Source organism: Achromobacter sp. 413638 (assembly GCF_043119405.1).
GTDB lineage: Bacteria > Pseudomonadota > Gammaproteobacteria > Burkholderiales > Burkholderiaceae_B > Achromobacter.
Genome location: NZ_JBICCO010000005.1, coordinates 1 through 55,321, shown reverse-complemented (window position 1 = coordinate 55,321; position 55,321 = coordinate 1). Strand labels below are relative to the sequence as shown.

Genomic DNA, 55,321 nt, shown 5'->3' with positions numbered 1-55,321 from the left:
TGATCGTCCTCACGCTCGCCTGGGCCTGCGACGTATTCGTCCTGCAAGCCGCGCCCGCCGGCGCCTGGCCCTGGGTTCTGCAACGACAGGCCCTGTACCTGACGGGCATCTGGTCCATCGCGCTGATGGCGCTGATCATGCTGCTGGCGTTGCGCCCGGCCTGGCTGGAGCGACCGCTGGGCGGCATGGACCGGGTCTACCGGCTGCATAAGTGGGCGGGCATACTGGCCGTCGGCGCCGGCGCCGCGCACTGGCTGATCAAGTTGGCCGGCGGTCCCATGAAATCCCTGCTGGGCACGCAGGGCCGGCCCGCGCGCGACCTGACGCTGGCCCTGTTCGAAGGCAGCCGCGGCATCGCCAAGGACCTGGGTGAATGGTCGATCTATGCGCTGCTGCTGATGCTGGCGCTGACACTATGGCGCCGCTTTCCCTATCACGCATGGCGCCTGATCCATCGCGTCATGCCCGCGCTGTTCCTGGTGCTGGCCTTCCACGCCGTGGCGCTCGCGCCCGCCGGCTACTGGACCGGCATCACCGGCCTGCTGCTCGTCCCGCTGCTGGCGGCCGGCGCCTGGAGCGCCGGCGTGGCGCTGGCCGGCCGCATCGGCCACGGTCGCCGCAGCCACGGACGCATCACGGCGCTGGAGCACAAGCGCGACGGCGTGCTGGAAGTCGAATGCCGCCTGGACGCGGGCTGGCGCGGCCACCAGGCGGGACAGTTCGCCTTCGTGCGCTTCGACCGCCGCGAGGGCGCGCATCCGTACACCATCGCCAGCGCGCCCAGGCCGGATGGCGCCATCCGCTTCGAAATCAAGGCGCTGGGCGACTACACCTCGCGGCTTCCCGGCGCGCTGCGCGTGGGCCAGCCGGTGGAGGTCGAAGGCCCCTACGGCTGCTTCCAGCTCGACGCCGACGCGGGCGCGCCGCAGGTCTGGGTCGCGGGCGGCATCGGCGTCACGCCCTTCCTGGCCTGGCTGGACACCCTGGCCGCCGACCCGAGCCGTGCGCCCAGCGCGCAACTGCACTACTGCGTGCGCGACGCGGCCGCCGATCCCTTCGCCGCCACGCTGCGGGAACGCTGCGCGGCCCTGCCCTCGATCCAGCTGAACATCCATGACGCGGCCCGGGGACAGCGGCTGGACGCGACGCAGCTGACGCTGGATTCGGCCCCGGGACATGCCGCCCAGGTCTGGTTCTGCGGTCCCGCCGGACTGGCGCGCAGCCTGCGCGACGGCCTGCGACGGCTGGGCCGGACCGACGTGCGCTGGCACCAGGAAGCGTTCCAGATGCGTTAGCATCGAAGACGGCCCCGCGCGTCAAGGCGGGGCCGCTGCGCCGCTCGCCGCGCCGGCGGACTGCTCCGTTTTCCGCAGGATTTCCGGCAACGCGATCGGCTTTGCTTGCGCTGGGTCAAACCCGTCCCGTCCTCGAGGCCCGATCCGCTCGCGATCGGGACGACAATAGATCCATCCCGGCAAGCCCGAGGCCCGGACCCCGTCCCGGCGGTCCGCGGCGGGCGGCCAGCAACCCTCTACCCGAAAATCTGGAGGCATGTATATGGTGTTCAAGAAACTCTGCGTCGCGGCGATCCTGGCGGTGGCTTCGGCCCCGGTGCTGGCGGCCGAATGCTCGGTCGACATCGCGGGCAATGACCAGATGCAGTTCGACAAGAAGGAAATCACCGTCAGCAAGAGCTGCAAGCAGTTCACGGTGAACCTGAAGCATCCCGGCAAGCTGGCCAAGAACGTCATGGGCCACAACTGGGTGCTGACCAAGACGGCCGACATGCAGGGCGCGGTGAACGACGGCATGGCCGCCGGCCTGCCCTCCGACTACGTCAAGAAGGATGACGCCCGCGTCATCGCCCACACCAAGGTGATCGGCGGCGGCGAATCGGATTCCGTGACCTTCGACGTGAGCAAGCTCGCGGCTGGCCAGGACTACACCTACTTCTGCTCCTTCCCCGGCCACTTCGCCATGATGAAGGGCACGCTCAAGCTGGTCGACTGACCCGCCCGCGTCTCGCGGCGCCCCGTCCTCCCGGCCCCCGGCCGGAAGCGCGGGGCGTTTTGCCGTCCGGCGCCTGCCCCTACAATGGCCGCTCCCATGATCCCGGGCACGGCCCCACACGCAGGAGCGAACATGAGCAAGGAAAAAGTAGCGATCGTCACCGCCGGCGGCAGCGGCATGGGCGCGGCCGCGGCGCGCAAGCTGGCGGCCGATGGCTTTCGCGTCGCCATCCTGTCCTCGTCGGGCAAGGGCGAGGCCCTGGCTGGAGAACTGGGCGGACTGGGCGTGACCGGCTCGAACCGCTCGCCCGAGGACCTGGCGCGCCTGGTCGAGACGGTGATGGCCAAGTGGGGCCGCATCGACGCGGTGGTCAACAGCGCCGGCCATGGCCCCAAGGGTCCGCTGCTGGAGATCAGCGACGCCGACTGGCAGCTGGGCATGGAGTTCTACCTGCTCAACGTCGTGCGCATCACGCGCCTGGTGGCCCCGATCATGCAGGCGCAGCGGTCCGGCGCCATCGTCAACATCTCCACCTACGCCACCTTCGAGCCCGAGGCGCTGTTCCCGACCTCCGGCGTGTTCCGCGCCGGCCTGGCCGCCTTCACCAAGGTGTTCTCGGACGAGTACGCGGCGCACAACGTGCGCATGAACAACGTGCTGCCCGGCTTCATCGACAGCCTGCCCGAAAAGGAAGAGCGCCGCTCCCGCATTCCGATGGGCCGCTACGGCACGGCCCAGGAAGTGGCCGACCTGATCGCCTTCCTGGCCTCGGACGCTTCGTCCTACATCACCGGCCAGAACATCCGCATCGACGGCGGCATCACCCGTTCGGTCTAATCCAGTCGGCTGTCCCCGAGCGTCCGCCCGGCGCGGCGCGGGGGACGGCTCATCCTTTGGATGGCGCTCATCCGTCTGGCGGTATTGAAGCGCAGGCGCGCCCGTCGTTACCTTAGGGTTCCGCTTCCCGACGAAGGCGCCCTCCATGCCCGCGACGCCGTCCATGGCGCCCGCCACGGCGCCGGCCGACTATCCCCCGCCCAACGCCGGCCAGGCCTCGCGCTTCCTGGCCCAGGCCACTTTCGGCGCCACGCCGGCGGATATCGCCGCCGTCATGCGCGACGGCTATGCCGCGTGGCTGGACGCGCAGCTGGCCATGCCGCCATCGCAGACGCATTTCGACTGGCTGCTGCAACAGGGCAGGAACACCGAGGAATACAAGGGCAACGGCATCAACGCGCCGCTGGACGCCACGCTGTGGCGCAAGTTCATCAGCGCCCCCGACCAGGTGCGCACCCGCGTCGCCTTCGCGTTGTCCGAGATCTTCGTGGTGAACGTGGCGTCCATCACCGCGTCCTGGCCGCTGTTCGGCGCGGCCGGCTTCATGGACCTGCTGGCCGAACATGCGTTGGGCGACTACAGGAGCCTGCTCGCCGCCGTCAGCCGCAACCTGTCCATGGGCTGCATGCTGACCTTTCGCGGCAGCCGCAAGGAAGACCCGCGCACCGGCCGCCATCCCGACGAGAACTACGCGCGCGAGGTCATGCAGCTGTTCAGCATCGGCCTGCTGCAACTGCATCCCGACGGCACGCCCCGCCTGGAAGGCGGCGCGCCGGTGGAAACCTATACGAACGCCGACGTCCAGGGCCTGGCCCGGGTCTTCACCGGCTGGGACCTGGATGGCCCCGAAACCGACGTGGAATTCCACCGCCGGCCGATGAAGCTCGACCCCACGCTGCATTCGATGGCGGAAAAGCGTTTCCTGGGCGTCGTCATTCCGGCCGGCACGGGCGGCCCGCAGTCGCTGGCGCTGGCCATGGACGCGATCTCGGCCCATCCCAACGTCGGCCCCTTCATCGGCGCGCAGCTGATTCAACGGCTGGTCGCCAGCAATCCCAGCCCGGCCTACGTGGCGCGCGTGGCGGCGGTCTTCGCCGACGACGGCCTGGGCGCGCGCGGCAACCTGAAGGCCGTGACGCGCGCCGTGCTGCTCGACCCGGAGGCGCGCTTTCCCGACCTGGCCTCGCCCCATTGGGGCAAGGTGCGCGAACCCATCCTGCGCTTCTCCGGCTGGGCGCGGGCCTTCGGCGCGCGCTCGAGCAACGGCGCCTGGGCCATGCCCGACACCAGCGACAACACCATCCGGCTGGCGCAAAGCCCGATGCGCGCGCCCAGCGTGTTCAACTTCTTCCGGCCGCGCTACACGCCCGCCGCCACCGAGCTGGCGCGCCAGGGCCTGGCCGCGCCGGAATTGCAGATCACCGACGAAACCAGCATCGCCGGCTACCTGAACTTCCTCGCCATCTACGCCGATAGGGGCTGGGAAGACCTGCAGACCGACTACGCCGCCGAGCTGGCGCTGGCCGGCGATCCCGATGCGCTGGTCGCCCATGTCGCGCTGCTGCTGGCGGGCGACGCCTTCAGCGAGGCGACGGCGCGACGGATCGCGACGGCGCTGCGCGACATCCCGCCCGAGCGGCCGCGCGACCGCGTGCGCGCCGCCATCGTGCTGGTGGCGGCCTCACCCGAATACCTGGTGCAGAAATGACTGCGACACGACATGCCGATGCCGGCCGGCGCGCTTTCCTGCTGCGCGCCTGCGCGCTCGGAGCGGCGGGCGCCGCGGCGCCGCTGGCCGCCAACCTGGCGGCGCTGGGCGCGGCCGCGGCGCATGAAGCGCCCGCCGGCTCCTACAAGGCGCTGGTCTGCGTGTTCCTGTACGGCGGCAACGACCCATACAACACCATCGTGCCGTATGACGAGGCCTCGCACCGCGCCTACGCCGCCGCGCGCGCCGACATCGCGCTGCCGCGCGAGTCGCTGCACGCCACCGTCCTGGGCAACGGGCCGGAGGCCAACGGCATGCGCTTCGCGCTGGCCCCATCGCTGGCGCCGCTGGCGCCCCTGTACGCGCGCGGGCGCATGGCCGTGGCGCTGAACGTCGGTCCGCTGGTCGCGCCCACCAGCAAGGCCGACTATGTGGCCGGCAAGGCGGCGCTGCCGCCCAAGCTGTTCTCGCACAACGACCAGCAGTCGTACTGGCAGGCGCTGGCGCCGGAAGGCGCGTCGTCCGGCTGGGCCGGACGCCTGACCGATCTGCTGCTGGCCGGCTCGGCCACATCGGGCATGGCGGGCGTCACCGCCGGCGGCAACACGGTGCTGCTGGCCGGCCGCCATTCCTCCGGCTATCGCGTCGGTCCGCTGGGATCGACCGCCATCGACCTGCTGCGCCACGGGCTCTACGGCTCCGAAGCCTGCACCGCGCTGCTGCGCGATCTGATCACCGCGCCGCGCCCGCACCTGATGGAAAGCGAGCTGGCGGCCATCGCCCTGCGCTCGATCGCCACGGACGCGCGCCTGCGCGATGCGCTGGCCGCCGTGCCGCCACCGCCCAGCTTCGCCGGCGTCGATCCGCCGCTGGCGGGGCAGCTGCGCATCGTGGCCCGCATCATCGCCGCGCGCCGGCCGCTGGGCGCGCGCCGCCAAGTGTTCTTCGTGTCCCAGAACGGCTATGACAACCACACCGGCCTGCGCGACGACCATCCCGCCCTGCTGCGCGAACTGGGCCAGGCGCTGGCGGCCTTCCAGGCGGAACTGGACAGGATGGGGATGGCCGATCAGGTGACCACCTTCACCGCTTCCGAATTCGGCCGCACCCTGGGTTCGAACGGCAACGGCTCGGACCACGGCTGGGGCGGACATCACCTGGTGCTTGGCGGCGCGGTGCGGGGCGGGCGCTGCTATGGCGCGCATCCCGATATCGCGCTGGACGGGCCGGGCTTCGTCGACAACGGCCGCCTGCTGCCGGACATGGCGGTGGAACAGCTGGGCGCCGAGCTGGGCGCGTGGTTCGGCGCTGGCCGCGACGAACTGGCGCTCGCCTTTCCCAATCTGTCGCGCTTCGGCCCCGGGCCGGAGGGCCTGCTGCCCGCGCCCGACAGGGCCGCCTAGGCCAGATCGATCACAGCCCGCCCGCCATCAGACGCTCGCTGTCGACCAGGCGCTTCCAGCGCGCGGCCTCGCTTTCAACGAACCGCGCCAGCTCCTCGGACGAACCGCGCCGGACCTCAGCGCCCTGCTCCGCGATCTTGGCGGCCACGCCGGCATCCGCGAGCGCCTGATTCAATGTCGTATTCAGCCTGCTCGCCACCGACGCATCCAATCCCGCCGGCGCGAACACCGCATACCACTGCGGCACCTCGACGCCCGGCACGCCCGCTTCGGCCAGCGTGGGCAGGTTCGGCAGCGAGGCCAGCCGTTTCGGACCAGCCACCGCCAGGGCGCGGATCTTGCCCGACTGAAGCTGGGGATACGCGCTGAACAGGCTGGGGAACATGACCTGTGTGACCCCGGCCAGCGTGTCGGTCATGGCCGGCGCCGAGCCTTTGTACGGCACATCCAGCATGTTCACGCCGGCGGCGCGGTTGAAGAGGACGCCGGCGACAGACGGCGCGGTGCCGGGGCCGGCCGATGCGTAGTTCAAGCCGTCGGGATGCTGCTTGCCATAGTTCACCAGACCGGCGACGTCTTCCACTCCCAGGCCGGCGTTCACCACCAGCAGCGTGGGCGAATCCGCCACGAAGCCGATGGGCGTGAAGTCCCGCACCGGATCGTAGCTCAGCCTTTGCAAGGCGGGATTGATGCCGTGCGTGCCGATGTAGCCCAGCATCAGGGTGTAGCCATCGGGCGCCTGCCTGGCCACATATTCCGAGGCGATGGCGCCCTGCGCGCCCGGCTTGTTCACCACCACGACGGTCTGGCCAAGCAGTTCGCCCATCTTCTGGCCAACGATGCGGGCCAGCACGTCATTGCCGCCGCCGGCGGCCGTGGGCACGACCATGGTGAGCATCCGCTCCGGATAGGCGGCGGATGCCGGCGTGGCGTTGAGCAGCAGCAAGGCCGCGGCGCAGGCCGCGGCGAAAGAACGGGAATGCATGGGAAGTCTCCTGTTTTTTTGATTGCCGGCCTCTACGGGACGGCGCGGGAAATGGGATTGGGCAGGTACAGCACCCCCTTCATGATCTTTCGCGCGGTGCGCACCAGACCGGCGCGCCGTATCGAGACGCCGTCGTCACCAAGCTCCACCTCGATATCCATCGCCCCCGACGGATGCTCGATGCGCACGCCACGGCTGCCAGCGGCCGGCTCCGGGCCGCCGAAGCCATGCGCCACCGTGCCCGGTATGAGAAATGCGCAGGCCACGCCCACCGCGCCGGTCGCGGCATGCGAGCGATGGCAGGACCGTGGCGTGAAATAACGCGAACGCAGCGCCATGGGCTGCGCGCCCGGCGCCAGCAGCACGGGCTTGGGAAGCACGCTGTCGCGGACATCGCCCAGCCCCATGCGTCGGCCCGCCTCCAGGCGCACCGCCTCGATCCGCGCCATCAGGGCCGGATTGGCGTCCAGCTCCGCCGGCGTCTCGTCGCCGCGCGCGCCCAAGTCCGAGGCCCGCATCAGCGCCATCGGCATGGCGGCATCGATCAGCGTGACGCGCAGGCCATCGATGTCGTCCTGCCGCTGCCCGGAAGGGAACAGGCCGCCAGTCACCGCGCCCCAGGCATCCAGGAAGTTCAGCCGGACAGGCGCCGCCGTGCCGGCCACGCCGTCGATGCGCGCGGCGCCTTCGTAGGTCAGCCGGCCGCCCGGCGTCTGCACGATCGCCTCGATCACCGATCCCGTGTTGACATTGTGGACCCGCACCGAGGTCACGCCATCGTTGGCCGCGAGCAGCCCTTCATCGATGGCGAAAGGCGCGGCGCCGGACAGCATGTTGCCGCAGTTGGGCCGCAGGTCCACGCTGGCCTGGTCCACCGACACCTGCGCGAACAGGTAGTCGATATCGCAGCCGGGACGGCGCGAACGCGACACGATGGCGACCTTGCTGGTAAGGCTGTTGCCGCCGCCCAGGCCATCGACCTGCAGCGCATGCGGCGACCCCATCGCGGTCAGCAGCAAGCGGTCGCGCTCGGCTGGATCGGCGGGCAGCCAATCCGCCAGGAAGAAAGGGCCGCGCGACGTGCCGCCGCGCATCAGGACGCAAGGGATGATCGTTTCCATGGCTGCCATTCTGCGCAGGGCGGGCTAATATTTGAATTGCAATTTACGGATGGATTAATGCATGGGACGCATCAATTTCGATCTCCAGGAACTGCAGGCCTTCGTGGCGGTGGCGGAACGCGCCAGCTTCCGCGCGGCCGCCGAGGATCTCCATCTGTCGCAACCGGCCTTGAGCCGGCGCGTCGACAAACTGGAGGCGCAGTTGGGCGCGAAGCTGCTGGAGCGCACCACGCGCCGCGTGTCCCTCACGAATATCGGACGAGTCTTTCTCGAACGCGCCCGGACGGCCATCGACGAGCTGGAAAGCGCGGTGCTCAGCATTGGCGACCTGGCCACGCAACGGGAGGGACTGATCACCGTGGCCTGCGTGCCCTCGGTGGCGTACTACTTCCTGCCGACCATCATTCACGAGTATTCGCTGCGCTTTCCCCGCATCCGCGTGCGCATCATTGACGAAACGGCCAACACGGTGCTCAACAGCGTCGTATCGGGCCGTGCCGATTTCGGCATCAGCTTCTTCGGCACCCAGGAACCCGACGTGGACTTCAAGGCCGTGCTGCGCGAAGACTTCGTGCTTGCCGTTCGCAACGACCACCCGCTGTCGCGCCGCCGCAGCATCACCTGGGATGAGCTGGCGGGCGAGCGCTACATGACCGTGGCCAAGGAAAGCGGCAACCGGCTGCTGATCGACGACGCGCTGGCCAAGAGCGGCAAGCGCACGGTCAGCGCTTATGAAGTCAGCCATGTCATGACGCTGCTCGGCCTGGTGGAAGCCGGACTGGGCGTCGCCGCCGTGCCGCGACTGGCCATGCCGCTGAAAGGACATTCCACGCTGGCCAGCGTGCTGCTGGAACAGCCCAGGGTCACTCGCAGCCTTGGCCTGATCTCGCGCCGAGGCCGCCCGCTGGCGCCGGCGGCGCAACAGTTATATAACCTGATTGACCAGACTGGAAAATCAGCCAAGCGCAAACCCTCTCCCCGGCCGTCCTCCCCATGAACCTCATCTGCCTGGCCTTGCAACCCGCCACCGAAGACGATCTGCCTTTCCTGCTGACGCTGCGCAAGGCGACCATGACAGAACACCTGGACCGCGCGGGCGTCCCTCAAGACGACGAGCATCATCTGGCGCGCATCCGTCACCACTTCAGCGACGCGCAGATCGTCTGGTTCCATGGCCGGCCCGCCGGCCTGTTCAAGGCGCATCGCGATCCCGCCGGCTGGCGCCTGGTGCAGATCCAGATCGATCCCGCGTTCCAGGGCCAGGGGCTGGGCCGCCGCCTGCTGGCCGGCCTGCTGGAACAGGCCGACGCCGAGGGCGCGCCGGTGACGCTGTCGGTGCTGGACGGCAACCCCGCGCGCCGGCTCTACGAGGCGATGGGCTTCACGGCCCAGGAAACCCGGGGCCAGGAAATCGAGATGCGCTACACGCCCCGAGCGCCGCGCGCGCCCCTGGCCACATCCGCGGCCCGCTCGGCGGCGTGAACCGCGCCGGTCCGGATTTTTTTTTCCGGACGTGGAATAAGCAAGGAGCGGGCAGCGTCTATCCCAGGCAGTCCCCAACCCAACTCTTTCCGCGAGGCACACCATGCGCAAACCCACCGCAGCCCTGCTGGCCCTGGCCGGCGCCGCCCTGTTCTCGGCCGCCGTCCAGGCCCAACCCGTCAAGGCCAAGGACGGCGTCCTGGTCAACGAAGCCGGCATGACCCTCTACACCTTCGACAAGGACGCGGGCGGCAAGAGCGCCTGCAACGACCAGTGCGCCAAGATCTGGCCGCCCGTCATGGCCGCCGCCGACGCCAAGGCCTCCGGCGACCTCACCATCATCACCCGCGACGACGGCGGCAAGCAGTGGGCCTACAAGGGCAAGCCGGTCTATCTGTACAGCAAGGACGCCAAGGCCGGCGACAAGAGCGGCGACAACTTCAAGGATGTGTGGCACGCGGCCAAGCCCTGATCCCATCGCGCCCTCCGATCCATGCGCGCCGAAGACGAAGCCGCGATCCTCGCCTGCATTCCCAGCCTGCGCCGCTATGCGCGCGGGCTGGCGGGCGATCCGCAGCGCGCCGACGATCTGGTCCAGGACACGCTGGAACGCGCCTGGAGCCGCTACTCGCGCTGGCAACGGCGCGGCGAGCTGCGCGCATGGATGTTCGGCATCATGCACAACCATTTCGTCGACGGCCTGCGCGCCAGCCGGCGGCAGGCCGAGCTGACGCCCGTGGACGAGCTGCCCGAGGTGCCGGTGCGCGCCACCCAGTCCGACGGGCTGGAAGTGCGCGACCTGGACCGCTGCCTGCGGGCGCTGCCGCCCGAACAGCGCGAGGTGCTGCTGCTGGTCTGCGTCGAGGAGCTGTCCTACCAGGACACCGCGCAAGTCCTGGACGTGCCGATCGGCACGGTGATGTCGCGCCTGTCGCGCGCCCGAGAACGGCTGGGCGCGCTGCTGCAAGGACGCGAATCCGCCACCAGGCTACATCGTGTGAAATGACATGAACGACAAACGCCTGCATGCCCTACCGTCCATGGGCAGCCCCATCGCCGAGGCCGACCTGCACGCCTACGCCGACGGCCAGCTCGCGGCTGCGCGCCGAGCGGAGGTCGAGACCTTCCTGGCCGCGCATCCGCAGGACCGCGCCCGCGTGGACGCATGGCAGGCGCAGCGCCAGGCGCTGCGCTCCCTGCTCGACCCGGTGCTGGACGAGCCGCTACCGCTGCGCCTGCCGCTGGCGCCGCCGGCGCGCGCCTGGCCCTGGCGCGCGCTGGCCGCCGGCATCGCCGTGGCGGTGTTCAGCGGCGGCGCGGCCTGGATCGCGCGCGGCGAGCTGGACCACGACCGGATCCGCGCGGCGCTGGCCGCCGCGGCCCAGACGCCCGAGCGCGCGGCGGCCAGCTATGCGCAGCGCGCCGCCGTGGCGCACGCGGTCTACGCGCCCGACATGGGCCGGCCGGTTGAAGTCGGCGGCGACAACGAAAAGGCCCTGGTGACCTGGCTGACCAAGCGGCTGGGCGCGCCCGTCAGCGCGCCCTCGCTGTCCGCGCTGGGCTATGAGCTGGTCGGCGGCCGCCTGTTGCCCGGCGGCGCCGGCCCGGTGGCGCTGTTCATGTACGGCGCGCCCGACGGGCAGCGCCTGACCCTGTACGTCACGCGCGAGGCCGCCGGCGGCCAGACCGCCTTCCAGTTCACGCAGGAAGGGCCGGTACGCGTGTTCTATTGGGCCGAGGGCCCGTTCGGCTACGCGCTGTCGGGCGCCGTCAGCCGGGAAGAACTGCAACGGGTGTCGCTGGAAGTCTACCGACAGCTGCAGGGCTGACATCGCGCCACGCGTCGCTCGCGGCGCCGTATCCGGCCGGCGCGCGGAGGCGCCGGCATGGACCGGTCCTAGCCGCCGCGCGCCTCGTGCAGCATGCGCAGCGTGATCTTGCTGACCTCGGCCCGGCTCATGCCGATGTGCGCGCGCAGCAGGCGCGAGGCCTCGTCCACCCGGCGCGCCAGCACCGCGCTCAGGATGGCGCCATGTTCCTCGTAAGTGGCGTCGATGCGGAAGTCCTTGGTGAAATCCAGCCGGCGCACGATGCGGATCTTCTCGGTCACGTCACGATGCACCTGAGCCATTTCCGGATTGCCCGCCGCCTCGACCAGCGCGCAGTGGAAAGCCTCGTCCAGCTCGGCCACCCGCCGGCCATCCAGCAGGCGCCGCTGCGGCGGCGCGTGCCAGATGTCGCGCAGGGCCTCCAGCAGATCCTCCCCGTCCGCGCGCTCGCGCGCGCACAGGCGTTCCACCGCCGCCAGTTCCAGCACGATGCGCAGATCGTACAGCGCCTCGAAGCGCTCGAAGTCGAAGGGCCGCGCCTGCCAGCCGCTGCGCGGGCTGGCGAGCACGAAGCCCTCGCGCTCCAGCCGCGCCAGGCCCAACCGCACCGGCGTGCGGCTCACGCCCAGCCGCGCCGCCAGGTCGGTCTCGGTGAAGCGCTCGCCGGGCAGCAGCCGGAAGCTGAACAGATCGTCCTTTATCAGCTGATAGGCCTGGTCGGCCAGGGATGCCCCCAGCGCCAGCGCGGGTCGCAGGCTCAGGCTACCGTGCATGGCGCATCCTCCGCCAGGACGACCAGCGGATCGCCGGCGTTCACGGGCTTGCCCGGCACGCAGCGGATCGCGGTCACGACGCCGGCGGCCGGCGCGATGACGGACAGCTCCATCTTCATGGCCTCGACCACCACCAGCGTGTCGCCCGCCGACACGCTCTGGCCGACCTCGACCGGCACCTTCCACACATTGCCGCACATGTCGGCGCTGACCAGCCGCTCGCCCTCGCGCAGCTCGGCCTGCGCTTCCGGGGCGGCTTCCGGCCCGGCCGGCGGCGGCGCCACATCCTCGCTCCGCCACAGCGCGACTTCCGCGTCGAAGGCGCTTTTCTGGCGCGTCTGGAAGGCGGCGATGCTGGTCGCCTGCTCGGCCAGGAAGCGCTGATGCGCGGCGAAGTCGAACACTTCCTCCTCGATGCGGACGCTGGCCCGGCCGTGGCGGAAGTCTTCGCGCAAGACGTCCAGCTCGGCCTCGCTGACGGGATAAAAGCGCACCTGGTCGAAGAAGCGCAACAGCCAGGGCTTGCCGTCCTGGAACACCGGATTCCTCATGAACGTGTTCCAGATCGGCAGGCTGCGCCCCACCAGCTGGTAGCCGCCCGGCGAGTCCATGCCGTAAATGCACATGTACACGCCGCCGATGCCGACGGTGCCTTCGGCCGTGTAGGTGCGCGCCGGGTTGTACTTGGACGTCAGCAGCCGGTGGCGCGGATCGATCGGCACGGCGCAGGGCGCGCCCAGGTAGACATCGCCCAGCCCCATCACCAGATAGCTGGCGTCGTACACGATGCGCCGCACCTCGTCGCGCGAGGCCAGGCCGTTGATGCGCTGGATGAAGTCCACGTTGTTCGGCAGCCAGGGCGCGCTGGCGCGCACGGTCTCCTGGTAGCGTCGCACCGCGCCCAGCGTGGCGCTGTCCTCGAAGGCCAGCGGCAGGTGGACCACGCGCGTGGGCACCTTGAGCGTGGCCACGTCGGCCAGTCCGGCCTCGATCTCCAACAGCCGCGCGATCAGCGCGTCCTGGCGGATCAGGCGGCTGTCGTAGCGGATCTGCAGGGAACGCACGCCCGGCGACAGCTCCCGCACGCCGGCCACCGGCCGCTCGCGCAGCGCCTCCATCAGCAGGTGGATGCGCATGCGCAGCGCCAGGTCCAGCACGTTGTCGCCGTACTCCAGCAGCAGGTAGCCGTCGCCCGCCTGGCGGTAGGCGACCGACGGTCGCGTCCCTTCGGCCGGCAACGCGGCGATGATGGTCTCGGACGCGGTGGCGCGGGCCGGCGCGCCGATGGACGCGGCGGCGGGCATGGCTGGCGCCGCAGCGCTCAGCTCGCGCAGGCTGTGGTCCTGCGCCGCCTCCAGCGCCACCGCCTGTTCATAGTCCATGCGCACGAAGCGGATGCGGTCGCCCGGCTTGACCTGCCCCACCTTCCACAGCTCGGCCTTGGCGATCGTGACCGGGCAGACGAAGCCGCCCAGGCTGGGGCCGTCGCGGGTCAGGATCACGGGGCTGTCGCCGGTGAAGTTGATGCTGCCGATGGCGTATTCGCAGTCATGGATGTTGGACGGATGCAGCCCGGCCTCGCCGCCGCTCTCGCGCGCCCAGTCCGGCTTGGGGCCGGTCAGGCGCACGCCCAGGCGATTGGAGTTGTAGTGGACTTCCCAGTCGGCGGCGAAGAAGGCGTCGATGGCCTCCGGCTTGAAGAAGTCCGGCGCGCCATGCGGCCCGTAGAGCACGCCGATGCGCCAGGTATCGCCATAGGCCGGCACCAGCTCGGGCGGCGCGGCCTGCGGTTCGGCCTCGGGCGCGGCGGGCGCGCCCGGCAGCTCGGGACGCACGCGCGGCAGCATGTCGCCCACGCGCAGCGTGCGCCCGGCATGGCCTCCGAACTGTCCCAGCGCGAAGGTCGAGCGGCTGCCCAGGTAGACGGGCACGTCCAGGCCGTCGCGCACGGCCAGGTACATGCGGCAGCCCGACAGCGCGCGGCCCGTGGCCAGCACCTGGCCCGCGCGCACCGCCACCGGCCGCCACATCGGCACGGGCGCGCCGTCCAACGTGGCCGCGCATTGCGCGCCGGTCAGCGCGATGACGGCGTCGCCATGAAAGCGCAGCTTGGGGCCGGCCAGCGTGGCCTCGATGCCGGCGGCGTCCGGCGCGTTGCCGACGATGCGGTTGGCCAGCCGGAACGCGTAATCGTCCATCGGACCGGACGGCGGCACGCCGATATCCCAGTAGCCGGCCCGACCCGGATAATCCTGCACGCTGGTGTAGGTGCCGGCCTCCAGCACCTCGATCGCCGCGGGCCGGTACTCGAAGGTTTCCAGGAAGCGGGTGGACAGCTCGCCGGCCGCGAAGCGCGCGTCGGCCACGATCTGGCGCAGGTAGTCCAGGTTGGTGGCGATGCCGTGCAGGCGCGTGCGCGCCAGCGCGTCGGACAGCCGGGCCAGCGCCGTTTCGCGCGTGTCGCCATGCACGATCAGCTTGGCCAGCATGGGATCATAGTAGGCCGGCACCTCGGTGCCGGTCGCCACCCAGCCATCCACGCGCGGGCCCTCGGGAAAATAAACCTCGGTCAGCACGCCCGGCGAAGGCTGGAACTGGCGCAGCGGATCCTCGGCGTACAGCCGCACCTCGATGGACGCGCCGCGCGGCGCGCGCGACATGGCTTGCAGGTCCAGCGGTTCGCCCGCCGCCACGCGCAGCATGCACTCGACCAGGTCCAGGCCCGTCACCGCCTCGGTGACCGGATGCTCGACCTGCAGCCGCGTGTTGACCTCCAGGAAATAGAAGCTGTCGCGGGCCGGGTCGTAGATGAACTCCACCGTGCCGGCCGAGCGGTAGCCGACCGACTCGCCCAGCCGCACCGCCGCTTCGAGCAAGGCGGCGCGGGTGGCGGGCGGCAGGTTCGGGGCCGGCGTCTCCTCGATCACCTTCTGGTTGCGCCGCTGCACCGAGCAGTCGCGCTCGCCCAGCGCCAGCACGCGGCCCTGGCCATCGCCGAAGATCTGCACCTCGACGTGGCGCGCGTTGTCCACGTAGCGCTCGATGAAGGCGCCGCCGTCGCGGAAGAAATGCTCGCCCATGCGCTGCACGCTGTCGTAGGCCGCCGTCAGCTCGGCCTCGTTGTCGCAGCGCGACAGGCCGATGCCGCCGCCGCCCGCCGTGCTCTTGAGCATGACCGGATAGCCGATGCGCTCGGCCTGCGCCAGCGCCTCGCCCAGGCTGGACAGCAGCCCGGTGCCCGGCGTCATGGGCACGCCGGCCAGCGCCGCCAGCTCGCGCGAACGGTGCTTCAGGCCGAACTCGCGGATCTGCATGGGCGTGGGTCCGACGAAGGCGATGCCGGCGGCTTCGCAGGCCTCGGCGAATTCGGCGCTTTCGGACAGGAAGCCATAGCCGGGGTAGATGGCCTGCGCGCCCTGTTCGCGGGCGGCGGCCAGCAGCAGGTCCATGCGCAGATAGCTGTCGGCGGCTTTCTCGCCGCCCAGCGCGACGGCAGCGTCGGCCTCGCGCACATGGGCGGCATTGCGGTCGGCGTCGGAATACACCGCCACGCTGCGGATGCCCAGGCGCTTCAGGGTACGGATGGCGCGGACGGCGATTTCGCCTCGGTTGGCGATCAGAACGGTATCGAACACGTTGCGACTCCTGGAAAGAATTGGGGGGATCAGCGGACGGCGGGATTCAGGCTGGCCAGGTAGGCGCGCCAGCCGCCATGCGCCGTGATGTCGCTCGCGCCCTCCAGGCCGCGTGGCTCGCAGATGAAGCCCTTGACCTGCCGCCCGTCCTCCAGCTCCAGCGTGCCGATGCCCAGCGGCGGCGGGATCTCGGCGACGAAGCCGCCGAACGCGGCGAGCGGGATGTCCCACAGCTCGACCTCGATGGGCGCGCCATCGGCGCGCTTGGCCAGGCCCGGCTTGGGCGGCGTGGTGTTGGCCAGCGCATACAGCCGGTAGTCGCCCGCCGTGCGCGTCTTTTCCACCAAGACCGCATGGCGCGAACGGAGCTGATGGTTCAACGGCATGCCGCTGAGGTGCGCGCCCACCACGGCCACGCGCAGCATGCCCGGCGCCGGATCACGCGACGCCGGCGCGGCGGGCAGCGGCTTGCCGGTGGCGCCCAGCGGCAGGCCCAGGCGCGCCTGCCAGCGCCTGCCGAATTCGGCCAGCGCATGGTCCTGCCAGGCCAGGCCCAGCACGGTGATGCCGGCGGGCAGGCCGTCGCCGCGCATACCCGCCGGCAAGGCCAGCGCGCACAGGTCGGCCAGATTGGCGAAATTGGTATAGCGGCCCAGCCGCGAATTGAGCGCCAGCGGATCCTCGCGCAGCTGTGCGATGGTGTAGATGGACGGCGCGGTGGGCACCAGCAGCGCGTCCACGTCCGCCAGCGACTGCTGGATGACGCGCGCCAGCGCGGCGCGGCGGTATTCGGCCTGGAAGGCGTCCAGCGCGCTGTAGCGCCCGGCCTCTTCGACGATGCCGCGCACCACCGGGTCGATCGCGCCCGGCTGCTCGCGCCACAAGGCTTCGACCGCCGCGAACCGCTCGGCCACCCACGGCCCCTGGTACAGCAGCGCGGCCAGCTCGGCATAGGGCGAGAAATCGACGGTCCGCAGCTCGGCGCCGGTGGCTCGCACCTCAAGCAGCGCCGCGTCGAAGGCGGCCTCGGCCTCGGCGTCGCCGTGGAACTCCAGCTTGTCCGGCACCGCGAAACGCGGCCGCGCCGGCCAGGGACGGGCCGTGCCGGCCGGCACGGGCCGCGAGTAGGGATCGCGCGCGTCGTAGCCGCCGGCGATGTCGGCCACGCGCAAGGCGTCGTCGACCGTCAAGGCGAACACCGACACGCAGTCCAGCGTGCGGCAGGCCGGCACCACGCCGGCGGCGCTGAGCCAGCCGCGCGTGGGCTTGAGTCCGACGATGTTGTTGAAGCCCGCCGGCACGCGTCCCGAGCCGGCCGTGTCGGTGCCCAGCGAGAACGCCGCCAGTCCGCGCGCCACCACCGAGCCCGAGCCCGAACTCGATCCGCCGCTGATGTACTCGGGCCGGAACGCGTTGGCCACCGCGCCGTGCGGCGAACGCGTGCCCACCAGGCCGGTGGCGAACTGGTCCAGATTGGTCTTGCCGATCAGGATGGCGCCGGCGGCGCGCAGGCGCCGCACCACGCCGGCATCCTCGTCGGGCGTGTAGGCGAACGCGGGGCAGGCGGCGGTGGTCGGCCAGCCCGCGACGTCGATGTTGTCCTTGACCGCGTAGGGCACGCCATACAGCGGCAGGCGCGACAGGTCGCCGTCCGCCGCCGCCAGCAGCCGCGCCAGTTCGTCCAGCTGGCGCGCCAGCGCCTGGCCGTCGACCCGCGGGATCCAGGCATTGTCGGCGGGCGCGTCCGGCGCGGCGGCGTGGCCGGCCAGCAGCGCCTCGGGCCGGGCGCCCGCGAAATAGGCGGCCTGCCATTGCGCGATGGTCCAACCGGCGGTGTCGAACTGCGTTGCTGCGGCGTTCATGCTGGAATCCTCTCTGGTATGCAAGTACGGATTCCCAAGCAAGCGGCATGCCATGTCCGCGCCCGCAGCGCGTTTTCCCCCTGTTTCCCTGCCACGACATCCCGCGCGGCCACAAGGCGCGGCGCGCCGTCGCGGCGCCGGCGCGCACCAGCGCCGCGCAGATCACGCACCTGTTTTGTGCACGCGGCACCAGATTGAGCAAGCCGCTCCGCCGCATCGTTCCCGCGCCCCGCCCTTCCCGCCTACATATAGCGGCCCCGCCGCGCCGCCGCCTCCGGCGCGGCTGGCACGGGTCTTGCTTTGATGTCCTGGCGAGGCGCGGTACAGGCCCTGTCCATTTCATGCCGGCAATGCCGGCGCAACCTACCCAGGAGTCCCCATGAAACGCAGACTAGCCCTCAAGCAACTGACCGCCGTGAGCCTGCTGGCCCTGGCCGGCTGGATGCCCTCGGTCCATGCCGCCGAAGACACGATCAAGGTCGGCATCCTGCATTCCCTGTCCGGCACGATGGCGATCTCGGAGACCTCGCTCAAGGACGTGGCGCTGATGGCGATCGATGAGATCAACGCCAAGGGCGGCGTCATGGGCAGGAAGCTGGAGCCCGTGGTGGTCGATCCGGCCTCGAACTGGCCGCTGTTCGCCGAGAAGTCGCGCCAGCTGCTGGCGCAGGACAAGGTGGCGGTGGTGTTCGGCTGCTGGACCTCGGTGTCGCGCAAATCGGTGCTGCCGGTGTTCAAGGAGCTGAACGGCCTGCTGTTCTATCCGGTGCAGTACGAAGGCGAGGAACTGGAGAAGAACGTGTACTACACCGGCGCCGCGCCCAACCAGCAGGCCATACCCGCCGTCGAGTACCTGATGAGCGAGGACGGCGGCGGGGCCAAGCGCTTCGTGCTACTGGGCACCGACTACGTGTACCCGCGCACCACCAACAAGATCCTGCGCGCCTTCCTGCATTCCAAGGGCGTGAAGGACAGCGACATCGACGAGGTCTACACGCCTTTCGGCCATTCCGATTACCAGACCATCGTCGCCAACATCAAGAAGTTCGCCACCGGCGGCAAGACCGCCGTCATCTCCACCATCAACGGCGACTCCAACGTGCCCTTCTACAAGGAACTGGGCAACGCCGGGCTGAAGGCCACCGACGTGCCGGTGGTCGCCTTCTCGGTGGGCGAAGAGGAACTGCGCGGCGTGGACACCAAGCCGCTGGTCGGCCACCTGGCGGCCTGGAACTACTTCGAGTCGATCAAGACCCCGGTCAACACCGACTTCATCGCCAAGTGGAAGGCCTACGCCAAGGCCAAGAACCTGCCCAACGCCGCGACCGTGGTCACCAACGATCCGATGGAGGCGACCTACATCGGCATCCACATGTGGAAGCAGGCCGTCGAGCAGGCCAAGAGCACGGACGTGGACAAGGTCATCGCGGCCATGGGCGGCCAGACGTTCAGCTCGCCCAGCGGCTTCGAGATCATGATGGACAAGACCAACCACCACCTGCACAAGCCGGTGTACATCGGCGAGATCAAGGCCGACGGCCAGTTCAACGTGGTCTGGAAGAGCAAGGGTCCGATCCGCGCCCAGCCCTGGAGCCCGTATATCCCGGGCAACGAAGGCAAGCAGGGCCTCTGAGGGAGACGGCCGCCATGCGCAACGCTGCGATCGCACGCTACCTGCGTCGTCTCCTGCTCGCCCTGTTCCTGGCCTGGCCGGCGCTGCCCGTGGCGGCGGCCGGCGTCGGCCAGGACCTGCTGGCGCCGCTGGCGGGCGACGATACCGACGCCAGGCTGCGTGCGATCGCCGCGCTGGGCGCGCTGCCCGGCGGCGAGGGCGCGGCTGTGCTGCGGGCCTTGGGCGCCGACCAGCTCTACGCGGCGCCGGACGGCCGCGTGCTGATCGGTGATGGCGCCCGCGCCACCGACCCGGCCAGCGGCGCCGCGCTGGACCTGCCGGCGGGATCCGCGTCCATCGGCATCAACAACCGCCTGCGCCGCGCCATCGAGGCAGCGCTGGCCGGCGCGCAGCTGCACGCGGCCGATGCCGGCTCTCGGCTGGCCGCCGCGCGCCGCCTGCAACAGACCAACGATCCCTCGCGGCTGCCCCTGATCGCGCAGGCGCTGGCCACGGAACGCGACCCGACCGTGCGCGCCGCGCTGGAGATCGCGCAGGCCAGGCTGGAATTGCAAAGCGCCGATCCGGCCGCGCGGCGTCATGCCGTGGAACTGCTGGGCCGCAGTGACGACGCCGCGTTCCGTCCCGTGCTGGCGGCCTTGACGCAACAGCGCGACGGCGCCTATGCCGAACCCGACGCCGGCGTGCGCGAGGCCGCCGCCGACGCGCTGCGCCGCATCGACCGCCGCCTGGCCACCGTCGAATGGGCAGGCAATCTCTTCTACGGCCTGAGCCTGGGCAGCGTGCTGCTGCTGGCGGCGCTGGGGCTGGCCATCACCTTCGGGCTGATGGGCGTGATCAATATGGCGCATGGCGAGCTGCTGATGATCGGCGCCTACGTTACCTATGTGGTGCAGACGCTGTTCCGCGCCTGGCTGCCTGGCTGGCTGGATTGGTACGTGGCGGCGGCGCTGCCGCTGGCATTCCTGGTCACGGCGCTGGTGGGCATGGCGCTGGAACGCACCGTGATCCGCTGGCTCTACGGCCGGCCCCTGGAAACGCTGCTGGCGACCTGGGGCATCAGCCTGATGCTGATGCAGGGCGTGCGCAGCCTGTTCGGCGCGCAGAACGTGGAGGTCGGCAATCCGGGCTGGATGTCGGGCGGCGTCACGGTGCTGGGCGGACTGGTGCTCAGCTACAACCGCCTGGTCATCATCGGCTTCGCGCTGGCCGTGGTGGCGCTGGTCTGGGTCTTGCTCAACCACACGCGCCTGGGCCTGTTCGTGCGCGCCATCACGCAGAACCGGCGCATGGCCGACTGCACCGGCGTGCCCACCGGACGCGTGGACATGCTGGCCTTCGGCCTGGGCTCGGGCATCGCCGGGCTGGCCGGCGTGGCGCTGTCGCAGCTGGGCAATGTGGGCCCGGACCTGGGGCGCGGCTACATCGTCGATTCGTTCATGGTGGTGGTGCTGGGCGGCGTGGGCCAGCTGGCCGGCACCGTCATCGCCGCGCTGGGCCTGGGCGGCGTCAACAAATTCCTGGAACCCTATGCGGGAGCGGTCATGGCCAAGATCACCATCCTGGCGCTTATCGTGCTGTTTGTGCAGAAGCGGCCGCAAGGCCTGTTCGCCCCGCGCGGCCGGAGCGTCGAATGAAGCCCGCCGCGCAGGATCCGGGCCTGGCGTTGCGCCGGCCGCTGTATTCCCCCCGCGCCTGGGCGGCGCTGGCCATCGTCGCCGCGCTGCTGGCGCTGCTGCCGCTGCTGAACCTGGCGTACTCTCCGGGCCATCCGCTGCATGTCTCGTCCTATGCCGTCGCCCTGCTGGGCAAGTTCATGTGCTACGCGCTGGCCGCGCTGGCGCTGGACCTGGTCTGGGGCTACGCCGGCATCCTGTCGCTGGGCCACGGCCTGTTCTTCGCGCTGGGCGGCTATGCCCACGGCATGTACCTGATGCGCGCCATCGGCCGCGACGGCGCCTACCAGAGCACGCTGCCGGACTTCATGGTGTTCCTGGACTGGAAGAGCTACCCCTGGTACTGGTCGTACACCGAGCACTTCTGGTACGCCATGCTGCTGGTCGTGCTGGTTCCGGGCGCGCTGGCCTTTCTGTTCGGCTACTTCGCTTTCCGCTCGCGCATCAAGGGCGTGTACTTCTCCATCATCACGCAGGCGCTGACCTTCGCGGCCATGCTGCTGTTCTTCCGCAACGACACCGGCTTCGGCGGCAATAACGGCTTCACCGACTTCAAGCGCATCCTGGGCTACGACATCACGGCGCCGGGCACGCGCGCCGCGCTGTACTGGTGCACGCTGGCGGCGCTGGCCGGCGCGCTGGTGCTGGCGCGCGCCGTCACGCAGTCCAAGCTGGGCCGGGTGCTGACCGCCGTGCGCGACAGCGAAAGCCGGCTGCGCTTCATCGGCTACGAGCCGCTGGGCTTCAAGCTCTTCGTCTGGACGCTGTCGGCCGTGCTCTGCGGCATCGCCGGCGCGCTGTACGTGCCGCAGGTCGGCATCATCAATCCCGGCGAGATGTCCACCGAGAACTCCATCGAAATGGTGATCTGGGTGGCCACGGGCGGACGCGGCACGCTGATCGGCCCCATCATCGGCGCCGGCGCGGTCAACGGCCTGAAGACCTGGTTCACCAGCGTGCTGCCGGAATTCTGGCTCTACGCGCTGGGCCTGATCTTCGTGCTGGTCACGCTGTTCCTGCCGACCGGCATCGTCGGCCTGGCCCGCCGCATCGCCGCCCGCCTCTCGGCCCGCCGCCGCGACGCGCTGTCCTGCGTCGCGCCCGCCCCCGTCCAGGAGCCCAAGGCATGAATACCCCCCACCCCGCATCCGATCCGCTGGACGGCGGTCCCAGCGGCGAAGCCGGCTACGGCCGCGTCAGCGCCAAGGGACTGGACACCACCCACGGCGCCATCCTGTACCTGGAAGACGTCACGGTCAGCTTCGACGGTTTCAAGGCGCTCAACGGCCTGACGCTGGACATCGGCGTGGGCGAACTGCGCTGCATCATCGGTCCCAACGGCGCCGGCAAGACCACCATGATGGACGTGATCACCGGCAAGACCCGGCCCGCGTCCGGCAGCGCCTACTTCGGCCAGAGCATCGATCTGACCACGCTCAGCGAAACGCAGATCGCGCATGCGGGCATCGGCCGCAAGTTCCAGCGGCCCACGGTGTTCGAGCAACACACGGTGTTCGAGAACCTGGAGCTGGCCATGCGCGCCGACAAGCGCGTGCGCCCCACACTGTTCGCGCGACTGAGCGGCGCGCAGGCCGACCGCATCGGCGAGACGCTGGACCTGGTGCGCCTGCGGCCCGAGGCGTTCCGCGAGGCCGGCCTGCTGTCGCACGGCCAGAAGCAATGGCTGGAGATCGGCATGCTGCTGATGCAGGAGCCGCGACTCCTGCTGCTGGACGAACCGGTGGCCGGCATGACCGACGCCGAGACCGAGCGCACCGGCGAGCTGCTCAATGCGCTGCGCGGCCGCCATTCGCTGATGGTGGTGGAGCACGACATGGACTTCGTCAACCAGATCGCCGGCGACGGCAAGGTCACGGTGCTGCACGAGGGCGCGGTGCTGGCCGAGGGGCCGATGGCCAAGGTACAGGCCGACCCCCGCGTGATCGAAGTGTATCTGGGGCGCTAGCGTGCCGTCCCACGGATACACCCGCACGAAATCCCCCTAGCCGCGACGCCACGGAGAAAGACATGCTGGATGCGAACGGAATCGATCAATACTATGGCGGCAGCCACACGCTGCGCGGCGTTTCGCTGTCGGTGCGCCAGGGCGAGTGCCTGGCGCTGCTGGGACGCAATGGCGTGGGCAAGACCACGCTGCTCAAGTGCCTGATGGGCGTGCTGCCGGTGGCGCGCGGCGGCGTGTCGCTGGACGGCGCCGACATCACGCGGCTGGCGCCGCACCAGCGCGCCGCGCGCGGCATGGCCTATGTGCCGCAGGGGCGCGACATCTTCGCGCGGCTGACGGTAGAAGAGAACATCCTGATGGGCATGGCGACCAAGCCGGCCGCGCGCGCGCGGCGCATCAAGGAGGAAGTGTTCGAGCTGTTCCCCGTGCTGCGCGGCATGCTGTCGCGGCGCGGCGGCGATCTGTCGGGCGGACAGCAGCAACAGCTGGCGATCGCGCGGGCGCTGGTGGCCGAGCCCCGCCTCATCATCCTGGACGAACCCACCGAAGGGATACAGCCGTCCATCATCAAGGACATCGGACGCGTCATCCGCATGCTGCGCCAGCGCGGCGACATCGGCATCCTGTTGTGCGAGCAGTACTTCGACTTCGCCCGCGAGCTGGCCGACCGCTACATGGTGCTGTCGCGCGGCGAGGTCGTGGCCAGCGGCGGCCGCGAAACCATGGACGGCGAGGACGTGCGCCGGCATCTGTCGGTCTAGGTAAAGAACCACGCCGGCGCATGCCGTGCGCGCCGGCGTCCGGGGGAGCCTTCCGGAACCGATTTCCCTGTCGGCGGGATCTTTGATCATTGCTTGAAATTAGGCCTGCGCGCGGATCTGCTCCGATATAATCCGCGCTCATGTGCTCTGCCTCCTTCCTGACCCGACCCGCCATATGGATCGCGCTCGCCGTGATCCTGTGGGCGTCGCTGGTCCCGTCGCTGGCGCGCGCATTCAGCCCGGCGCACCCGGCGCAGCGCGTGTCGGTGGAGTATTGCGCCCCCGACGGCGCGGGCCTGGTTCAGATCGACGTGCGCGCGGACGACAGCGGCCAGTCGCCGCAACACGATGCGCACGAAGGCAGCCAGCATTGCCCGTTCTGCCGCAACCAGCAAGCCGATATCGGCATCCTGCCCGATCCGGCGCCGCTGCTGCTGCCAGCCTCCCTGGCCCGCAAGGTCAGCTATCCCCCGCTCTACTACCAGTCGGCCCGGCCGCTGCATGCCTGGAGCGCGGCCCAGCCGCGCGCCCCGCCGGCCGCCTGACCGGCCACGCCTGATGCACCGCGCCGCGCGCCCATGCGCGTGAACCGCGCCTGACGGCTCCCCGCCGACCGCCCCTTCCGCTCCCGATCGATCCGCCCTTCCGTGGCCGGTCCGCCCGCGTGCTTGCGCGTCCGGTCCGCCTGGAACGCCGGGCGACGACGGGTCCGCAGTCCTGGCTTGCCCTACCCGTCCGCGACACATCGCGCGCCTGCCGCACCCACGGCGGCGCGAACGCGCGGCATCCGATCATGAAACCTGCATACGCTTACCTCCTGCTGCTGGCCGCGCTCGCGCCCACGGCCCCCGCCCTGGCGCTCAGCGCCGATCCGTCGGTGGAAACGCTGGCGCCCACCGTCGTATACGGCGACGCCGCCGCCGAGACGCCGCCCAATGGCCGCATCAACCTGGACGCCCGCGACGGCACCGGCAGCCGCCTGGGGCTGACGCTGCGCGAAACGCCCGCGTCCGTCACCGTGATCTCGCGCGAGCAGATCGAGGCGCGCGGCGCCGCCAACACCCAGGACATCGCGCGCGGCATCCCCGGCGTGGACAACGCCTCGCCGCCCGGCATGGCCGGCGCCGTCAGCTACCGCGGCTTCAGCGGCAGCCAGATCTCGCAGCTGTTCAACGGCATCTCGGTGCAGTACGACGCCATCGCCGCCCGCCCCATCGACAGCTGGATCTACGACCGTGTCGAGGCCATCGGCGGTCCATCCACCTTCCTGTTCGGCGCCGGCGCCGTGGGCGGCGCCATCAACTACGTGACCAAGCTGCCGGAACGCGACACGTTCTACGAAGGCCGCTTCCGTCTCGGCTCCTTCAACTCGCGGCAGTATTCCGTCGGCCTGAACCAGCAGCTGGCCGGCGAGCCCGGCGGCCGCGGCCACTACCTGCGGCTGGACGCGAACACCGGCTCCAGCCAGGGCTGGGTCGACGGCAACCACTCCCGCGCCAGCCAGCTCGCGCTCTCGCTGCTGTCGGACCTGAGCAGCGACGTGACCCAGACCTGGGCCTTCGAATACCAGCGCGAAAAAGTCGACCGCCCCTACTGGGGCACGCCGCTCAAGACCGGCGCCAACGGCGTGGTCAGCGGCGAGGGCCACATCGAGGACGGCACCCGCTACAAGAACTACAACGTCAACGACGGCCTCTACGAGCAGTCGGTGCTGTGGGCGCGCTCGATCACCGAATGGCGCGCCAGCCCCGCGCTGACGTTCAAGAACACGCTGTACTACTACCGCGCCGACCGCGACTTCCGCAACCTGGAGACCTATCGCTTCAACGCCGGCAACACCCAGGTGCTGCGCTCGGGCGCGCTGCTGCAGCGGCACGAGCAGCGCCTGATCGGCAACCGGGTCGAGGGCCTGTACCGCTCGACCCTGGCCGGCCTGCCCAGCGACTGGTCCTTCGGCGCGGACTACAGCGTCAACAAGCAGACCCGCTATCCGACCAGCCTGCCCGGCCAGGTGGACGCCATCGATCCCTACGACTTCTCGCCGGGAGATTTCTACGACATCCCCGGCATGAAGCGCGGCCACGTCGCCGACCGCGACAACCGCATCCGCACGCTGGCCTTCACGCTGGAGAACCGTACCGAGGTGCTGCCCGGCCTGTCGCTGGTCTCGGCGCTGCGCAAGGACTTCATCGACGTGGACCTGACCAACCGCCGCGCCGTCACCGCCAGCTCGCCGGCCAGCGCCTCGCGCTCATATTCGCCGCTGACCGGCCGGCTCGGCCTGAACTGGCAGCTCAGCCCGGAAGCCTCGCTGTACGCGCAATACGCCACCGCCGCCGATCCCCCGTCCGGCCTGATGGCCACGGCCTCGTTCGCCGACGTGCTGTACAACGACAAGCTGACCACTGGTCGCCAGGCCGAGGTCGGCGGCAAGTTCGATTTCTGGGACGGCCGCGGCTCGGCCACGGTGGCGCTGTACGACATACGGCGCAAGAACATCTCGACGCCCGACGCCAACAACCCCGGCGTCAGCCTGCCGGTGGGCGAGCAGTCCTCGCGCGGCCTGGAGCTGGCCGGCGGCCTGCGGCTGAGCAGGCAGGTGACGCTGCAGGCCAACATGGCCTTCGTCGCGCCGCGCTACGACGACTTCTCGCAGACCGTCAACGGCGTGGCGGTGTCGCGCAACGGCAAGGTGCCGACCAACACGCCGCGCCGCATCGCCAATGTCTGGGTCGACTACGCCTTCCTGCCCGACTGGACCGCCAGCGCCGCCGCGCGCTATGTGGGCAAGACCTACGCCGACGCCGCCAACACCACCTGGGCGCCGGCCTACATGGTGTTCGACGCCGCCGTCTCGCACCGCATCGACCGGAACCTCACCGTGACCGCGCGCGTGCGCAACCTGACCGACAAGGTCTACGCGGCCAACGTCAGCAGCGCCGGCATGTTCTACCTGGGCGCGCCGCGCTCGTTCGAACTGACGCTGCAAGCGCGCTACTGAGGACCGCCATGAGCGCCCTGCCCCAGACCCGACCGCGCGCCGCGACAGGACCGTCGCTGGCCGCCCGCGCCAAGCGCTGGCTCTACCTGCTGCACCGCTGGGCCGGCATCACGCTGTGCCTGTTCTTCGCCATGTGGTTCATCTCCGGCGTGGTGATGATGTACGTGGGCTATCCGAAGCTCACGCCCGCCGAGCGCCTGAGGCACCTGGCGCCGCTGGATCCCGCCGGCGTCACGGTGACGCCGGCGCAGGCGCTGGCGGCGGCCGGACTGGAAGACGGCGCCGCCCTGAGCCTGTCGGCCAGCCGCGCCGGCCAGGCCGTGTATATGGCCGGCGGCGGCCGGCGCGCGGCGCCCAAGGCGGTGGACGCCGCCAGCGGCGCGCTGCTGCCCGTGGCGGACGAGCGGGTGGCCGCCGCCACGGCCTCGGCCTGGTTCGGCGGGGCCTACCCGGTGCGATACGCGGGCGCGGTGGACGAGGACGTCTACACGCACTCGCGCGCGCTGGATCCGCACCGGCCGCTGCACCGCGTCGACGCGGCCGATCCGGAACACACCCGGCTCTACATCTCCTCGGCCACCGGCGCCGTGGTGCTGGATGCCACCCGCGCCGAACGCGCCTGGAACTACGTGGGCGCCTGGATCCACTGGCTCTATCCATTCCGCGGCAACGCGCTGGACCGTTGGTGGCACGACATCGTGGTGTGGCTGTCGGTGGCGGGCGTGACGCTGGCGCTCACCGGCACCGTGGTGGGCCTGATGCGCTGGCGTTTCTCGCGCCCCTATGCCAGCGGCAGCCGCTCGCCGTACCGCGAGAACATGATGCGCTGGCATCATCTGAGCGGCCTGCTGTTCGCCGTCGTCACCATCACCTGGATCTTCAGCGGGCTGATGTCGATGAACCCCTGGAAGCTCTTCGCCAGCGGCGCCGCCCCGCTGGCGCAGGCGGCCTATGAAGGCCCGCCCGCGCCCGCCGCCACGCTGGCCTCGCCCGGCGCGCTGATCGCGGCCTTGCCCGCCCCGCCCCGGGAACTGAGCTGGACGCGCGCCGCCGGGCAGAGCCTGGTCCAGGCGCGCATGGCGGCCGGCGCGCCGCTGCTGCTGTCGGCGCGAGAAGCGCGCCCCGCCGCGCTCGACCCCGCCGTGCTGCGCGCCGCGGCCGCCACGCTGCTGCCGGGCGCCCGGCTGGCCGAGGTGCAGACGCTGGAGCGCTACGACTTCTACTACTACGCGCGCGACGAGCACGCCATGCTGGGCCATGTGGAAAAGCCGCTGCCGGCCTGGCGGCTGGTCTATGACAACCCCGAGGCCAGCTGGGTCTACCTGGATCCGGCCACCGGACAGCTCATCAGCCGGCAGGATCGCGCCAACCGCGCCAGCCGCTGGCTGTTCGCCTTCCTGCACAGCTGGGACTGGACCGGCCTGCTGGCGCGCCGCCCACTGTGGGACGCGCTGCTGATCTTCCTGAGCCTGGGCGGGGCCGCGCTCAGCCTGACCGGCGTGGTGATCGGCTGGCGCCGGCTGGGGAAGAAGTTGCGGCACTGAAGGCGGCGGGCCGGGCGCGGCCTGGGAACGCGGCGCGGGATGCACTATGCTCCCAGCCTCGACTCTGCTAGGAGCAGCCCATGTCCGACGTCACCATCTATCACAACCCCAAGTGCGGCACCTCCCGCAACACCTTGGCCATGATCCGCAACGCCGGCATCGAGCCGCAGGTCGTGCTGTACCTGGAAACCCCGCCCTCGCGCGCGCAACTGAAGGCGCTGTTCAAGCGCGCCGGCGTCAGCGTGCGCGACGCGCTGCGCGAAAAGGGCACGCCCTATGCCGAGCTGGGCCTGGACAACCCGGCCCTGGACGACGAAGCCCTGCTGGACGCCATCGAGGCCCATCCCATCCTGCTGAACCGCCCCTTCGTCAGCACGCCGCTGGGCGCGCGGCTGTGCCGCCCGTCGGAGCTGGTACTGGACATCCTGCCGGCGCCGCAGCAAGGCGCCTTCACCAAGGAAGACGGCGAGGCCGTGATCGACGCGCAGGGCAAGCGCATCCAGAAGTGAACGCGCCCGGCGCGGCGAGCGGCCACATCCAATACCCACTTTCAGGGATAGCCGCCAACGGCCGGGATCAGCACAATCCCAAGCGGGCAATTTCGCCCGCTCCCACCTGGCCCGCCACCATGACCGATCTGCCGCCCGTTCCCGCGCTCGCCCTGCCCGCCCCGGTGCTGGTGGTGGAAGACGAACCGCTGGTCCGCGCCCGGCTGGAACGGCTGCTGCACCAGCTGGGCTATCCCGCCGACGCGCTGCTGTTCGCCGGCTCGCTGGCCGAGGCCCGCGGCCGGCTGGCCGACGCGCCCGTCGCGCTGGCGCTGGTGGACCTGGGCCTGCCCGACGGCAACGGCATCGAGTTGATCGCCGAGCTGCGCGCGGCCGATCCGGCGCTGGGCATCCTGGTCATCTCGGCCTGGAGCACCGAGGACGCCATCCTGGCGGCGCTGCGCGCCGGCGCCACCGGCTACCTGCTGAAGGAACGCGACGACCTGGAAGTGCTGATCTCGCTGCGCAGCGTGCTGCGCGGCGGCGCGCCGATCGATCCCTTCGTCGCCCGCCGCATCATCGCGGAGCTGCGCCCCGCGCCCGCGCAGCCCGCCAGCCCGCCGCCCGGCGAAACGCTCAGCCCGCGCGAAGACCAGATCCTGCGCCTGGTGGCCGAGGGGTTGGGCAACCGGGAGATCGCCGACCAGCTGCATCTGTCCCGCTACACCGTCGAATGCCACATCAAGCACATCTACCGCAAGCTGGCGGTGCCCTCGCGCACCCGGGCCATCCACGCGGCGCGCTCGCGCGGCCTGCTCGATTGACGCGGCCGACGCCGGTGGCGCGGCGCGCCGGACAGGCGCTGGCCGCAATGCTCGGCCTGCTGGCGCTGCTGCTCCTGTGCGGCGGCGCGCGGGCGGCGACGGCCGATGCCGCCGGCGACTGCGCCGCGCGGATCCTGGACGTCCGCATCGCCCAGGCCCTGCCGGATGGCGCGCGGCCCGCCGACGGCCCGGCCTGGCGGCCGGTCACGCTGCCCGACGATTGGAGCGCGCGCTGGCCCGGCCATACCGGCAAGGCCTGGTACCGGATCGACTGGCGCTGTGACGGCGCGAGCCGCGCTCCGGCCGCGCTGGCGCTCGAATCCATCATCATGGCCGGCGAGGTCTACGCCAACGACGACCTGCTGTGGCGCGACGCCAGCCAGTCCGAGCCGCTGTCGCGCAGCTGGAACATGCCGCGCTACTGGCGCCTGCCCGAATCCGCGATGCGCGACGGCGTCAACACCATCTGGGTGCGCGTGGCCGGCGTCGCCGGCCAACATCCGGGGCTGGGGCCGGTGTACCTGGGCGGGCCCGAGGCCATCGAACGCGGGCACGAGCAGCGCGTGTGGCGCAACCGCACGCTGTTCCATGTCAACCTGACCATCTCGGCGGCGCTGGGCCTGTTCTTCTTCAGCCTGTGGATCCTGCGTCCTCAACAATCCAGCCATGGCTGGTATGCGCTGACCGCGTTGTTCTGGGTGCTGTTCGCGGCCAACATCGTGGCCACCAGCCCCTGGCCCTTCGCCACCACGCTGGCCGCCGCGCGCGCCAACGCCATGGCGCTGACGCTGCACATCGCCTGCTTCTGCATGTTCACCTGGCGCTTCGCCGGCCGCTACCGACCTCGGCTGGAAAAAGTCATGTGGGTGGGCGTGGCGCTGTCGCTGGCGGCGCTGGCCTTCGTGCCCGACGACGTCCAGCCCTCGGCGCAATTCGTCATCGTGATGGCCCTGACGGCGCTGTTCTGCCTGAACTGCCTGCACTTCTCCATCCAGGCCCTGCGCGGCCGCGACCGCGAACAGCAGTTGCTGGCCGCCTGCCTGCTGGTATTCCTGGGCGCTGCCGTGCACGACCTGCTGCTGTTCAAGCGGATAGACGGCCTGTCCTACATTCCCTACACCAGCATCGCGGTGCTGATCGGCATGTCCGCCGTCCAGGGAGTGCGCCACGCGCGCAGCGTGCGCCGCATCGAGCGCTTCAACGAGGAACTGGAGATATCCGTGCAGCGGGCCCGCGATGAGCTGGCCGTCACGCTGGCCCGCGAACACGAGCTGGCGCTGGCCCACAGCCGGCTGCAGGACCGGCTGGATATCGCGCGCGACCTGCACGACGGATTGGGCGGCTCGCTGGTCCGCATGACGGCCCTGGTCGAACAGTCCGGCGCGCCGCTGCAGAACCGGCAGTTCCTGTCCATGCTCAACCTGCTGCGCAACGACCTGCGCCAGACCATAGACAGCGGCGCCAGCGCCGACATGAAACCGCCCGCCACGCCGCGCGAATGGATCGCGCCGCTGCGCCACCGCTACACGCAGCTGTTCGACGAGCTGGGCATCGAAGTCCGCTGGGATGTTCCCGCCTCCTGGATCGTCCCGCCCTCCGCCTTGCAGTGCCTGGCGTTGACCCGGCTGATCGAGGAAGGACTGACCAACGTCATCAAGCACAGCCGCGCCGGGCGCGTCGCGGTGCGCCTGGCGCAGCCCGGCCCCCGGGCGCTGGAACTCATGGTCGAAGACGACGGCGCGGGCTTCGACGTGGCCGCCGTGTGCCAGGCCGGCATCAGCGTCGGCATGCGCAGCATGTCCACGCGCATCGCCCGGGTCGGCGGCAGCTTGCGGATCGATTCCGCGCCCGGCCGCACGCGCCTGACCGCCAGCCTGACCCTGGAGGCGGAAGACGCCGGGGCGACCCCGGCGACGGCTTCGGCGCAAGATGTATCGAAAAATCGCATCCGGACGTAATTCCGGGAACTCAGCCACACATTTGCAAGGTATTTGACGGCAAATCCCACTACCATCGCGGTCATCCGCAAATTTCAGCAAGATGACGCGTCATGGATACGCTTGAACACCTGAACCAGTCCCTATTTCTTCTGATCAACGCCGACCCGGCCTCGCCCGCCTGGCGCATCCAGGCAGGGATGTTCATCGCCAACCGGCTGATCCTGCTGGTGCCGGCGGCGCTCGCCGGACTCTGGCTGTGGGGCGGCCAGCCGCAGCGCGGCCTGGTGCTCAAGACGCTGACCGGCATCGGCGTGGCGCTGTTCATCAGCTATCTGTGCGGCGCGCTGTGGCCGCATCCACGACCCTTCACCATCGGCCTGGGCCATGCCTTCTTCGCACACAAGGCCACCTCCTCCTTCCCCAGCAACCACACCATCATCATCGCCACGCTGGCCTTCACGCTGCTGTTCGACCGGCGCTGGGCGGGCTGGGGCTGGGCCACGCTGGCGCTGGCGGCCGTGGTCGGCCTGTCGCGCGTCTACCTGGGCGTGCACTTCCCGCTGGACATCGCCGGCGGCCTGCTGCTGGCGCCGCTGGCTGCCGCGCTGGTGGTGCCCGTGTGGCGGCGCGTGGGCACCCCCGTGACCGCGGCGTGCCAGGCGCTGCACGGCAAGCTGCTGGCCCTGCCGATCGCGCGCGGCTGGATCCGCGCCTAGGGGCGCCGGAACGATCCCGGGACCGTTCCTCGCGCCGTCCTCAGGCCGGCGCGAAACCCGCCGCGCCTTCGTGCTCCAGCAGCCAGCGCTTGCGGTGCAAGCCGCCACCGTAGCCGGTAAGCGCGGCGTTGGCGCCGATCACACGATGGCATGGCACCACGATGCCGATCGGATTCGCGCCGTTGGCGGCGCCCACGGCGCGCACCGCCTCGGGCCGGCCGATGCGCTCGGCGAGCCGGCCATAGTTGAGATGGCTGCCCGCCGGAATGCCGCGCAACGCCGCCCATACCTCACGCTGGAACACGGTGCCGCCCATGGCCACCTCCACGGCGTCGATGGCATCGATCCGACCGTCGAAATACGCTTCCAGGCAGCGGCCCGCCTCGGAGGCCGCCGTCGCCGGCCGCAAGGCGACCGCTTCCTTGCCATACTGCCGCCCCAACAGTTTGTGCATGCGGCTTTCATAGTCGTCCCAATCGACGGCGCGCAGCCGTCCTTGCGCGTCGGTCAGCACCAACATCACGCCGATGGGCGTCTTCAGGCGTTCTTCGAAAAAAAGATGGGCGGACATGGCGCGGACTTCCATAGCGGAAAGGAACAAGGACCGAATCGCCGGCGACAGGCGGCGCGACCGCGCGGCCAGGACAGGCATTCGCAACAGAATATAGGGTCCGCGCCGGACTCCTGCTCGCGGTTTTCGGACATCAGTGTCGGCCGGACAACACGGTCCGAAAACCGCTAGAACGCCATCCCGGACCGGCGTTAGCATGGCCGCATGAATCTCGATCACGACGCCTGCTACAGCGCCATCCGCGTGCGCGACGCCCGCTACGATGGACGCTTCTTCACCGCGGTCAAGACCACGCGCATCTATTGCCGCCCGGTCTGTCCGGCGCGCACGCCGCTGTCGCGCAATGTCGTCTTCTACGCCACGGCCGCGGCCGCGCAGGAGGCCGGCTTCCATCCCTGCCTGCGCTGCCGCCCGGAAATCGCGCCCGCCGCCGGCCCCGCGCCGGGGCTGCCCGCCAGCGTGGCGCGCGCGTTGCAGCTGATCGAGCTGGGCGCGCTGGACGACGGCGACCTGGATGCGCTGGCCGCCCGGACCGGCGTCGGCGCGCGCCAGCTGCGGCGGCAGTTCCGCGAGCACCTGGGCGCCTCTCCCGTCGCCGTCGCCCAGACCCGCCGCGTGCTGCTGGCCAAGCAACTGATCCACGAGACGCGCCTGCCCATGGCCGAGATCGCGTTCGCCTCGGGCTTTGGCAGTATCCGCCGCTTCAACGAGCGCTTCCAGCAGCTGTTCGACCGCCCGCCCGGCGCCTTGCGCCGTTCCTCGCAGCCGGACGTACCGGCCGGACCCGAGGGCGAGATCCGGCTGCTGCTGCGCTATCGACCGCCCTACGATTGGGATGCGATGCTGGACTTCCTGCGGCTGCGCGCCATCGCCGGCATCGAACAGGTGCAGGGACGCCGCTACACGCGCAGCATCAGCCTGGACGGCGCGCAGGGCACGGTGGCGGTGGAACCCGGCAAGGGCGACGCGCTGCTGGCCACCGTGCGCTTTCCCCGGCTGCCATCCCTGCCCGTGATCATCGCCCGCCTGCGGCGGCAATTCGACCTGGACAGCGATCCGGCCGCCATCGCGGCGCAGCTGTCGCATGACCCGGTGCTGGCGGCGCTGACGGCGGCCCGGCCCGGCTTGCGCATCCCCGGCGCCTGGGATGGCTTCGAACTGGCGATGCGCGCCGTGCTGGGCCAGCAGATCACCGTGGTCGCCGCGATCCGCCTGGGCGGCAAGCTGGTGGCGGCGCATGGCGCGCCGCTGGCGCGGCCGCAGGACGGCCTGACGCATGTATTCCCGGAGCCGGCCGCCATCGCGGCCGCCGACCTGGCGCCGCTGGGCATGCCGCGCAGCCGCGCGCGCACGCTGTCGGCCGTGGCCTCGGCGGCGCTGGCGGACCCGACGCTGTTCGAGGCCGGCAACGACCTGGACGTCTCGGTCAGGCGCCTTCGGGAAATCTGGGGAGTCGGGGAATGGACGGCGCAGTACATCGCGCTGCGCCTGCTGCGCGAGCCGGACGCGTTCCCGGCGGCCGACATCGGCCTGATCCGGGCGCTGGAAGCGCTGGAATCGCGCAGCTATACGGCGGCGGAACTGCTGGAGCGCTCGGCCGCATGGCGGCCCTGGCGGGCCTACGCGGCCCAGCAGCTTTGGGCGCAGGGCGCGGCGGGCTGAGGCCGGCCTCCCCGCAATGCCCGGAACGCACGCCGCCGGGCCGCGTGGACGCGGCCCGAAGCCCGGGTCTCAGTCGCGGAAATTCTCGAACTGCAGCGGCAGGTCGACGTCGGTCTTCTTCAGCAGCGCGATCGCGGTCTGCAGGTCATCGCGCTTCTTGCCGGTGATGCGCAGCTTGTCGCCGTTGATCTGCGATTCGACCTTGAGCTTGGCGGCCTTGATGGCGGCGATGAGTTTCTTGGCCACGGGCTGTTCGATGCCCTGCTTGATGGTGACCTTCTGGCGCGCGCCGCCCAGGTTCTCCAGCGGATCGGCCACATCCAGACAGCGCACGTCGATGCCGCGCGCCGACAGCCGGCCGCGCAGGATGTCCAGCATCTGCTTGAGCTGGAAGGCGCTGGACGCCACCTGAGTCACGACAAAGCCTTCCAGTTCGAACTTGGCGTCCGTTCCCTTGAAATCGAAACGGGTGGCCAGCTCGCGGTTGGCCTGATCGATGGCGTTGGTCAGTTCGTGTTTGTCGACTTCGGAGACGACGTCGAAACTAGGCATGACGCGAAAATCCTGTGGGTAGAGAGATGAAGGGAAAATGCCTGGGCCAGCCGCGCGGCGGCCGGCCCGAAACCCCTATTCTACCGGCGGCGCGGCCCCGGAACGGAACCGCGCCGCCGCCCCTCAGGCGGTCAGCACCAGCACCCGGCCCGGCGCCAGCGGATGCGGCACCACCTGGGCGGCGATGCCATAGGCCAGATGCAGGCTGGCCGGCGTCAGTACCTGCGACGGCGGTCCGGACGCGATGGCGCGTCCGCCGCCGAGCAGCAGCAGCCGGTCGCACCAGCGCGCGGCCAGGTTCATGTCGTGCAGGATCACCAGCACGCCCACGCGCTCGTCGCGCGCTAGGTCCGCCGCCACGCGCAGCAGCTCGCCCTGATGCCTGGGATCCAGACTGGCGGTCGGCTCGTCCAGCAGCAGGTAGCGCGCCTCGCCCTCGGCGCGCGCCGCCAGGCACTGGGTCAGCACGCGCGCGAACTGCACGCGCTGCTGCTCGCCGCCCGACAGTTCGGGATAACGGCGCGCGCGCAGATGGGTGGCGTCGGCCAGCGCCAGCGTCCTGTCCACCAGCGCCTCCACGGCCGCGGGCGGCAGCTCGGGAAAGGGGTAGGCGCCCATCGCCACCACCTCGGCCACGCCCAGGTCGAAGCCCAGCCCTGGTTTCTGCGGCAGCACGGCGCGCCGGCGCGCCAGCCGCGCGGGCGCCATGCCGGACAGATCCTCGCCGTCCAGGCGCAGCGCGCCCTCGCCGGCGCGCAACTCGGCGGCCAGCGCGCCCAGCAGCGTCGACTTGCCGGCGCCGTTGGCGCCCAGCAGGCCCACCACTTCGCCCGGCCCCAGCGCCAGCGACACGCGGTCCAGCACGCGCGCGCCGCCGCGCGACAGGATGAGGTTTTCCGCGGCCAGCGTCATCCGACCCTCCTGCCCCGCGCCAGCAGCCACAGGAAGAAGGGGCCGCCGACCAGCCCCGTGACCAGCCCGATGGGCAATTCGGCCGGCGTCAACGCCACGCGCGAGGCCCAGTCGGCCAGCACCAGGGCCAGACCGCCGCCCGCCACGCTGGCCGGCAACAGCCAGCGGTGGTTGGCGCCCAGCGTCATGCGCGCCAGGTGCGGCACCACCAGCCCTACGAAGACGATGCTGCCGGTCACGGCGACCAGCGGGCCGATGATGAGCGCGCTGGCCAGCACCAGGCGCACGCGCAGCGGCTTGAGCGCGTAGCCCAGGTGCTGGGCCTCGCGCTCGCCCAGCAGCAGCGCGTTCATGGCGCGCCACTGCGTCATCATCCAGGCCGACAGCAGCGCCACCCAGGGGCCCAGGAAGGCCAGCAGCGTCCAGTTGGCGCGCGCCAGGCTGCCCATGTTCCAGAAGGTCAGGTCGCGCAGCTGGGCGTCGTTGGCCATGAAAGTCAGCAGCCCGATCAGGCTGAAGGCGACCGCCGTGATGGCCACGCCGGCCAGCAGCAGGCCCGCCACGCCCGGCACGCGCCGGCCCACCGCATAGGCGCACAACGTGGCCAGCAGGCTGCCGGCGAAGGCCGCCGGCGCGGTGATCCAGAAGCCGCCGGCCGTCAGCACGATGGCGCCGACCGCGCCCAGCGCGCCGCCGGCGGTGATGCCGATCAGGCCCGGCTCGGCCAGCGGATTGCGGAACAGCGCCTGCATGGCCGCCCCCGAAACGGCCAAGCCCGCCCCCGCCACCACGGCGAACAGCACGCGCGGCAGGCGGATGTCGATCAGCACGTTGCGCCACAGCACCTGATCGGGCGCGGGCTCGCCCCAGAGCAGCGCCGGCAGCGCGCGCAGCGGAATGGACACGGCCCCGCTGGCGCTGGCGACCAGCACGGCGATCGCCAGCGCCAGACAGATCAGCGCCACCGAGCGCGGCGCGCTAGCGCGCCATGACATTCGCCACCTCTTGCTTGAGCTGCGTCAGCGCCTGCGGCAGGCGCGGTCCCAGCCCCAGCAGCAGCAGGTCGTCCATGACCACCACGCGCCGCTTCGCCGCCGCCTCGGTCGAGGCCAGGCCGGGCAGGCCCAGGAGCGCGTCCAGCCCGCCGCTGGCTTCGACCGACATGCTGGTCACGATCAGCACGTCGGGCGCCAGCGCGCCCACGGCCTCGGCCGACAGCGGCTTGTAGCCCTGCTGGCCCTGCATCACGTTGACCAGACCGGCCAGCGCCATGAGCTGGCTGGCCGCGGTGTCACGCCCCGCCGCCTGCGGCGCGCCGCCACGATTGATCAGCAGCATGGCGCGCGCGGGCCTGCCGGGCAGCGCCTCGGCGCGGGCCAGCTCGCGGCCCAGATCCTCGATCATGCGCTCGCCGGCCGGCCGCGCATCCAGCGCCTCGGCCACGGCGCGGATGCGCGCCTTGAGCGAATCGACCGAAGGCTGGTCGGGCACCGTCACCACGCGCACGCCGACCTCGCCCAGGCGCTTGAGCGCGTCCGGCGGACCGGCCTGCTCCGAAGCCAGCACCAGATCCGGCTTGAGCGACAGCACGCCCTCGACCGGCACGGCGCGGTAGTAGCCCACGCTGGGCAGCCGGCGGGCTTCGGGCGGATACAGGCTGGATTGGTCGTCGCCGACCAGCCGCGCGCCCTGGCCCAGTCCGTACACGATCTCGGTGACGCTGCCGCCCAGCGTGACCACGCGCTCGGGCGCGGCCTGGGCCACGCACAGCCCGGCCAGCCAGGCCGCCGCGACGGCGGACAGGCGCGCAGGCAGCCGGCGCGGCGAACGCACGCGGGCAAACCATCCGGAGAAGGGGCGAGGCATCGGAGTCTTGCGCATCATCGGCATGTCCTCATACGGCCAGCGGCACGGCGCACAGGCCGCTCATCACCTCGCGCCAGCCGGGCAGCTCGGGCTTGCCGGGCTTGCGCTCGCCGAAGAACTGGGCAATCAGGTCGCCGTTGGCGGCATACAGCTCCAGCGACGTGACCCAGCCGTCGGAGGTCGGCTTGTTCACCACCCAGGACGAGGCGATGGCGGTGGTGTCCAGGTGCAGGTTGAACTTCGGATCCAGCACGTTGTACCAGGGGCCGGTGCGGCGCAGCTGGCGCACCGGGCCGGTGTGGATCTGGATCATGCCTCGGTTGCCCACGAAGCACATGATGGACAGGCCCGAGGCAGCCGCCGACTCCAGCGCGCGTTCGACGGCGTCGGCCGGCACCTGCTGGGCCAGATCCTCGCCGGCGGCGGCCAGCGCCGCCAGCCGGGTGATCTTGAACTTGCGCAGCAGCGGGAAGAACTCGTGCGTGTCCTTCATGCCCAGCCAGGCGGCGCGCCACTGCTCGCCATCGGCCACGCTGGCGGCGTCGGACGCGGGCGCGGCCGGCGTGCTTTCCGGCCACCGCGACGGACCCGCGTGACGCGCGACCAGCGCGTCGTAGGCGGCCACATCGGTGGCCTCGGTGCGATAGACCTTGTGCACGGCCACGCCCTCGCCGTCGAAGAACTGCAGGCTGTGCCGCCCGTCCTGCTCCACGGCCCAGGCCGAGCGCCAGCACGAGAAGAACACGCGCAGGTCGATGTCCGGCCCCAGCACCAGCCCGACCGGACCGTCGGCCTGGATGTCCAGGTAGCGGCCGTGGCGTTCATGCACGCACCAGTCGTTGCGCGTCAGCGCCATGACTTCGCCCAGCGCGCCCAGGTCGCGGAAGATGGCCTGGGGCTCGCCGTGCAGCGCGGTCGCCTTGACGCCGCCACAGCCGGCGGCGACCCACTGCGCCTCGGACACGCCCAGCGCCTGGGCCAGGTTGCGGGCGCGCAGCTTGGGCTGTTCGGCCGCCAGGGCCTCGTTGCGGGCGCGCAGTTCGGCGGCGCGGGTGTCGAAATCGATGTTGTTCATGTCTGGCCCTCCGGCCTGAAAGGGGGTGATGGAAAGGATGTCGGATCGTCGGCGGCGATACCGCCGTCGCCCTTGCCCGTCATGCACCGTGAAGCGATGCGCCATGCGGGCAGGGGCGACGGCCTATCGGGTCAATATTGGTACGTGAGCGATATCCGCAGGCTGCGGCCCGGTTCGGTATACCAATCCACCGGGCGCGCTATTTGCATCGCGCCCGCGGTCGGCACGTTGATGGCCTCCCAGTATTTCTTGTCGAACAGGTTGTACACACCGGCCTGCAGCTGCAGGCCCTTGACCGCTTCCGGCCGCCAGTACCCCATCAGGTCCATCACGCCGTAGCCCGGCGCCTGGAAATCGGCGTTGGGCGCCTTGGCCGTCGGGTTCGGATACTCCACCTTATCGCGCTTGAGCGCGGCCGTCAGCATGGCGTCCACGCCCCAGGCGTCGCGGCCGTAGCCCAGGCCGACGATGGCCTTCAGCGGCGCGACCGAGTTCAGGTGCTGGCCGGTGCCTTCATCCTTGCCCACGGCCCAGGCCAGCGAGCCCCAGGTGCGCCAGCCGGTCGCGAATTTCCAGTGCGCGCTGGCCTCGGCGCCGTAGATGCGCACGCGGGCGCGATTGACGGTGCCGGTGACGCCCAGCGGATACTGGCCCGCCCAGGCCGGCTGCCACGTCGGCGAATTGGCGTCCAGCGGCACGCTGGTGTCGATGAAGTTCTGGTAGCGGTTGTCGAAGAACGACAGCGCGCCGCCCAGGTCATCGGAGCCCAGCTTGGCGCCCAGTTCCCAGCCCTTGCTGGTTTCGGGCTTCAGGTCGGGATTGCCCACGCGCAGATAGGTGCCGGCGCCGCCGTAGTTGGTGTAGAGCTGGGACGGGCTGGGCGCCTTGAAGCCATAGGCGTATTGCGCGTACAGGCTGAGTTCGTCGGCCGCCTTCCAGCCGGCCAGCAGCTTGGGCGAGAAGCGGCCGGCGCTGTTGGCCGAGGGCAGCTTGCCGGCATTGGGATTGCTGGCGTAGCTGTCGGTGCTCTCGGGCTTCTGCTTGTAGTGGTCGTAGCGCAGCGCCGGCGTCAGCGTGTAGCGGCCGTCGGCGAAGCCGAATTCGTCCTGCACCCACATGGCCCACTGGCTGCCCTTGGATTGCGGCACGTCGGCCTGGTTGGTGTGCAGCATGTCGCAGGCGCGCGGGCCGAACGGCGCGGGCGTGCCCGGACGGATCACGGGGCAGTTGTCATAGCCGCTGGATTGCTGCTCGGTTTTGTTGCCGTACCACTCGCCGCCCAGGGTCCACAACTGCGTCACCGCGCCGCCCAGGCGCTTGGTCGCCTCGGCGTTCACGCCGTACATGGTCTGGCGGATGCTGTTGTCGCGGCCATACGGGCCGCTGGGAAAGCCATAGCGGAACGGATCGCGGGGAATGATGAAGGCCCGCGGATCCACGCTGCGCACCGCCGTCTGACGGGTGTCCAGCGACACGCGCTGCCAATAGAGCGCGGCCGTGACGGTATCGAGCAGGCCGCCGTCGGACGGCGCCCTGTAGCTGTAGTCCAGCGACACGCGCTGGCGCTCGGTTTCCTTGCGCACGCTGTTCTCGCCGTACAGGTAGGACGTGCCCGCGCCCTGTTCGAACATATTGTCGAAATCCGCCGTGCGCTTGAAATACTCGCCGGTCACGCCGAAGCGATGGCCGCCGTCCACGCGCTGCTGCAGCTTGAGCAGGAAGCTGCGCTGGCTGTAGTCCTCGGGCGTGGGCTGGTTGCGGCGCGGGCCGTAGCCGCCCACGTCGCCGCGGTTGTCGACCGCGTGCCCGTTGCGCAGGCCCGCCTGCACCAGCCAGAAGGTGTTCTCGTGGATCTGGCCGGCCAGCGCCGCGTTGGCGCCCCAGCTGCTGTCGGTGGTGTCGTAGTCGGCCTTGGCCAGCGCGCCGAAGCGCTTGCCATCCTCCTGCAGGTCGGACGGATTGAGCGTGCGCAGGTCGGCGATGCCGGAGATCGCGCCCGAGCCGCCGCCGCTGCCGCTGGCGTCGGCGCCGCGCACGATGTCCAGGCGCGACAGGCTGTTGAAGTCCACCGACTCCAATCCGCCCTTCACGCCGCGCGCGCCATCGTCCAGCCAGGGCAGGCGGATGCCGTCCACGCGAGTCAGCACGCGGTCCTGGTCCAGGCCACGGATATTGATGCTGTTGGTCAGGCGATTGAAATTGACGCCCGGCTCGACGCGCCTGCCGAAGTCGCTCCAGTTGCGCACCTGCAACTCGTCCAGGCGCTTGCGGTCGGTGCTGCTTTGCCAGGCGGGCGCGGGGCGGCTGCCCTCGCCCTCGACGCGCACGGGATCCAGGTTCGTCACGCCGGCCTGCGGCACCAGCACGTAAACGCCGGCGCTGCGCTCGCGCGCGGCCAGGCCGGAGCCGGCCAGCAGGCGGGCGAAGCCCTCGGACACGGAGTAGGAACCGTTCAGGCCGCCGGTGCCGCGCGCGCCCAGCAAGGCGGCATCGAACAGCACGGTCACGCCGGCGGCGTCGGCGAAACGCGGCAGCGCCTCTGCCAGCGGCCCCGCCGGGATGCGGTAACTGGCCGCGCGGGCCTGGACTGCTTGCGCCTGCGCGGCGCCAGGCGCCAGCACCGCCGGCGCGGCCGACAGAGCCAGCGCCGCGCGCAAGGCCACGGATAAACGGGTCGGGCGGCGCGGCGCGCCGTCGGCGGCCTGCGGACCGTCCGGGCGGCGAGAACGGCGGTTGAGGGTGTGGGTCATGATCGTCCTTTCGATCCAGCGGGTAGCGACTTGCGGGCATGCACAGGCATTCATCTGCCTCTACCCTCCATGACCCTCGAGCACGACGAATCGGACAACATGGCTCTCACTTTTTTGTAACAACGGCGATTCAGGCCGCCGCGATGCGCGGCCCGATCGTGACCCAGTAGGACGTGCGGTAACGCACGCTCACCGGCAGCGTGGCCGGCAGCGCCGCCAGCACCGCGTCGGTGTCGTGCAGCTGGAACGCGCCCGAAACGCGCAAAGGCGCCACGGCCGGATCGCAGCGCAGCAGGCCGGGCCGGTAGCGCCCCAGCTCGGCGGCGAAGGCGTCGAGCCGCATTTCACGGGCGTGCAGCACGTTGCGCATCCAGTCGGCGGCATGGGGATCGGCGGGCGCGGCGTCGGATGGGCCCTGATCGTCCAGGCGCAGCTCGGCGCCCGCCGCCAGCGGCAGATACCGTCCCGCGCGCGCCGCCACGCGCAGCGCGCCCTCCTGCACGCTGACGCGGCAAAACCCGTCTTCCTGTCGCACGCAGTAGCGGCCGGCACGCGCCTCGATGTCGCCGTAACGCGTGCGCACCACGAAGGGCCGCGCCTGCGCGCCCGACTCGTCACGCACATGCAGCGCGATCTCGCCGGCGCGCAGCCGCAGCAGCCGCGAGGCGGCGCTGAACGCCACGTCCACGGCGCTGGCCGTGTTCAGGTAAAGACGGGATCCGTCGCTGAGCGCCACTTCGCGCAGCTCGCCGGCGGCGCTGCGGTAGTCGGCGGTCCAATCCAGCGGATCGGCGCGCCACGCGGCCCAGGCCAGCGGACCAGTCGCCGAGGTCAGCGCCAGGGTCTTGAGCACGGCGCGGCGGCGCGGCGACGCGGGCCGGTTCAGCGCCGCCATGCCCAGCGTGGCCGGCACCAGGCCGAAGCGCTGGCTGACGCGCTGCGCGCGCTGCCAGGCATGTTCATGTTCGGCCTTGCTGGAGCGCCATTGCTCGCAGGCCAGCAGGTCCGACGGGCTGGCGCGGCCGGAGCCCAGCAGCATCATCCAGCGCGCCGCCTGCCGGGCGACGCTCCGTTCCACCTCGGGCAGCTCGCCCGTTCCGCCCGCCGGCGCGCTCATGCCACCGCCAGGATGCATTGCTCGTATCCGCGCGCGATGTAGCGGTGGACGGTGCGTGGCGAGACATCCAGGCGCGCGGCGATCTCGCCCTGGCTCAGGCCTTCGAGCTGCGCCAGCAGGAAGGCCTCGCGCACCGGACCCGGCAGACCCGACAGCATTTCGTCGATCTCGTGCAGCGCCTCCAGGATCAGCAGCCGCTGTTCCACCGACGGCGCCAGCGCCGGCGGCATGACCGCCAGCGCGTCCAGATAGGCCTGCTCCAGCGCGCGGCGGCGGTGATGGTTCAGCATCAGCCGCTTGGCGATGGCGGTCAGGTAGGCGCGCGGCTCGCGCAGCGCCTCGATTTCCTGCCGGTGCCGCAGCACCCGGATGAAGGTGTCCTGCGCCAGGTCGGCCGCATCGAAGCTATTGCCCAGCTTGGCGCGCAGCCAGTTGTGCAGCCAGCCGTGGTGCCTGCTGTAGAGCGTGTGGACGGCGTCGCCGGTAAGGAGCGCGGAATTCGGCACGGCGGCTTCCCTGATATCGAGCTTTGAATAATCACAAATAGAAATCAATCTCATTCTAAGTGAAAAACCCTGATCCAGGTCAAGCCCGCCGCGCAATCGCCGGGGCGATATGATGGGACTCCGTCCCCACTTCCACTGTCCCAAGACCATGTCCTACGCCCTGCTGAAGCTTGTCCACCTCCTGGCCGTCATCCTCTGGGTTGGCGGCATGCTGTTCGCCCACTGTTTCCTGCGGCCGGCGGCCGCGCGGCTGGAGCCGCCGCAGCGCCTGAGCCTGATGGCGGCGGTGCTGGGTCCGTTCCTGAACGCGGTGCTGGCGGCCATCGTGCTGATCCTGGCGACCGGCGCGGCGATGATCGGGCAGGAAGCGGCGCAGGCCTCGCAAAGCGGCGGCGCCTTCTTCATGCCGCGCGCCTGGACGCTGATGGCGGCAGGCGGCATCGTCATGACGGCCATCTACGCCTACATCCGGCTGGTGCCCTTCAAGGGCCTGGCCGCCGCCGTGGCGGCCGCCGACTGGCCGGCGGGCGGGCGCAACATGGCCCTGATCCGCCGCTGGGTGGGCGTGAACCTGCTGCTGGGCCTGGCGGTCGTGGCGGCGGTTTTCCTGGCCTGACCCGGCGTCCGCGCCGGCACGAGGCGGGCGCCGCCTGGCGCAGGCCCCCCCGCCCGCAGCTATCAGAACATCGGCGGCACCTATCGGAATTCTTTGGTTCGGCGCAATACGGCGTACATCCCGCCTTCTCACACTGGACGCGACTCTCGCGGGTCCCCAATCACAACGAGAAGGAAATCCCATGTTCAAACGCATCCTGCCCCTGGCCACGCTCGGCCTGTCCGTCCTTTGCGGCCCGGCCGCCCTCGCCGCCACGGCCGTCCAGGACAACAGCTCGCTGGAACAGCCCGGCTTTCGCGAACACAAGGCGACCTATGGCGTGGTCTACCGCCTGCCCCAGGAAGTCAACGCCGTGCTGGACGGCAAGATCAACGGCGCGCTCAAGTCGGACCTGCTCAAGCTGGGTCTGAAGACCGAGGCGGAAACGCCCAACATCCCACACGTGACGGTGGTCCACATCCACAGCGCCGATCCGACCACGCCCGCTCGCATGCTGGTCGCGCTGCCCAAGCCGCCCGCGCCGATTCCGGTCACGCTCAAGACTTTCTATCCGACCGAAGCCGCCAAGGGCGCCGGCCATCCATGGTGGCTGGACCTGGGCGTGGTCAAGAGCGGCGCCGGCTTCGAGGAACTGATGCGCTACAACACCGTGGTCACGGCGGCGCTGGCGCCGCTGCGCGATGGCCCGCTGCCGCGCGTCACCGGTCCGGTGTACGCCAAGATGGCCGACGCCGGCCGCGATCTGGTCCGCAGCGTGGGCGTGAGCGGCGTGAACGTCGTGCGGGACGGCCAGGAAGTGCGCGCGCACAACCCGCACACCACGCTGGTCTACAGCATGACTCTGTACGACGCGCGGCTGCAGGACGCCATGAAGCAGGAAGCCGACAAGTTCAACGCCATCCTGCCAGACGGCATCCAGACCACCTTCAAGGATGTCTCCATCGTCGAGATCGGTTTCGCCGGCAACGTGCTGCGCGAGATCTACCGCATCAGCCTGGAAGACGGCTCGGCGATCGACGTGGCCACCGGCAAGCCGGTCAAGCGCTAGGGCGCAAGCAATGCGCAATACTGCCATTTCGTGGCAGTATTGCGTGATTCCCGCCCCACCGTCTGTCCATGTCCCGCGCCGAACGCCTGCTCGACCTGCTGCAAACCCTGCGTCGCCACCGTCTGCCAGTCAGTGGTCACCGCCTGGCGTCGGAACTGGGCATCAGCCTGCGCACGCTGTACCGCGACATCGCCACGCTGCAGGCCCAGGGCGCGGAGATCGACGGCGAGCCGGGCATGGGCTATGTGCTCAAGCCCGGTTTCATGCTGCCGCCGCTGATGTTCAGCACCGAGGAAATCGAGGCGCTGGTGCTGGGCACGCGCTGGGTCGCGCAGCGCTCGGACGCGCGCCTGGGCCTGGCCGCCCGCAATGCGCTGGCCAAGATCGGCGCGGTGCTGCCGCCAGAAGTGCGCGATGAGCTGGACGCGATACCGCTGCTGATCGGCCCCAGCGCCGTCTGCGTGGTGGACCGGGTCGACCTGTCCCAGATCCGCCAGGCCATCCGCGCCGAGCAGAAAGTGGACATCACCTACCGCGACGACAAGGGCGCGGATTCGGTGCGCACCATCTGGCCCTTCGCGCTGGGCTTCTTCGACAGCGTGCGCATCGTCATGGCCTGGTGCGAGCTGCGCCAGGACTACCGCCATTTCCGCACCGACCGCATCGCCGCGCTGAGCGCCGGTCCGCGCTACCCGCGCCGGCGCCACGCGCTGCTCAAGGAATGGCGCGCTCTCAATCAGGCTCGGGAACAGCCCGAGGCCGAGGGATCGCGGCGGCCGAAGACTGCTGCCAAAAACTGACAGTATCCGCTCCTAAGCTTGCGCTACCGACCTCAAGGTCCCATCCGCCGCCAGGAGCGCATCATGTCCGACACGAACTTTCTCATCCTCTACGTCGAAAAACCCGAAGCCAGCGCGGCGTTCTACAGCGCGCTGCTGCAACGTCCGCCCGTCGAAAGCTCGCCCACCTTCGCGCTGTTCGCGCTGGACTCCGGCCTGATGCTGGGCCTGTGGTCGCGCTACACCGTGGAACCGGCCGCCGCCGGCCGGGGCGGCGCCACCGAACTGGCCTTCACCGTGCTGGACGCCCAGGCCCTGGCCGACCGCTACCGCGACTGGAGCCTGCGCGGCCTGCCCATCCTGCAGGCGCCGATCGACATGGACTTCGGCCGCACCTTCGTGGCGCTGGACCCGGACGGCCATCGTCTGCGCGTCTTCGCGCCCAGGGAAGAACCGGCGGCCGAGCCCGACGCCATGGTCACGATCCCAGCATTCCAAGGAGCCTGAACCACAGGTAGTCCAGCGGCACCAGCAACACGAACGACAGCAGCGCGGTGACCAGACTCAGCGCCAGGCCGCTGCGCGCCGGCACCTGGCCCATGCCCATCGCCACCACGATGGGCGAGGCCTGGTACGGCATGACCACCGTGGCGTAACCCGCCACCTGCGCCATCAACACCGCCATCAGCGAAAAACCCGAGGCCTGCGCCAGCGTCTCGGCCAGCGGCGTGTACAGCGCCGGCACGCCATTGGCGGTGACCACGAAGTTCAGCAGCGCCGACAAGCCCACCAACGAGAAGAAGCTGCGCATCGGCGCGTCCGGCGACAGCGGCAGCCAGGCCAGCAGCGCCTTGCCGATGATGCCCCCCAGCCCGCTGTCAGCCACCATCGCCGCCAGCCCCAGGATGCCCGCCACATAGATGGCGGTGCGAAAGTTCACTTCCTTGCCGAACTGGTCGCCGCTGACGAAGCCCACCTTGGGCAGCAGGCAGACGCAGGCCGACAGCAGCCCGATCCAGGCCGGCGACACGCCGTGCACACTGTCCGTCACCCAGCCCAGCAACGTCAGCGCCAGCAGCCAGCCCAGCCGTTTCTCGGCGGCCGACAGCGGCGCAGCGGCGGCGGCTTGCTCCGCGCGCCTGGGCGTGTCGCGGAACATCCAGGCGATGCAACAGGTCAGCAGCACGCCCTTAAGGATGCCCAGCACCGGCGCATGCAGCCACAGATAGGGCAGATAGCCCAGCTGCAGCCCGTAGCTGCCCTCGATGCTGCCGGCCATGACCAGGTTGGGCACGTTGGCCGGCAGGATGGAGGTGGACAGCTGGAAGGTGCCGAAGCCCACCGCCAGCGCCAGCCCGATGCGGCCACGGCTGCCGGGCGCCAGGCCGATGCGGTCGGCATAGGCCAGCACGATGGGCATCAGCAGCGCGATGCGCCCCATGTTCGACGGCATGACGAAGGCCAGCAGATAGGTCAGCGTCACCACGCCGGCCGTCACTGTCAGGTAGCCGCCTGCCAGGCGGCGCGACAGCAGGCCGGCCATGCGGTCGGCCAGACCGGTGTACTTCAGCGCCAGGCCCAGCACATAGCCGCTGAGCACCAGCCAGAACGCGGCCGAGGCGAAACCCGAGAACACCACCTCGCGCGGCGCCGCCGCCAGCGCCATGGCGCCGCCGAAGAACAGCAGCGCCGTGAGGTATTCCGGCAGGCGCGAAAAAGCCCATAGCGCGATCGTGATCGCCGTCAGGGCGGCGGGTAGAATCGGAAACCCGGAGACTAAGGCATGCATGGAACCACCGTGGCGAAAATAAGAATCGGCGCAGTGTACGGACCCTGTACGACGCTGAAAATGCGCGATTGGCGCAGGCTGCCTACACGGCTGGCGTAGGCTGACGCAACGGATACGCATGCGTTTCGACCTGACTGATCTGGCGCTCTTCCTGCACGTGGTGCAGGCCGGCAGCATCACGCACGGCGCCGCCCGCGCCAACCTGGCCCTGGCCGCCGCCAGCGCCCGCATCCGCAACCTGGAAGCCTCGCTGGGCGCGCCGCTGCTGGAACGCGGTCGCCACGGCGTCACGCCCACGCCGGCCGGCCAGAAACTGGCCTCGCACGCGCGCCTGATGCTGGCGCAGGCCGAGCGCCTGCGCGACGACCTGTCCGGCTACGCCGGCGAGTTCGGCGGCTCGGTGCGCGTGCTGTCCAACACCAACGCGCTGACCGCCTTCCTGCCGGAGGCGCTGAGCGGCTTCCTGGCCGCGCATCCGCGCATCAACGTCGAACTGCAGGAGATGCTGAGCGATGAGATCGTCGAAGCCATCGCCGACGGCTCGGCCGACATCGGCATCGTCGCGGGCACGGTGGACACCGGCGCGCTGGAAACCCATCCCTACCGCTGCGACCGCTTCGTCCTGATCGTGCCGCGCGGACACGCGCTGGCCGGCCGCGCCCAGGTCGCCTTCGGCGAGGTGCTGGACGAGGATTTCGTCGGCCTGGACCGCAGCAGCGCGCTGCAGCGCTTCCTGGCGCGCCAGGCCCTGGTGGCGGGCAAGCCCATCAGGCTGCGCGTGCAGCTGCGCAGCTTCGACGCCATGTGCCGGCTGGTGCAGGCCGGCGTGGGCGTGGGCATCGTTCCTGAAAGCACGGCGCACGGCATGAGCCGGCTGCTGGACGTAGGCGCGGTGACGCTGTCCGACGCCTGGGCCACGCGCCAGCTGCTGATCTGCGTGCAGTCGCGCCAGGGCCTGAGCGCGCGCGCCTGCCGCCTGCTCGACCACTTGCTGGCGGACAGCGAGGGCGCGGCGGGCCAGGCCGCCGGCTAGCCCCGGACGAGGCCGTTACGAATACAGCTCCGTCATGAACTGCGAGGCCTTCAGGCCCGACCCCGTCAGCAGCACGACCGTGCGTTCGGTCTGCGCGATGGCGCCGCGCGCGGCCAGCATGTCGAGCGCGGCGGCGGCCGTCGCGCTGGTCGGCTCGGCATAGAGCCCCATCGCGGCCAGCTTGCGCACGCCGGCCACGATCGCATCCTCCGGCACCGCCACGGTCTGCCCGCCGCTGACCCGCACAGCCTGCAGCATTTCGCGCAGGCGCAAGGGTTGGCGGATGGCCGTGCCCTCGGCCACCGTGGGTAGCACCGGGCGCTCGACCAGGGTGTCCGCGCCCGCCTGGAAGCTCGCGTCCACCGGCGAGCAATGCAGCGGCTGGGCCACGAACAGGCGCGGCAGCCGGCGGATCTGGCCGGCCGCCAGCAGCTCAGCGAAGCCGATGGCGCAGCCCAGCACATTGCTGCCGGCGCCTGCCGGAATCACCACGTTGTCCGGCGCCTCGAAGCCGAAGTCCTCCCACATTTCGTAGGCGATGGACTTGGTGCCCTGCAGGAAGAAGGGCTGCCAGTTATGGCTGGCGTAGTACAGCTCGCCTGATGCGCGGATGGCCGCGTCCTGCGAGGCTTCGCGCGGCCCGTCCACCAGCCTCACGTCGGCGCCGAAGGCGCGGATCTGCGCGATCTTGGCCGGCGAGGCATAGGCCGGCGCGAAGATGGTCACCGCCATGCCCGCCGCCGCGCCGAACGCCGCGATGGCCGCGCCGCCGTTGCCCGAGCTGTCCTCGCCGACAGCGCCGATGCCGATCTGGCGCAGCCAGGACAGCATCACCGCCGCGCCGCGATCCTTGAAGCTGCAGGTCGGGTTGAACCACTCCAGCTTGAAATGCGGGCGCAGAGCGCCCCAGGCGCGCTCGGCCATGGGCGTGCAGCCCTCGCCCATGGAGACCGGCGCGTCGATGACGCGCGGCAACGCGGCCCGGTAGCGCCACAGCGAACGCGCGCGCGTGTCGATGTCATCGCGCGAAATGCCGGCCAGCGGCGAGATCATCAGCGGTGTGCGCGCGTCGGAACACCAGCGCGGCTCGTCCAGCGCGTAGCGGGCGCCGGTCTGGGGATCGTAGTAATGCGGTTCGTTCATGGCGTGCGGCCGAATAATGTCGATGGCCGCAGTCTAGGCGCGCCGGACCGTCTGGCGTTGCAATATCATGTTGCGATATCCGCAATCAAGGAGGCGCCATGGAACGTGGGCCGCTATGGGAACACCAGGTCTTTTGCGCCGTGGCCGAACGCCAGAGCTTCGTGTTGGCCGCCCGCGCGCTGGGCGCCTCGCCCAGCGCCGTAACACGGGCGGTGCAGGCGCTGGAGCGCCAGCTGGGCGCGCAACTGCTGACGCGCAGCAAGACCAGCGTGACGCTGACGCCGCAGGGCGAGCGCTATGTCGAGTCGGCGCGCGACATGCTGCGCCTGGAAGAAAGCGCGCGCGAAGCGCTGCGCGAGACGCAGCGCGGCGCCCAGGGCCGGCTGCGCTTTTCCGCGCCCGACCTGCTGGGCGTGGCGCTGCTGCCGGCCGTGCTGCGGCGCTATGCCGAGGACTACCCCGACGTGCGCATCGACATCAGCTATACCGACAAATGGGTGGATCCGATCGCCGAAGGACTGGACTTCGCCGTTCGCGGCGGCTTTCCCGCCTCCAGCGAGCTGCTGGGCGCGCGCCTGTGGCCCTATGAGCGACTGCTATGCGCCAGCCCGGACTACGTGGCGCGCATGGGACTGCCGCGCGAACCGGAAGACCTGGTGCGCCACCGCCTCATCATGCACACCGGCCCGCGCGTGCTCAAGGACTGGCACCTGCGCGGCGAGGGCAGCATCCAGCGCCTGCGCGCGGAGCCGGCCCTGCGCGTCAGCACTGGCAGCAGCCTGATGGCGCTGGCGCTGGCAGGCGCGGGCGTGGCGCGGCTGGCGGACTGGGCCGCGCTGCCGGAAATCGCACGCGGCACGCTGGTGCGCGTGTGTCCGGCCTATACCGTGACCTCGGCCCGGGGCGTGTCGCCCCAGGTCCACGCCGTGTACGCATCGCGCTCCTTGCCGGCCCGCGCCCGCGCCATGCTGGCCGCCTTGCGCCAGGCCGGCGCAGGCCTCATGGACGCTCCAGCCCCGCCCGCAACGCCGCCCGCTCGCCACGCTTCCTGAACAGCAGGTAATACAGCGCCGACAGCGCCAACAGGAAGGGCACGCCGAACACCAGCGTCATCTTGAACACCGACGTGAAGTAGGTGGTGAGCAGGATCGCCAGCATGGCCAGCGCCCCCAGCAGCGTCAGCGCCGGAAAGCCCGGCATGCGGAACGACAGCCGCGCCCCGCCCTCGCGCGCCCAGCGACGGCGGAAGAAATAGTGCGTGACGAAGATCATCATCCAGGTGAACAGCGCGCCGAACATGGAGATGGCCATCATCAGCGTGAACGAGGTCTCCGGATACAGCACGTTCAGCACCGTGGCGATGGCGATGCCGCTGGTCGACAGCAGCAGCGCGTTCAGCGGCGTGCCGCCGCGCGTAAGCCGGCCCAGCGCGGCCGGCGCATGGCCGGCGCGCGACAGGCTGAACATCATGCGGGTGGTGATGTAGAGCTGGCTGTTCATGGCCGACAGCGCCGCCACCAGCACGATGAAGTTGATCACGCCGGCCGCATAGGGAATGTCCACGGCCTGCATCACCTTGACGAAGGGACTGCCGCCCTTGCCGGCCTGGTCCCAGGGCACGATGGCCAGGATCAGCGCCAGCGTCAGCAGGTAGAACACCACCAGGCGCACGATGGTGGCGCGGAACGCCTGCTTCACGGCCCGCTCCGGATCCTCGGCCTCGCCGGCCGCCACCGCGATCATCTCCACGCTGAGGTAGCTGAAGATAGAGATCACCACCGCGACCCACATGCCCCAGACGCCGTTGGGAAAGAAGCCGCCATGCGCGGTGTACTGCGCCACGCCGTGCTCCGGGCTGCCCCAGACCACATAGGCGCCCAGCACGATGAAGGCGACGATGGCGCTGACCTTGATGGTCGAGAACCAGTATTCCACCGTGCCGAAGGCCTTCACGCTCATGGCGTTGATGAAGATCAGCGCGGCCGAAAACACGCAGACCCACTGCCAGCCGGGCACCGAGGGAAACCAGAACTTCATGTACTCGGCCACCGCGGTGACCTCGGTGCCGACCGCCAGCACCACGCAGGACCAGTAGGCATAGCGCACCAGGAAGCCGGCCAGCGGGCCGATGTAGTGTTCGGCATAGGCGCCGAAGGAGCCAGAGGTGGAATGCGCCACCGTCATCTCGGCCAGGCAGCCCATCAACAGCAGCGTGATCAGCCCGCCTATGGCGTAGCTGATCAGCACGCTGGGGCCGGCGAAGCCGATGGCGAACTTGCTGCCCAGGAACAGGCCGGTGCCGATGGCCCCGCCGATGGCGATCATGCTCATCTGGCCGGAACTCAGGCGCCGCTTCAGGCCTTGCTCGCGTTCGGCGATGCGGCCGAATCCTTGCGGTTGCGACATGTCTTCCTCCTTGTGTTGTTGTGCGGGCGCGGCCCCTCTGCGGGGGCCTGCGTGGTCCGTGCCGGCGCCGTGCTCAGGTCACGGCGGCGCGATGCTTGAACTCGGGCTTGTCCCAGGCGCGGGTATCGAGCACATCCTTCAGGACCTCGACGGCGTCCCAGACATCGGCGTGGCCCAGGTACAGCGGCGTCAGGCCGAAGCGCAGCACCTCGGGCTCGCGGTAGTCGCCGATCACGCCGCGCGCGATCAGCGCCTGCATGACCTCGAAACCGTTCGGGTGGCGGAAGCTGACGTGGCTGCCGCGCAGCGCGTGCTCGCGCGGCGTGGCCAGCGTCAGCGGATGGCCGGCGCAGCGTTCCTCGACCAGCGCGATGAACAGGTCGCCCAGCGCCAGCGACTTCTTGCGGACTTCGTCGATGCCGGCGGCGTGGGCGATGTCCAGGCCGCACTCGACCAGTGACAGCGAGACGATGGGCTGCGTGCCGCACAGGTAGCGGCGGATGCCGCCGGCTGGCTCGTAGGCCACGGTCATGTCGAACGGGCGCTGGTGCCCCCACCAGCCGGTCAGCGGCTGCCAGAAATTGTCGGTGTGGCGCGGCGCCACCCAGATGAAGGCCGGCGCGCCGGGGCCGCCATTGAGGTACTTGTAGGTGCAACCCACGGCGAAGTCGGCCTTGGCGCCCTGCAGGTCCACCGGCACCGCGCCGGCGGCGTGCGCCAGGTCCCAGATCGTCAGCGCGCCGCGCTCGTGCGCCAGCGCCGTCACCGCGCGCATGTCGTGCATCTGGCCGCTGCGGTAATTGACGTGCGACAGCAGCACCACGGCCACGGAATCGTCCAGCGCCTGTTCCAGCGGCAGCTCGTCATCGATCAGGCGCATCTCGTAGCCCTGCTGCAGCAGGTCGATCATGCCCTGGATCATGTACAGGTCGGTCGGGAAGTTGTCGCGCTCGGACAGGATCACCCGGCGGCCCGGCCTGGCCTGCTGCTGGATGCGCAGCGCGGCGGCCAGCGCCTTGAAGATGTTCAGCGAGGTGGTGTCGGTGATGACGACCTCGCCCTTGCCGGCGCCGATCAGGCCCGCCAGCTTGTCGCCCAGGCGGGCGGGCAGGTCGAACCAGCCGGCCGTGTTCCAGCTGCGGATGAGGCCCGCGCCCCATTCCTTGCCGATCACGTCGGCGGCGCGCGCCGCCGCGGTCCTGGGCAGTACGCCCAGCGAGTTGCCATCCAGGTAGATCACGCCGGGTGGCAGGTCGAACTGGTTCTTGATGGATGCCAGCGGGTCGAGGCGGTCTGCGGCGACGCAGGCTTCGCGGGTATGCATGAAAACACTCCTGGAGACGAAAATTCTGCGTACATACTAGCAGCGCCCTTCCGCCGAAAAGTTGCAAATCCAGGCGTGGCTTACCCTAGTATTTCGCAGTAAATTGCGTTCTATATAAAATATTCGAATTGGATTGCACGATGCAGATCGACGCGATAGACCGGCGCATCCTGAGCCGCCTCCAGGAGAACAGCCAGATCAGCAACCAGGACCTGGCCGAGCAGGTATCGCTGTCGCCATCGGCCTGCCTGCGCCGCGTCCGGGCGCTGGAGGAAGGCGGACTGATCAAGCGCTACCGCGCCGTGCTGGACGCCGAGAAACTGGGCTTCGAGCTGGAAGCCATCGTCCACGTCGCGCTGGACCAGTCGCGCAGCGGCTGGCACGAGGAGTTCCTGGCCGGCATCGCGCTCTACGACGAAATCACCGAGGCCAGCATCGTGACCGGCGCGTCCAACTACATCCTCACGGTGCGCGCGCGCAACCTGTCGGCCTTTTCGCAATTCGTGGAAGACAAGCTGAGCAAGATCGCCGGCGTGCGCGACATCTGCTCGCACCTGGTCATGCGCAAGGTGAAGGACCGCAGCGGCATGCTGCCGCTGGCGGGCTGGCGCTAGCGCACTGCCCGGCTCACCACCCTGCCCGGTCTCGCGCCCGGCGGCATCCCGGGCTCAGACGATGCCCTGGCGCAGGAAGCCGAACACCGTGACGAAGTGGCAGGCCGTGCCGCCCATCACGAACAGATGCCAGATGCCGTGCGCGTGCGGCCAGCGCCTGCTGTTGGCGTAGAACACGGTGCCCGCGGAATAGACCGCCGCGCCGGCCAGCAGCCAGGCCAGGCCAGCCGTCGACAGCGACCCGGCGATGGGGATGGCGAAGGCCACGCCCAGCCAGCCCATGCCCAGGTATAACGGCAGCGCCGGCGACGCGCCGCGCGACGACCACCACAGCTCGCGGGCGATGCCGGCCAGGGCCAGCAGCCAGATGCCCGCGCCGGCCGCCATGGACATGCCGTCGGGCTCGGGCACGAAGGCCAGCGGCGTGTAGGTGCCGGCGATCAGCAGATAGATGGCGCAATGATCGGCCTTGGCCCAGAAGGCCTTGCGCCGCCCGCGCGTCCAATGGAACAGCACGGACGAGGCATACACTGCGATCATCGACGCCGCGAACACCGCGCAGGCGGTCAGCTGCACCGCGTCGGCCTGGACCGTGGCGGCCCGCGACAGCAGCGCGCCCGAAGCGGCCACGGCCAGCCCCAGGCCGGCCAGGTGCGTCGCGCCGTTGAATCGTTCACCCTTGTACATGCATGGCCTCCCGCCGGCGCGCTGCCGGCGCCCGGTCATGCTGACGCAGGTGTGTGACAGGGCGAAGTCAGCGGGAGGCCGCGGTTCAGCCGATGAAATCCACCGCCGCCGGATAACCCTCGATCGCGCGCGCAGCCAGGATCGCGCGCTGCACCGCCAGCGCCGTGGCCTCGGCGGCCAGCACGCCCAGCAGCATCAGGTTGGCGGCCTTGTCCGACACGCCCGTGCCCAGCGCGAAGATCGTGTCGCCATCCAGCATGGTGTGGATGGGATTGATGGTGCGGGCCAGCCCGTCGTGCGCCATCTGCGCCATCTTCTGCGCCTGGGCCTTGGTCAGCTTGACGTCGGTGGCCACCACGCCGATGGTGGTGGCCGCGCCGGCGCGCATGGACTTGGGCAGGTCGCCCGCCAGGATCGCCGCGCGCGTGTCCAGCAAGGCGCGCCCGTCCGCCGTGCGCGCGCCGGCCAGGATGCGGCCGTTGGATGGATCGAGCACGTCGCCGACCGCGTTGACCGCGATCAGCGCGCCGACCGTCACGCCGCCGACCGTCAGCGACGCGCTGCCGATGCCGCCCTTCATGGCGCGCTGCGGACCGTACAGCTTGCCCACCGTGGGGGGGGGGGGGGGGGGGGGGGGGGGGGGGGGGGGGGGGGGGGGGGGGGGGGGGGGGGGGGGG

General features: G+C 70.4%; 50 protein-coding genes (1 of these 50 cut by a window edge). 30 read left to right on the top strand and 20 right to left on the bottom strand.

What is annotated here, in order from left to right; translation table 11 throughout:
- From ACEU5R_RS03650 to ACEU5R_RS03630, 5 genes are all read left to right on the top strand, one after another.
- A protein-coding gene (locus tag ACEU5R_RS03650; protein WP_392409120.1) for a ferric reductase-like transmembrane domain-containing protein crosses the window boundary here: on the top strand, nt 1-1,295 show its 3' portion. The gene continues 31 nt to the left of window position 1, outside the view; only the last 1,295 of its 1,326 coding nucleotides appear in the window; its start codon lies beyond the left edge, outside the window; it ends in the stop codon at nt 1,293-1,295.
- Nucleotides 1,296-1,557: 262 nt separating this feature from the next.
- Nucleotides 1,558-2,010: an azurin gene (azu, locus tag ACEU5R_RS03645; RefSeq protein WP_392409119.1), complete on the top strand. Its 453-nt coding sequence runs from the start codon at nt 1,558-1,560 to the stop codon at nt 2,008-2,010.
- A 132-nt stretch (nt 2,011-2,142) separates the two neighbouring features.
- A complete protein-coding gene (locus ACEU5R_RS03640) occupies nt 2,143-2,847 on the top strand; it encodes an SDR family oxidoreductase (protein ID WP_103275922.1) in 705 nt (234 codons plus the stop codon).
- Nucleotides 2,848-2,992: 145 nt separating this feature from the next.
- Nucleotides 2,993-4,555 carry a DUF1800 family protein gene (locus ACEU5R_RS03635; protein ID WP_392409118.1) on the top strand — a complete coding sequence of 521 codons (1,563 nt, stop codon included), beginning with the start codon at nt 2,993-2,995 and terminating at the stop codon, nt 4,553-4,555.
- Nucleotides 4,552-5,958, top strand: coding sequence for a DUF1501 domain-containing protein (locus ACEU5R_RS03630; protein WP_392409117.1), 1,407 nt, complete (start codon nt 4,552-4,554; stop codon nt 5,956-5,958). Before ACEU5R_RS03635 ends, ACEU5R_RS03630 begins: the two co-directional genes overlap by 4 nt.
- A gap of 10 nt (nt 5,959-5,968) precedes the next feature.
- Here ACEU5R_RS03630 and ACEU5R_RS03625 read toward each other — a convergent pair whose 3' ends face one another.
- Nucleotides 5,969-6,943 (bottom strand): Bug family tripartite tricarboxylate transporter substrate binding protein, encoded by a 975-nt coding sequence (locus ACEU5R_RS03625; RefSeq protein WP_392409116.1) that lies wholly within the window; start codon nt 6,941-6,943, stop codon nt 5,969-5,971.
- Nucleotides 6,944-6,975: 32 nt separating this feature from the next.
- Nucleotides 6,976-8,064: a 4-oxalomesaconate tautomerase gene (locus ACEU5R_RS03620; protein WP_103275926.1), complete on the bottom strand. Its 1,089-nt coding sequence runs from the start codon at nt 8,062-8,064 to the stop codon at nt 6,976-6,978.
- A 61-nt stretch (nt 8,065-8,125) separates the two neighbouring features.
- Between ACEU5R_RS03620 and ACEU5R_RS03615 the strand changes: the two genes are divergently transcribed.
- The 5 genes from ACEU5R_RS03615 to ACEU5R_RS03595 all read left to right on the top strand — a co-directional run bounded on the left by ACEU5R_RS03615 (nt 8,126) and on the right by ACEU5R_RS03595 (nt 11,375).
- Nucleotides 8,126-9,061: a LysR family transcriptional regulator gene (locus tag ACEU5R_RS03615; protein WP_103275927.1), complete on the top strand. Its 936-nt coding sequence runs from the start codon at nt 8,126-8,128 to the stop codon at nt 9,059-9,061.
- Nucleotides 9,058-9,546, top strand: a complete 489-nt coding sequence (locus tag ACEU5R_RS03610) for a GNAT family N-acetyltransferase (RefSeq protein ID WP_103275928.1) — start codon at nt 9,058-9,060, stop codon at nt 9,544-9,546. Before ACEU5R_RS03615 ends, ACEU5R_RS03610 begins: the two co-directional genes overlap by 4 nt.
- Before the next feature lie 103 nt (nt 9,547-9,649).
- Nucleotides 9,650-10,018 (top strand): hypothetical protein, encoded by a 369-nt coding sequence (locus ACEU5R_RS03605; RefSeq protein WP_103275929.1) that lies wholly within the window; start codon nt 9,650-9,652, stop codon nt 10,016-10,018.
- 21 nt (nt 10,019-10,039) lie between these two features.
- The gene (locus tag ACEU5R_RS03600; RefSeq protein ID WP_392409114.1) at nt 10,040-10,552 is read left to right on the top strand and encodes an RNA polymerase sigma factor; all 513 of its coding nucleotides are present in this window, start codon (nt 10,040-10,042) and stop codon (nt 10,550-10,552) included.
- A gap of 1 nt (nt 10,553) precedes the next feature.
- Nucleotides 10,554-11,375: an anti-sigma factor family protein gene (locus tag ACEU5R_RS03595; RefSeq protein WP_392409113.1), complete on the top strand. Its 822-nt coding sequence runs from the start codon at nt 10,554-10,556 to the stop codon at nt 11,373-11,375.
- A 68-nt stretch (nt 11,376-11,443) separates the two neighbouring features.
- Here the strand turns inward: ACEU5R_RS03595 and ACEU5R_RS03590 are convergent, their stop codons facing one another.
- Genes ACEU5R_RS03590 through atzF form a run of 3 tightly spaced genes read right to left on the bottom strand, consistent with a single transcriptional unit; the run spans nt 11,444 to nt 17,645 of the window.
- The gene (locus tag ACEU5R_RS03590; protein ID WP_392409112.1) at nt 11,444-12,148 is read right to left on the bottom strand and encodes a GntR family transcriptional regulator; all 705 of its coding nucleotides are present in this window, start codon (nt 12,146-12,148) and stop codon (nt 11,444-11,446) included.
- A complete protein-coding gene (gene uca / locus ACEU5R_RS03585) occupies nt 12,133-15,783 on the bottom strand; it encodes an urea carboxylase (protein WP_392409111.1) in 3,651 nt (1,216 codons plus the stop codon). Before uca ends, ACEU5R_RS03590 begins: the two co-directional genes overlap by 16 nt.
- Before the next feature lie 29 nt (nt 15,784-15,812).
- On the bottom strand, nt 15,813-17,645 hold the full coding sequence (gene atzF, locus ACEU5R_RS03580; protein WP_392409109.1) for an allophanate hydrolase: 1,833 nt from the start codon (nt 17,643-17,645) through the stop codon (nt 15,813-15,815).
- A gap of 379 nt (nt 17,646-18,024) precedes the next feature.
- Between atzF and urtA the strand changes: the two genes are divergently transcribed.
- The 12 genes from urtA (at nt 18,025) to ACEU5R_RS03520 (ending at nt 32,194) form a co-directional block, all read left to right on the top strand.
- Nucleotides 18,025-19,278, top strand: coding sequence for an urea ABC transporter substrate-binding protein (gene urtA, locus ACEU5R_RS03575; RefSeq protein ID WP_392409107.1), 1,254 nt, complete (start codon nt 18,025-18,027; stop codon nt 19,276-19,278).
- A gap of 14 nt (nt 19,279-19,292) precedes the next feature.
- The gene (gene urtB, locus ACEU5R_RS03570) at nt 19,293-20,915 is read left to right on the top strand and encodes an urea ABC transporter permease subunit UrtB (protein ID WP_392409106.1); all 1,623 of its coding nucleotides are present in this window, start codon (nt 19,293-19,295) and stop codon (nt 20,913-20,915) included.
- Nucleotides 20,912-22,084 (top strand): urea ABC transporter permease subunit UrtC, encoded by a 1,173-nt coding sequence (gene urtC / locus ACEU5R_RS03565; protein WP_392409105.1) that lies wholly within the window; start codon nt 20,912-20,914, stop codon nt 22,082-22,084. The genes urtB and urtC overlap by 4 nt, the downstream gene beginning before the upstream one ends.
- Nucleotides 22,081-22,920, top strand: a complete 840-nt coding sequence (urtD, locus tag ACEU5R_RS03560) for an urea ABC transporter ATP-binding protein UrtD (protein ID WP_103275938.1) — start codon at nt 22,081-22,083, stop codon at nt 22,918-22,920. The genes urtC and urtD overlap by 4 nt, the downstream gene beginning before the upstream one ends.
- Before the next feature lie 62 nt (nt 22,921-22,982).
- Entirely contained in the window at nt 22,983-23,681 is a 699-nt protein-coding gene (gene urtE, locus ACEU5R_RS03555; protein WP_392409104.1) for an urea ABC transporter ATP-binding subunit UrtE, read from the top strand.
- A gap of 140 nt (nt 23,682-23,821) precedes the next feature.
- A complete protein-coding gene (locus ACEU5R_RS03550; protein ID WP_103275940.1) occupies nt 23,822-24,226 on the top strand; it encodes a DUF2946 family protein in 405 nt (134 codons plus the stop codon).
- Between the two features lie 248 nt (nt 24,227-24,474).
- Nucleotides 24,475-26,682: a TonB-dependent receptor gene (locus tag ACEU5R_RS03545; RefSeq protein WP_392409103.1), complete on the top strand. Its 2,208-nt coding sequence runs from the start codon at nt 24,475-24,477 to the stop codon at nt 26,680-26,682.
- An 8-nt stretch (nt 26,683-26,690) separates the two neighbouring features.
- Nucleotides 26,691-28,226, top strand: a complete 1,536-nt coding sequence (locus ACEU5R_RS03540; RefSeq protein WP_392409101.1) for a PepSY domain-containing protein — start codon at nt 26,691-26,693, stop codon at nt 28,224-28,226.
- A gap of 80 nt (nt 28,227-28,306) precedes the next feature.
- The gene (gene arsC, locus ACEU5R_RS03535; RefSeq protein ID WP_212314859.1) at nt 28,307-28,735 is read left to right on the top strand and encodes an arsenate reductase (glutaredoxin); all 429 of its coding nucleotides are present in this window, start codon (nt 28,307-28,309) and stop codon (nt 28,733-28,735) included.
- Between the two features lie 119 nt (nt 28,736-28,854).
- Complete coding sequence (locus tag ACEU5R_RS03530) at nt 28,855-29,538, top strand: LuxR C-terminal-related transcriptional regulator (RefSeq protein ID WP_392409100.1); 684 nt, start codon at nt 28,855-28,857, stop codon at nt 29,536-29,538.
- Nucleotides 29,535-31,496: a 7TM diverse intracellular signaling domain-containing protein gene (locus tag ACEU5R_RS03525; RefSeq protein WP_392409099.1), complete on the top strand. Its 1,962-nt coding sequence runs from the start codon at nt 29,535-29,537 to the stop codon at nt 31,494-31,496. Before ACEU5R_RS03530 ends, ACEU5R_RS03525 begins: the two co-directional genes overlap by 4 nt.
- 92 nt (nt 31,497-31,588) lie before the next feature.
- Entirely contained in the window at nt 31,589-32,194 is a 606-nt protein-coding gene (locus tag ACEU5R_RS03520) for a phosphatase PAP2 family protein (RefSeq protein WP_103275946.1), read from the top strand.
- A gap of 40 nt (nt 32,195-32,234) precedes the next feature.
- Here the strand turns inward: ACEU5R_RS03520 and ogt are convergent, their stop codons facing one another.
- Entirely contained in the window at nt 32,235-32,765 is a 531-nt protein-coding gene (ogt, locus tag ACEU5R_RS03515; RefSeq protein ID WP_103276634.1) for a methylated-DNA--[protein]-cysteine S-methyltransferase, read from the bottom strand.
- 204 nt (nt 32,766-32,969) lie between these two features.
- On the opposite strand from ogt, the gene ACEU5R_RS03510 reads away from it, so the two are divergent.
- Entirely contained in the window at nt 32,970-34,427 is a 1,458-nt protein-coding gene (locus tag ACEU5R_RS03510; RefSeq protein WP_103275947.1) for an AlkA N-terminal domain-containing protein, read from the top strand.
- A 69-nt stretch (nt 34,428-34,496) separates the two neighbouring features.
- On the opposite strand, the gene ACEU5R_RS03505 is transcribed toward ACEU5R_RS03510, so the two are convergent.
- The 8 genes from ACEU5R_RS03505 to ACEU5R_RS03470 form a co-directional block, all read right to left on the bottom strand.
- Entirely contained in the window at nt 34,497-34,979 is a 483-nt protein-coding gene (locus ACEU5R_RS03505) for a YajQ family cyclic di-GMP-binding protein (RefSeq protein WP_103275948.1), read from the bottom strand.
- 123 nt (nt 34,980-35,102) lie between these two features.
- The gene (locus ACEU5R_RS03500) at nt 35,103-35,891 is read right to left on the bottom strand and encodes a heme ABC transporter ATP-binding protein (protein WP_392409098.1); all 789 of its coding nucleotides are present in this window, start codon (nt 35,889-35,891) and stop codon (nt 35,103-35,105) included.
- Nucleotides 35,888-36,886: a FecCD family ABC transporter permease gene (locus ACEU5R_RS03495; RefSeq protein ID WP_392409097.1), complete on the bottom strand. Its 999-nt coding sequence runs from the start codon at nt 36,884-36,886 to the stop codon at nt 35,888-35,890. Before ACEU5R_RS03495 ends, ACEU5R_RS03500 begins: the two co-directional genes overlap by 4 nt.
- The gene (locus tag ACEU5R_RS03490) at nt 36,870-37,772 is read right to left on the bottom strand and encodes a hemin ABC transporter substrate-binding protein (protein WP_369869803.1); all 903 of its coding nucleotides are present in this window, start codon (nt 37,770-37,772) and stop codon (nt 36,870-36,872) included. Before ACEU5R_RS03490 ends, ACEU5R_RS03495 begins: the two co-directional genes overlap by 17 nt.
- A gap of 13 nt (nt 37,773-37,785) precedes the next feature.
- Complete coding sequence (locus ACEU5R_RS03485) at nt 37,786-38,832, bottom strand: hemin-degrading factor (protein WP_392409096.1); 1,047 nt, start codon at nt 38,830-38,832, stop codon at nt 37,786-37,788.
- Between the two features lie 131 nt (nt 38,833-38,963).
- Nucleotides 38,964-41,582, bottom strand: a complete 2,619-nt coding sequence (locus tag ACEU5R_RS03480) for a TonB-dependent hemoglobin/transferrin/lactoferrin family receptor (RefSeq protein ID WP_392409095.1) — start codon at nt 41,580-41,582, stop codon at nt 38,964-38,966.
- Nucleotides 41,583-41,712: 130 nt separating this feature from the next.
- On the bottom strand, nt 41,713-42,717 hold the full coding sequence (locus ACEU5R_RS03475; protein WP_392409094.1) for a FecR domain-containing protein: 1,005 nt from the start codon (nt 42,715-42,717) through the stop codon (nt 41,713-41,715).
- A complete protein-coding gene (locus ACEU5R_RS03470) occupies nt 42,696-43,205 on the bottom strand; it encodes a sigma-70 family RNA polymerase sigma factor (protein WP_392409093.1) in 510 nt (169 codons plus the stop codon). The genes ACEU5R_RS03475 and ACEU5R_RS03470 overlap by 22 nt, the downstream gene beginning before the upstream one ends.
- 148 nt (nt 43,206-43,353) lie before the next feature.
- Here ACEU5R_RS03470 and ACEU5R_RS03465 point away from each other — a divergent pair, with 148 nt between their 5' ends.
- The 4 genes from ACEU5R_RS03465 to ACEU5R_RS03450 all read left to right on the top strand — a co-directional run bounded on the left by ACEU5R_RS03465 (nt 43,354) and on the right by ACEU5R_RS03450 (nt 46,155).
- A complete protein-coding gene (locus ACEU5R_RS03465) occupies nt 43,354-43,821 on the top strand; it encodes a CopD family protein (RefSeq protein ID WP_103276636.1) in 468 nt (155 codons plus the stop codon).
- A 181-nt stretch (nt 43,822-44,002) separates the two neighbouring features.
- Entirely contained in the window at nt 44,003-44,869 is an 867-nt protein-coding gene (locus ACEU5R_RS03460; RefSeq protein WP_392409092.1) for a hypothetical protein, read from the top strand.
- A gap of 68 nt (nt 44,870-44,937) precedes the next feature.
- Nucleotides 44,938-45,669 carry a YafY family protein gene (locus ACEU5R_RS03455; RefSeq protein ID WP_103275956.1) on the top strand — a complete coding sequence of 244 codons (732 nt, stop codon included), beginning with the start codon at nt 44,938-44,940 and terminating at the stop codon, nt 45,667-45,669.
- Nucleotides 45,670-45,732: 63 nt separating this feature from the next.
- Complete coding sequence (locus ACEU5R_RS03450; protein ID WP_392409091.1) at nt 45,733-46,155, top strand: VOC family protein; 423 nt, start codon at nt 45,733-45,735, stop codon at nt 46,153-46,155.
- Here the strand turns inward: ACEU5R_RS03450 and ACEU5R_RS03445 are convergent.
- On the bottom strand, nt 46,127-47,437 hold the full coding sequence (locus ACEU5R_RS03445) for an SLC13 family permease (protein WP_392409090.1): 1,311 nt from the start codon (nt 47,435-47,437) through the stop codon (nt 46,127-46,129). The two genes, ACEU5R_RS03450 and ACEU5R_RS03445, sit on opposite strands and share 29 nt — an antisense overlap.
- A gap of 118 nt (nt 47,438-47,555) precedes the next feature.
- Between ACEU5R_RS03445 and ACEU5R_RS03440 the strand changes: the two genes are divergently transcribed.
- The gene (locus ACEU5R_RS03440) at nt 47,556-48,470 is read left to right on the top strand and encodes a LysR substrate-binding domain-containing protein (RefSeq protein ID WP_103275959.1); all 915 of its coding nucleotides are present in this window, start codon (nt 47,556-47,558) and stop codon (nt 48,468-48,470) included.
- A gap of 15 nt (nt 48,471-48,485) precedes the next feature.
- Here ACEU5R_RS03440 and ACEU5R_RS03435 read toward each other — a convergent pair whose 3' ends face one another.
- Nucleotides 48,486-49,613: a pyridoxal-phosphate dependent enzyme gene (locus ACEU5R_RS03435; RefSeq protein ID WP_392409089.1), complete on the bottom strand. Its 1,128-nt coding sequence runs from the start codon at nt 49,611-49,613 to the stop codon at nt 48,486-48,488.
- A gap of 98 nt (nt 49,614-49,711) precedes the next feature.
- On the opposite strand from ACEU5R_RS03435, the gene ACEU5R_RS03430 reads away from it, so the two are divergent.
- Complete coding sequence (locus ACEU5R_RS03430) at nt 49,712-50,665, top strand: LysR substrate-binding domain-containing protein (protein WP_103275961.1); 954 nt, start codon at nt 49,712-49,714, stop codon at nt 50,663-50,665.
- On the opposite strand, the gene ACEU5R_RS03425 is transcribed toward ACEU5R_RS03430, so the two are convergent.
- Nucleotides 50,613-52,019 carry an amino acid permease gene (locus tag ACEU5R_RS03425; RefSeq protein ID WP_103275962.1) on the bottom strand — a complete coding sequence of 469 codons (1,407 nt, stop codon included), beginning with the start codon at nt 52,017-52,019 and terminating at the stop codon, nt 50,613-50,615. The two genes, ACEU5R_RS03430 and ACEU5R_RS03425, sit on opposite strands and share 53 nt — an antisense overlap.
- Nucleotides 52,020-52,092: 73 nt before the next feature.
- Nucleotides 52,093-53,343 carry a kynureninase gene (gene kynU, locus ACEU5R_RS03420; protein ID WP_392409087.1) on the bottom strand — a complete coding sequence of 417 codons (1,251 nt, stop codon included), beginning with the start codon at nt 53,341-53,343 and terminating at the stop codon, nt 52,093-52,095.
- A gap of 140 nt (nt 53,344-53,483) precedes the next feature.
- On the opposite strand from kynU, the gene ACEU5R_RS03415 reads away from it, so the two are divergent.
- Nucleotides 53,484-53,957: an Lrp/AsnC family transcriptional regulator gene (locus tag ACEU5R_RS03415; protein WP_103275964.1), complete on the top strand. Its 474-nt coding sequence runs from the start codon at nt 53,484-53,486 to the stop codon at nt 53,955-53,957.
- 54 nt (nt 53,958-54,011) lie between these two features.
- On the opposite strand, the gene ACEU5R_RS03410 is transcribed toward ACEU5R_RS03415, so the two are convergent.
- On the bottom strand, nt 54,012-54,644 hold the full coding sequence (locus ACEU5R_RS03410; RefSeq protein WP_103275965.1) for a hemolysin III family protein: 633 nt from the start codon (nt 54,642-54,644) through the stop codon (nt 54,012-54,014).
- A gap of 85 nt (nt 54,645-54,729) precedes the next feature.
- On the bottom strand, nt 54,730-55,321 hold a 592-nt coding region (locus tag ACEU5R_RS03405), incomplete at its 5' end, for a P1 family peptidase (RefSeq protein ID WP_392409085.1).

What these genes read in the sequence shown, in the direction of transcription:
- azu (WP_392409119.1), top strand. Translation starts at nt 1,558, where the DNA reads ATGGTGTTCAAGAAACTCTGCGTCGCGGCGATCCTGGCGGTGGCTTCG.
- ACEU5R_RS03640 (WP_103275922.1), top strand. Translation starts at nt 2,143, where the DNA reads ATGAGCAAGGAAAAAGTAGCGATCGTCACCGCCGGCGGCAGCGGCATG.
- ACEU5R_RS03635 (WP_392409118.1), top strand. Translation starts at nt 2,993, where the DNA reads ATGCCCGCGACGCCGTCCATGGCGCCCGCCACGGCGCCGGCCGACTAT.
- ACEU5R_RS03630 (WP_392409117.1), top strand. Translation starts at nt 4,552, where the DNA reads ATGACTGCGACACGACATGCCGATGCCGGCCGGCGCGCTTTCCTGCTG.
- ACEU5R_RS03625 (WP_392409116.1), bottom strand. Translation starts at nt 6,943, where the DNA reads ATGCATTCCCGTTCTTTCGCCGCGGCCTGCGCCGCGGCCTTGCTGCTG.
- ACEU5R_RS03620 (WP_103275926.1), bottom strand. Translation starts at nt 8,064, where the DNA reads ATGGAAACGATCATCCCTTGCGTCCTGATGCGCGGCGGCACGTCGCGC.
- ACEU5R_RS03615 (WP_103275927.1), top strand. Translation starts at nt 8,126, where the DNA reads ATGGGACGCATCAATTTCGATCTCCAGGAACTGCAGGCCTTCGTGGCG.
- ACEU5R_RS03610 (WP_103275928.1), top strand. Translation starts at nt 9,058, where the DNA reads ATGAACCTCATCTGCCTGGCCTTGCAACCCGCCACCGAAGACGATCTG.
- ACEU5R_RS03605 (WP_103275929.1), top strand. Translation starts at nt 9,650, where the DNA reads ATGCGCAAACCCACCGCAGCCCTGCTGGCCCTGGCCGGCGCCGCCCTG.
- ACEU5R_RS03600 (WP_392409114.1), top strand. Translation starts at nt 10,040, where the DNA reads ATGCGCGCCGAAGACGAAGCCGCGATCCTCGCCTGCATTCCCAGCCTG.
- ACEU5R_RS03595 (WP_392409113.1), top strand. Translation starts at nt 10,554, where the DNA reads ATGAACGACAAACGCCTGCATGCCCTACCGTCCATGGGCAGCCCCATC.
- ACEU5R_RS03590 (WP_392409112.1), bottom strand. Translation starts at nt 12,148, where the DNA reads ATGCACGGTAGCCTGAGCCTGCGACCCGCGCTGGCGCTGGGGGCATCC.
- atzF (WP_392409109.1), bottom strand. Translation starts at nt 17,645, where the DNA reads ATGAACGCCGCAGCAACGCAGTTCGACACCGCCGGTTGGACCATCGCG.
- urtA (WP_392409107.1), top strand. Translation starts at nt 18,025, where the DNA reads ATGAAACGCAGACTAGCCCTCAAGCAACTGACCGCCGTGAGCCTGCTG.
- urtB (WP_392409106.1), top strand. Translation starts at nt 19,293, where the DNA reads ATGCGCAACGCTGCGATCGCACGCTACCTGCGTCGTCTCCTGCTCGCC.
- urtC (WP_392409105.1), top strand. Translation starts at nt 20,912, where the DNA reads ATGAAGCCCGCCGCGCAGGATCCGGGCCTGGCGTTGCGCCGGCCGCTG.
- urtD (WP_103275938.1), top strand. Translation starts at nt 22,081, where the DNA reads ATGAATACCCCCCACCCCGCATCCGATCCGCTGGACGGCGGTCCCAGC.
- urtE (WP_392409104.1), top strand. Translation starts at nt 22,983, where the DNA reads ATGCTGGATGCGAACGGAATCGATCAATACTATGGCGGCAGCCACACG.
- ACEU5R_RS03550 (WP_103275940.1), top strand. Translation starts at nt 23,822, where the DNA reads ATGTGCTCTGCCTCCTTCCTGACCCGACCCGCCATATGGATCGCGCTC.
- ACEU5R_RS03545 (WP_392409103.1), top strand. Translation starts at nt 24,475, where the DNA reads ATGAAACCTGCATACGCTTACCTCCTGCTGCTGGCCGCGCTCGCGCCC.
- ACEU5R_RS03540 (WP_392409101.1), top strand. Translation starts at nt 26,691, where the DNA reads ATGAGCGCCCTGCCCCAGACCCGACCGCGCGCCGCGACAGGACCGTCG.
- arsC (WP_212314859.1), top strand. Translation starts at nt 28,307, where the DNA reads ATGTCCGACGTCACCATCTATCACAACCCCAAGTGCGGCACCTCCCGC.
- ACEU5R_RS03530 (WP_392409100.1), top strand. Translation starts at nt 28,855, where the DNA reads ATGACCGATCTGCCGCCCGTTCCCGCGCTCGCCCTGCCCGCCCCGGTG.
- ACEU5R_RS03520 (WP_103275946.1), top strand. Translation starts at nt 31,589, where the DNA reads ATGGATACGCTTGAACACCTGAACCAGTCCCTATTTCTTCTGATCAAC.
- ogt (WP_103276634.1), bottom strand. Translation starts at nt 32,765, where the DNA reads ATGTCCGCCCATCTTTTTTTCGAAGAACGCCTGAAGACGCCCATCGGC.
- ACEU5R_RS03510 (WP_103275947.1), top strand. Translation starts at nt 32,970, where the DNA reads ATGAATCTCGATCACGACGCCTGCTACAGCGCCATCCGCGTGCGCGAC.
- ACEU5R_RS03505 (WP_103275948.1), bottom strand. Translation starts at nt 34,979, where the DNA reads ATGCCTAGTTTCGACGTCGTCTCCGAAGTCGACAAACACGAACTGACC.
- ACEU5R_RS03500 (WP_392409098.1), bottom strand. Translation starts at nt 35,891, where the DNA reads ATGACGCTGGCCGCGGAAAACCTCATCCTGTCGCGCGGCGGCGCGCGC.
- ACEU5R_RS03495 (WP_392409097.1), bottom strand. Translation starts at nt 36,886, where the DNA reads ATGTCATGGCGCGCTAGCGCGCCGCGCTCGGTGGCGCTGATCTGTCTG.
- ACEU5R_RS03490 (WP_369869803.1), bottom strand. Translation starts at nt 37,772, where the DNA reads ATGCGCAAGACTCCGATGCCTCGCCCCTTCTCCGGATGGTTTGCCCGC.
- ACEU5R_RS03485 (WP_392409096.1), bottom strand. Translation starts at nt 38,832, where the DNA reads ATGAACAACATCGATTTCGACACCCGCGCCGCCGAACTGCGCGCCCGC.
- ACEU5R_RS03480 (WP_392409095.1), bottom strand. Translation starts at nt 41,582, where the DNA reads ATGACCCACACCCTCAACCGCCGTTCTCGCCGCCCGGACGGTCCGCAG.
- ACEU5R_RS03475 (WP_392409094.1), bottom strand. Translation starts at nt 42,717, where the DNA reads ATGCATCCTGGCGGTGGCATGAGCGCGCCGGCGGGCGGAACGGGCGAG.
- ACEU5R_RS03465 (WP_103276636.1), top strand. Translation starts at nt 43,354, where the DNA reads ATGTCCTACGCCCTGCTGAAGCTTGTCCACCTCCTGGCCGTCATCCTC.
- ACEU5R_RS03460 (WP_392409092.1), top strand. Translation starts at nt 44,003, where the DNA reads ATGTTCAAACGCATCCTGCCCCTGGCCACGCTCGGCCTGTCCGTCCTT.
- ACEU5R_RS03455 (WP_103275956.1), top strand. Translation starts at nt 44,938, where the DNA reads ATGTCCCGCGCCGAACGCCTGCTCGACCTGCTGCAAACCCTGCGTCGC.
- ACEU5R_RS03450 (WP_392409091.1), top strand. Translation starts at nt 45,733, where the DNA reads ATGTCCGACACGAACTTTCTCATCCTCTACGTCGAAAAACCCGAAGCC.
- ACEU5R_RS03445 (WP_392409090.1), bottom strand. Translation starts at nt 47,437, where the DNA reads ATGCATGCCTTAGTCTCCGGGTTTCCGATTCTACCCGCCGCCCTGACG.
- ACEU5R_RS03440 (WP_103275959.1), top strand. Translation starts at nt 47,556, where the DNA reads ATGCGTTTCGACCTGACTGATCTGGCGCTCTTCCTGCACGTGGTGCAG.
- ACEU5R_RS03435 (WP_392409089.1), bottom strand. Translation starts at nt 49,613, where the DNA reads ATGAACGAACCGCATTACTACGATCCCCAGACCGGCGCCCGCTACGCG.
- ACEU5R_RS03430 (WP_103275961.1), top strand. Translation starts at nt 49,712, where the DNA reads ATGGAACGTGGGCCGCTATGGGAACACCAGGTCTTTTGCGCCGTGGCC.
- ACEU5R_RS03425 (WP_103275962.1), bottom strand. Translation starts at nt 52,019, where the DNA reads ATGTCGCAACCGCAAGGATTCGGCCGCATCGCCGAACGCGAGCAAGGC.
- kynU (WP_392409087.1), bottom strand. Translation starts at nt 53,343, where the DNA reads ATGCATACCCGCGAAGCCTGCGTCGCCGCAGACCGCCTCGACCCGCTG.
- ACEU5R_RS03415 (WP_103275964.1), top strand. Translation starts at nt 53,484, where the DNA reads ATGCAGATCGACGCGATAGACCGGCGCATCCTGAGCCGCCTCCAGGAG.
- ACEU5R_RS03410 (WP_103275965.1), bottom strand. Translation starts at nt 54,644, where the DNA reads ATGTACAAGGGTGAACGATTCAACGGCGCGACGCACCTGGCCGGCCTG.